Source organism: Butyrivibrio fibrisolvens, from assembly GCF_023206215.1.
Taxonomy (GTDB): domain Bacteria; phylum Bacillota; class Clostridia; order Lachnospirales; family Lachnospiraceae; genus Butyrivibrio; species Butyrivibrio fibrisolvens_C.
This window is the reverse complement of sequence record NZ_CP065800.1, coordinates 865,072-922,742: the sequence shown is the minus strand read 5'-3', so window position 1 is coordinate 922,742 and position 57,671 is coordinate 865,072. Positions and strand designations below refer to the sequence as shown.

The 57,671-nt window shown below is 40.6% G+C and carries 49 protein-coding genes and 1 riboswitch (1 of these 50 running past the window's edge); of the genes, 4 read left to right on the top strand and 45 right to left on the bottom strand.

Annotated elements, in window-relative coordinates; genetic code table 11:
- From I7804_RS03745 to I7804_RS03695, 11 genes are all read right to left on the bottom strand, one after another.
- Positions 1-2,051, bottom strand: the 5' portion of a protein-coding gene (locus tag I7804_RS03745; protein WP_248405020.1) for a glycoside hydrolase family 3 protein. Its footprint begins 454 nt before the window's first position; the window shows 2,051 of its 2,505 coding nt (coding positions 1-2,051); the start codon lies at positions 2,049-2,051; its stop codon lies off the left edge, out of view.
- A gap of 50 nt (positions 2,052-2,101) precedes the next feature.
- Positions 2,102-2,380 (bottom strand): type II toxin-antitoxin system HicB family antitoxin, encoded by a 279-nt coding sequence (locus I7804_RS03740; protein ID WP_022755651.1) that lies wholly within the window; start codon positions 2,378-2,380, stop codon positions 2,102-2,104.
- A gap of 63 nt (positions 2,381-2,443) precedes the next feature.
- On the bottom strand, positions 2,444-3,004 hold the full coding sequence (locus I7804_RS03735) for an NUDIX hydrolase (RefSeq protein ID WP_248405019.1): 561 nt from the start codon (positions 3,002-3,004) through the stop codon (positions 2,444-2,446).
- A 59-nt stretch (positions 3,005-3,063) separates the two neighbouring features.
- The gene (locus I7804_RS03730; protein ID WP_248405018.1) at positions 3,064-4,206 is read right to left on the bottom strand and encodes a serine hydrolase domain-containing protein; all 1,143 of its coding nucleotides are present in this window, start codon (positions 4,204-4,206) and stop codon (positions 3,064-3,066) included.
- Between the two features lie 274 nt (positions 4,207-4,480).
- Complete coding sequence (locus I7804_RS03725) at positions 4,481-6,490, bottom strand: Na/Pi cotransporter family protein (protein WP_248405017.1); 2,010 nt, start codon at positions 6,488-6,490, stop codon at positions 4,481-4,483.
- A 141-nt stretch (positions 6,491-6,631) separates the two neighbouring features.
- Positions 6,632-7,357 (bottom strand): hypothetical protein, encoded by a 726-nt coding sequence (locus tag I7804_RS03720; RefSeq protein WP_248405016.1) that lies wholly within the window; start codon positions 7,355-7,357, stop codon positions 6,632-6,634.
- On the bottom strand, positions 7,350-8,855 hold the full coding sequence (gene glpK, locus I7804_RS03715) for a glycerol kinase GlpK (RefSeq protein WP_022755646.1): 1,506 nt from the start codon (positions 8,853-8,855) through the stop codon (positions 7,350-7,352). Before glpK ends, I7804_RS03720 begins: the two co-directional genes overlap by 8 nt.
- A gap of 24 nt (positions 8,856-8,879) precedes the next feature.
- Positions 8,880-9,839, bottom strand: a complete 960-nt coding sequence (locus I7804_RS03710; protein ID WP_248405015.1) for a GNAT family N-acetyltransferase — start codon at positions 9,837-9,839, stop codon at positions 8,880-8,882.
- Between the two features lie 306 nt (positions 9,840-10,145).
- Complete coding sequence (locus I7804_RS03705; protein WP_248405014.1) at positions 10,146-10,832, bottom strand: hypothetical protein; 687 nt, start codon at positions 10,830-10,832, stop codon at positions 10,146-10,148.
- Positions 10,833-10,893: 61 nt separating this feature from the next.
- A complete protein-coding gene (locus tag I7804_RS03700) occupies positions 10,894-11,112 on the bottom strand; it encodes a hypothetical protein (protein WP_248405013.1) in 219 nt (72 codons plus the stop codon).
- The gene (locus I7804_RS03695) at positions 11,109-11,714 is read right to left on the bottom strand and encodes an RNA polymerase sigma factor (protein ID WP_248405012.1); all 606 of its coding nucleotides are present in this window, start codon (positions 11,712-11,714) and stop codon (positions 11,109-11,111) included. Before I7804_RS03695 ends, I7804_RS03700 begins: the two co-directional genes overlap by 4 nt.
- Positions 11,715-12,173: 459 nt before the next feature.
- Here I7804_RS03695 and I7804_RS03690 point away from each other — a divergent pair, with 459 nt between their 5' ends.
- The gene (locus I7804_RS03690) at positions 12,174-13,040 is read left to right on the top strand and encodes a hypothetical protein (protein WP_248405010.1); all 867 of its coding nucleotides are present in this window, start codon (positions 12,174-12,176) and stop codon (positions 13,038-13,040) included.
- Positions 13,041-13,239: 199 nt separating this feature from the next.
- Here I7804_RS03690 and thiC read toward each other — a convergent pair whose 3' ends face one another.
- The 4 genes from thiC to thiE all read right to left on the bottom strand — a co-directional run bounded on the left by thiC (position 13,240) and on the right by thiE (position 17,710).
- The gene (thiC, locus tag I7804_RS03685) at positions 13,240-14,553 is read right to left on the bottom strand and encodes a phosphomethylpyrimidine synthase ThiC (protein WP_248405008.1); all 1,314 of its coding nucleotides are present in this window, start codon (positions 14,551-14,553) and stop codon (positions 13,240-13,242) included.
- Positions 14,554-14,650: 97 nt separating this feature from the next.
- Positions 14,651-15,505 (bottom strand): bifunctional hydroxymethylpyrimidine kinase/phosphomethylpyrimidine kinase, encoded by an 855-nt coding sequence (thiD, locus tag I7804_RS03680; protein WP_022755643.1) that lies wholly within the window; start codon positions 15,503-15,505, stop codon positions 14,651-14,653.
- 73 nt (positions 15,506-15,578) lie between these two features.
- Positions 15,579-16,112: an energy coupling factor transporter S component ThiW gene (gene thiW, locus I7804_RS03675; RefSeq protein WP_248405007.1), complete on the bottom strand. Its 534-nt coding sequence runs from the start codon at positions 16,110-16,112 to the stop codon at positions 15,579-15,581.
- On the bottom strand, positions 16,109-17,710 hold the full coding sequence (thiE, locus tag I7804_RS03670; protein ID WP_248405005.1) for a thiamine phosphate synthase: 1,602 nt from the start codon (positions 17,708-17,710) through the stop codon (positions 16,109-16,111). The genes thiW and thiE overlap by 4 nt, the downstream gene beginning before the upstream one ends.
- Positions 17,711-17,918: 208 nt before the next feature.
- Positions 17,919-18,021, bottom strand: a riboswitch (TPP riboswitch).
- A 436-nt stretch (positions 18,022-18,457) separates the two neighbouring features.
- Between thiE and I7804_RS03665 the strand changes: the two genes are divergently transcribed.
- Positions 18,458-20,140 carry an ABC transporter ATP-binding protein gene (locus I7804_RS03665; RefSeq protein ID WP_248405003.1) on the top strand — a complete coding sequence of 561 codons (1,683 nt, stop codon included), beginning with the start codon at positions 18,458-18,460 and terminating at the stop codon, positions 20,138-20,140.
- Positions 20,141-20,184: 44 nt separating this feature from the next.
- On the opposite strand, the gene I7804_RS03660 is transcribed toward I7804_RS03665, so the two are convergent.
- The 20 genes from I7804_RS03660 to I7804_RS03565 all read right to left on the bottom strand — a co-directional run bounded on the left by I7804_RS03660 (position 20,185) and on the right by I7804_RS03565 (position 38,279).
- Positions 20,185-21,024: a helix-turn-helix domain-containing protein gene (locus I7804_RS03660; RefSeq protein WP_248405002.1), complete on the bottom strand. Its 840-nt coding sequence runs from the start codon at positions 21,022-21,024 to the stop codon at positions 20,185-20,187.
- Between the two features lie 189 nt (positions 21,025-21,213).
- The gene (locus I7804_RS03655) at positions 21,214-21,747 is read right to left on the bottom strand and encodes a peptidylprolyl isomerase (RefSeq protein WP_248405000.1); all 534 of its coding nucleotides are present in this window, start codon (positions 21,745-21,747) and stop codon (positions 21,214-21,216) included.
- A gap of 37 nt (positions 21,748-21,784) precedes the next feature.
- Complete coding sequence (locus I7804_RS03650; RefSeq protein WP_027217031.1) at positions 21,785-22,681, bottom strand: diacylglycerol/lipid kinase family protein; 897 nt, start codon at positions 22,679-22,681, stop codon at positions 21,785-21,787.
- A 31-nt stretch (positions 22,682-22,712) separates the two neighbouring features.
- Positions 22,713-22,979 carry an HPr family phosphocarrier protein gene (locus tag I7804_RS03645; RefSeq protein ID WP_022756069.1) on the bottom strand — a complete coding sequence of 89 codons (267 nt, stop codon included), beginning with the start codon at positions 22,977-22,979 and terminating at the stop codon, positions 22,713-22,715.
- A 49-nt stretch (positions 22,980-23,028) separates the two neighbouring features.
- On the bottom strand, positions 23,029-23,799 hold the full coding sequence (whiA, locus tag I7804_RS03640; protein WP_331477848.1) for a DNA-binding protein WhiA: 771 nt from the start codon (positions 23,797-23,799) through the stop codon (positions 23,029-23,031).
- A gap of 197 nt (positions 23,800-23,996) precedes the next feature.
- The gene (rapZ, locus tag I7804_RS03635) at positions 23,997-24,884 is read right to left on the bottom strand and encodes an RNase adapter RapZ (RefSeq protein WP_248404999.1); all 888 of its coding nucleotides are present in this window, start codon (positions 24,882-24,884) and stop codon (positions 23,997-23,999) included.
- Between the two features lie 119 nt (positions 24,885-25,003).
- Positions 25,004-25,915 (bottom strand): UDP-N-acetylmuramate dehydrogenase, encoded by a 912-nt coding sequence (murB, locus tag I7804_RS03630; protein ID WP_248404998.1) that lies wholly within the window; start codon positions 25,913-25,915, stop codon positions 25,004-25,006.
- 64 nt (positions 25,916-25,979) lie between these two features.
- Complete coding sequence (locus tag I7804_RS03625) at positions 25,980-26,915, bottom strand: ROK family glucokinase (protein WP_022756073.1); 936 nt, start codon at positions 26,913-26,915, stop codon at positions 25,980-25,982.
- A gap of 30 nt (positions 26,916-26,945) precedes the next feature.
- A complete protein-coding gene (gene hprK, locus I7804_RS03620) occupies positions 26,946-27,887 on the bottom strand; it encodes an HPr(Ser) kinase/phosphatase (protein ID WP_022759291.1) in 942 nt (313 codons plus the stop codon).
- Positions 27,888-28,112: 225 nt separating this feature from the next.
- The gene (locus I7804_RS03615) at positions 28,113-29,264 is read right to left on the bottom strand and encodes a hypothetical protein (RefSeq protein WP_248404997.1); all 1,152 of its coding nucleotides are present in this window, start codon (positions 29,262-29,264) and stop codon (positions 28,113-28,115) included.
- 3 nt (positions 29,265-29,267) lie between these two features.
- A complete protein-coding gene (locus I7804_RS03610) occupies positions 29,268-29,966 on the bottom strand; it encodes an ABC transporter ATP-binding protein (RefSeq protein WP_331477847.1) in 699 nt (232 codons plus the stop codon).
- On the bottom strand, positions 29,957-30,670 hold the full coding sequence (locus I7804_RS03605; protein ID WP_248404996.1) for a hypothetical protein: 714 nt from the start codon (positions 30,668-30,670) through the stop codon (positions 29,957-29,959). The genes I7804_RS03610 and I7804_RS03605 overlap by 10 nt, the downstream gene beginning before the upstream one ends.
- Positions 30,663-31,118 carry an RNA polymerase sigma factor gene (locus I7804_RS03600; protein ID WP_248404995.1) on the bottom strand — a complete coding sequence of 152 codons (456 nt, stop codon included), beginning with the start codon at positions 31,116-31,118 and terminating at the stop codon, positions 30,663-30,665. Before I7804_RS03600 ends, I7804_RS03605 begins: the two co-directional genes overlap by 8 nt.
- Before the next feature lie 331 nt (positions 31,119-31,449).
- Positions 31,450-32,631, bottom strand: a complete 1,182-nt coding sequence (locus I7804_RS03595; protein ID WP_248404994.1) for a MerR family transcriptional regulator — start codon at positions 32,629-32,631, stop codon at positions 31,450-31,452.
- Positions 32,632-32,756: 125 nt separating this feature from the next.
- The gene (locus I7804_RS03590; protein ID WP_248404993.1) at positions 32,757-33,188 is read right to left on the bottom strand and encodes a DUF6483 family protein; all 432 of its coding nucleotides are present in this window, start codon (positions 33,186-33,188) and stop codon (positions 32,757-32,759) included.
- Positions 33,189-33,218: 30 nt separating this feature from the next.
- Entirely contained in the window at positions 33,219-33,887 is a 669-nt protein-coding gene (locus I7804_RS03585) for a helix-turn-helix domain-containing protein (RefSeq protein WP_248404992.1), read from the bottom strand.
- 128 nt (positions 33,888-34,015) lie between these two features.
- Positions 34,016-34,774: a class I SAM-dependent methyltransferase gene (locus I7804_RS03580; protein WP_248404991.1), complete on the bottom strand. Its 759-nt coding sequence runs from the start codon at positions 34,772-34,774 to the stop codon at positions 34,016-34,018.
- Between the two features lie 387 nt (positions 34,775-35,161).
- Positions 35,162-36,481 (bottom strand): MATE family efflux transporter, encoded by a 1,320-nt coding sequence (locus tag I7804_RS03575; RefSeq protein WP_282570477.1) that lies wholly within the window; start codon positions 36,479-36,481, stop codon positions 35,162-35,164.
- 21 nt (positions 36,482-36,502) lie between these two features.
- Positions 36,503-37,546: a LacI family DNA-binding transcriptional regulator gene (locus I7804_RS03570; RefSeq protein ID WP_248404987.1), complete on the bottom strand. Its 1,044-nt coding sequence runs from the start codon at positions 37,544-37,546 to the stop codon at positions 36,503-36,505.
- 343 nt (positions 37,547-37,889) lie between these two features.
- The gene (locus I7804_RS03565; protein ID WP_248404986.1) at positions 37,890-38,279 is read right to left on the bottom strand and encodes a winged helix-turn-helix transcriptional regulator; all 390 of its coding nucleotides are present in this window, start codon (positions 38,277-38,279) and stop codon (positions 37,890-37,892) included.
- Between I7804_RS03565 and I7804_RS03560 the strand changes: the two genes are divergently transcribed.
- Positions 38,278-39,159: a tyrosine-type recombinase/integrase gene (locus tag I7804_RS03560; RefSeq protein ID WP_248404984.1), complete on the top strand. Its 882-nt coding sequence runs from the start codon at positions 38,278-38,280 to the stop codon at positions 39,157-39,159. The genes I7804_RS03565 and I7804_RS03560 overlap by 2 nt on opposite strands.
- A 212-nt stretch (positions 39,160-39,371) precedes the next feature.
- Here the strand turns inward: I7804_RS03560 and I7804_RS03555 are convergent, their stop codons facing one another.
- From I7804_RS03555 to I7804_RS03525, 7 genes are all read right to left on the bottom strand, one after another.
- On the bottom strand, positions 39,372-41,366 hold the full coding sequence (locus tag I7804_RS03555; RefSeq protein WP_248404983.1) for a right-handed parallel beta-helix repeat-containing protein: 1,995 nt from the start codon (positions 41,364-41,366) through the stop codon (positions 39,372-39,374).
- Positions 41,367-41,870: 504 nt separating this feature from the next.
- Entirely contained in the window at positions 41,871-43,751 is a 1,881-nt protein-coding gene (gene uvrC / locus I7804_RS03550) for an excinuclease ABC subunit UvrC (RefSeq protein ID WP_022755291.1), read from the bottom strand.
- Between the two features lie 163 nt (positions 43,752-43,914).
- Complete coding sequence (ftsH, locus tag I7804_RS03545; RefSeq protein ID WP_248404982.1) at positions 43,915-46,497, bottom strand: ATP-dependent zinc metalloprotease FtsH; 2,583 nt, start codon at positions 46,495-46,497, stop codon at positions 43,915-43,917.
- Between the two features lie 161 nt (positions 46,498-46,658).
- Positions 46,659-46,829, bottom strand: a complete 171-nt coding sequence (locus tag I7804_RS03540) for a DUF6472 family protein (protein WP_022755289.1) — start codon at positions 46,827-46,829, stop codon at positions 46,659-46,661.
- A 142-nt stretch (positions 46,830-46,971) separates the two neighbouring features.
- Positions 46,972-48,864, bottom strand: coding sequence for an ASKHA domain-containing protein (locus I7804_RS03535; RefSeq protein WP_248404981.1), 1,893 nt, complete (start codon positions 48,862-48,864; stop codon positions 46,972-46,974).
- 299 nt (positions 48,865-49,163) lie between these two features.
- Positions 49,164-49,367 carry an AraC family transcriptional regulator gene (locus tag I7804_RS03530; RefSeq protein WP_022755287.1) on the bottom strand — a complete coding sequence of 68 codons (204 nt, stop codon included), beginning with the start codon at positions 49,365-49,367 and terminating at the stop codon, positions 49,164-49,166.
- A 99-nt stretch (positions 49,368-49,466) separates the two neighbouring features.
- The gene (locus I7804_RS03525) at positions 49,467-51,242 is read right to left on the bottom strand and encodes a glycoside hydrolase (protein ID WP_248404980.1); all 1,776 of its coding nucleotides are present in this window, start codon (positions 51,240-51,242) and stop codon (positions 49,467-49,469) included.
- A gap of 179 nt (positions 51,243-51,421) precedes the next feature.
- Here I7804_RS03525 and I7804_RS03520 point away from each other — a divergent pair, with 179 nt between their 5' ends.
- Positions 51,422-51,625: a bacteriocin gene (locus tag I7804_RS03520; RefSeq protein ID WP_248404979.1), complete on the top strand. Its 204-nt coding sequence runs from the start codon at positions 51,422-51,424 to the stop codon at positions 51,623-51,625.
- A gap of 1,024 nt (positions 51,626-52,649) precedes the next feature.
- Here I7804_RS03520 and I7804_RS03515 read toward each other — a convergent pair.
- The 3 genes from I7804_RS03515 to nrdD form a co-directional block, all read right to left on the bottom strand.
- On the bottom strand, positions 52,650-53,789 hold the full coding sequence (locus I7804_RS03515; protein WP_248404978.1) for a glycoside hydrolase family 88/105 protein: 1,140 nt from the start codon (positions 53,787-53,789) through the stop codon (positions 52,650-52,652).
- A 456-nt stretch (positions 53,790-54,245) separates the two neighbouring features.
- Positions 54,246-54,776: an anaerobic ribonucleoside-triphosphate reductase activating protein gene (gene nrdG, locus I7804_RS03510; protein WP_248404977.1), complete on the bottom strand. Its 531-nt coding sequence runs from the start codon at positions 54,774-54,776 to the stop codon at positions 54,246-54,248.
- A 404-nt stretch (positions 54,777-55,180) separates the two neighbouring features.
- Entirely contained in the window at positions 55,181-57,406 is a 2,226-nt protein-coding gene (gene nrdD, locus I7804_RS03505; protein WP_248404976.1) for an anaerobic ribonucleoside-triphosphate reductase, read from the bottom strand.
- Positions 57,407-57,671 lie beyond the last annotated feature (265 nt).

Sequence of the window (57,671 nt, the reverse complement as noted above, 5' to 3'; positions counted from 1 at the left end):
GCTGCTGCCTGCTTACCTGCAAGAAGAGGATCTTCTGAGTAGTACTCGAAGTTTCTTCCGCACAGAGGACTTCTGTGGATGTTGATAGCGGGAGTAAGCCATACTGCGATATTGTTCTCTTTGACCTCTTCACCTGCTGCCTTACCAACTTCATATACAATCTCAGGATCCCAGCTGCATGCAAGAAGTGTAGAGCAAGGGAATGCTGTAGTATGAACCATGGCTTCAGGCTGTATTCTAAGGCCAGCAGGACCATCAGCTGTCATAGCATTAGGAACGCCAAAGTCAGGGAAGTTACCAAAACCAAATGTATTGGCAACGCCTGTATTAGGCTGACCTCCAAGAAGATCTGCAAGATCCTCGTCAGTAAACTGAGCTATGAACTCATCAAGTGATATCTTACCTTCTGCAACCTCAATAAGCTGGTGTTTTGGAGCTTCACCCCACATAGGAAGCGCATCTACTCGCCTTACCTGAGGTTTAAATCCCATGTTCTTCTCAGGATTTGCAGGAAGATTTGTAGCATTAATATCTCTTTCCTTGAAAGTCTTGAGCTTCTCGAAACTTCCGTCTGCACGAAGTCTCTTAGGAAGTGATACAGGCGCAAGACGCTCTGTAAGCTGCTGCGTAACAGTATCCTTAGAAAGTGTTACTACATTTACGCAGATAAGATTTCTTGAAGATGTGCCAAGGAAAATACCGTATTCACCCTTTTCAAGAACATATGCAGACTTACAAACCTTGCCTTCATCATCATATGATGCCATCTGGCTTACAGGGAATGAGATGCTGACAAGTTCTGACTCTCCGGGCTCAAGAACCCTTGTCTTCTTATAGCCTGCAAGAACCTTGGAAGGCTTGCCAAGCTGGCCCTGAGGAGGACAGAAATACACCTGGACAACTTCACGTCCCGGATATGAACCTGTGTTTCTAACACGTGCAGTAGCTGTGATATATGCCTTCTTGACATCAGATGGCTTAAGCTCTACATTGTCAGGATCATCTTCGAATGTGAAAGTAAATTCTGCATCCTGTTCGCATACCTTACTCTTATCTTCTACTCTTGCTGCCGGATCTACGATCTGGAACGAAGTGTATGACAGACCGTAACCAAAAGGATATACAACCTTATCAGCTGCTCCCGGAATGGTCTCAAAGTATCTGTAACCTACATATATATCTTCTGTATAGTTAACATAATCATTGGATTCATGGAATCCTTCTGTAGACGGATAGTCTGTAAGATCCATGGCAAAAGTATCTGACAGCTTACCTGAAGGTGTTCCTATGCCGCATAAAAGCTCAGCTTCTGCAGCGCCGCCTTCCATACCTCCCTGGTATGCAAGAAGGACGCTCTGGATCTTCTTCTCATCTGCAAACCACTTGGTATCTACAACTCCGCCTACATTCAATACTACAACAACCTTAGAGAAAGCCTTGATAACTTTTTTGACCATGTCTTCTTCAGCCTTGGTAAGGTAGAAGTCGCCTCTTTCAAAGAGCTGCTCAGACTCTTCTACAAGCGGTGATACCCAATCTTCCTTGCGACCTTCAGTTGCCTTGGTTCCAGCTATCTTACGATCCCAGCCCTCACCTGAAAAGCGGCTTATGGATATAACTGCTACGTCAGCTTCTTTTGCTGCCTTTGCAAGAAGATCCTTAGGAAGTTTAGGTTCTTCCAGCATTCCCGGGACTTTACCTTCTTTGTACTGCTTCTCTACATTATCTCTGTAAAAAGAAGCTGTTTCTTCGTATACAGATACGTATTCAGGAAGTGCTTTAAATCCGTCATAAATATTGTGAACGAAGGATACTGTTACATCTCCTGATCCTCCGCCGCCTTTTACGAAATCGAAAGTTCCTTTACCAAAAAGAGCAACCTTGCTTCCCTGCTTTAATGGAAGTACAGACTCCTCATTTTTAAGAAGGACCATACCCTCTTTGGCCGCATTCTTGGAAAGCTCTATATGAGCCTTGCTCTCTGTAACCCTCTCTTTGCCCTCATAAAGAGGAAGATTTGGAAGGTAGTTGATTCTACTCCACTTATTCATGTAACGCCTCCATAATATTTATATAACGAGCTACTGCGACAAAGTGTCAATCACTCGTCCCAGCCCTCTGTATATCTGAAATGAACACATATGTTTCTTACAAATTCTCCATCTGAAAGCTTGAGCTCAGATTCATCTGATACTGATGGAAGATGCGGTGAATCTTCTTCTGTAAGCTCGACTCTGATATAGTCATATAACACTGCCTGAGCATCGTCTATTGCTGTATTGATATCCCCACCTTCAAATGTCACCTTATCAAGATCCGGAAAATATCCCTCAAACTTTCCGTTTTCTTCTTTAATTACTGATGGATATATAAATGTCATATATAAAATCCTCCTCTTTACTTAGATTCAACGTCATATAAATAGCTTTCTATATTCCTTATTTCATTCCTTAGACCAAAGATACGCATATGCCTGTGTTCTTGCAGCAAAAGGCTGTGTCTTTAACAGCTCTCTTACCTGAGCCTTGGTATACCAGCCGGGTTCTATCTCCTCAACACTTGACGTGCTCTTCCTGAACTCGCCTCTTGCTGTGCCTACCACGCATACGTTGACTTCGTTAGAGAAGCCGACTGCGCTGTAGGATCTACCAATATGATCATCTATGGATATGAGCTCTAGTCCTGTTTCTTCCCACAGCTCACGCTTTGCAGCCTGATCAGCAGTTTCGCCGGGATCTATTAGACCTGCCGGAAAGTTGTATATCCAGTCATCAACTGCCAGCCTGAATTCCTTATTTATAAGAAGTCTTTCATGAGCCTCGTCCTGTATTATTAGCACAACAGCATCCGGATCATTGTTATGAAGATCATCTTCATCTTTGATATCAGGATTTCGACTTATAATCTCATATATCTTCTTCTCATGATCTATGGTTTCGTATTCTACATCATAGCGTGTGATGAATTTGCCCTGTTCGAGCTTCTTTATTGATTTATATTGCATCTTGCATGCTTCCTTTAATCTCGTTTCACTCACAACATAAGGCTATTTATATAATAAAATTACATAGCCCCATATACTATCTGGCGAATTCCTCTGATAAAAGCAGGATCTGCGCCGCCGTCCATCTGTGACATATACATAATTATAAGATCTTCTTCAGGATCTACGCAGAAATATGTTCCGGCTTCTCCTGTAACTTCTATAGCACCAGCAGATCCATTGGATGCCGCTTTAATAGGATCTATGAGTACATTATAATAGCAGCCATATCCATAACCATCTCTTCCAAATTCCCTTAGCTGATCGTCTGTAAGATGATTGGATGTCATGAACTGATAGGTTCTTCTTCCTATAAGCTCTTTGCCATGGAAGGATCCCTTATTAAGCAGCATCTGGCAGAAGTGCTCATAGTCTTCTACTGTAGAATATAGTCCGATTCCGCCTGACTCATACCATGGCTCATCGAAGGGAGCTTCCATTTCGAATCTTTGAAGCGTGCTTGCGTCTGCTCTTGTAACCTTGCCATTAGCATCGGGTCTTCCCATCATTACTGCCTGTCTGAATGCCTTATCACCATCAATCTTAAAATCTGTCTCTGACATGTTAAGGGGTGTGAAGATCTCTTTTGTAAGAAAATCTGAGAACTTCATCCCTGATACTATCTCAATTATAGCTGCCAGAATATCTGCACTAAGACCGTAATGAACAGATGTTCCGGGATCAAACATAAGGACAGATTCTGCAAACTTGGAAGTTATATCTATATTACTTTTCAGTATCCCTGACCTCTTCTGAACACGGGCTTCGCGGTAAGCTTTGCTCATAGACTGTCCTGCCTGACCATAATCTCCGGGCAGGACTATTCCGGAAGTCATATTGAGAAGGTCCCTTACTATGATCTGCCTGTCAGGATTCTTGAATCCGCCTACAGATGCGACTTTCACATCAGCAAATGAAGGAATATAGGTGCTGACATTCTCCATTAGATCCAGCATTCCTCTTTCATACAGGATCATTGCCGCCAGAGCTGTAATAGGTTTGGTCATAGACATAATACGATAGATACTGTCTTTTCTGTCCATTCCAAAATTGTTCTCATAGACTCTTTTGCCATTGTGCTCTATTATAATTGTCGCACCGGGTATGCTGGCGGCGCGCTTTTGCATATAATCATCAAGCCTTGTAAGCTTTCTAATGTTCATTTAAATAATTCCTCCGAAACTATTGGTCATTAATTTCAATTTCATGATCATTGATCTTTTCAAGATTCTCATGAAAAATTATATTACAACCCTGCCAGCAAGGACAATCCCAAAAGATTCTACCTGTTTATTACTCTAAAAACTTCACAAATATGTAGTGGCCTATCTGTTTTTATAAACCAAAACAGATAGCAACCATACTATTGCTATCTGTCTTATGATTATATTATTTCTATTTTCTTTTTTCTTGCTATTTTTTGCTCTTTGTCAGGGATTATTTTTTCTTTTTCTTGTCTTTTTTCTTTTTCTTGTCTTTCTTCTTCCCTTTGTCCTTAAAGAGCTCATCAAGAGCCATATCGAAATCTTCTGCGCCCTCGGCAGGTACTCTGATGATTCTATTATCGCCTTCATCATCAAGTACATTAAGATCTACAAGTACAGGATGTTCTTCCTTGAAGCTTGTATCTATGCGGTCTTCTTCCATCGCGTCTGACTTCTTCATCTTAGGAAGAGAATACTTGCTTTCAAAATAGAATACAGCCTGCTCGAATTCCTGATTCTTCTCGGCTCTTACCATTTCAAGGTATCCGTGAGTATCGAAACCGTCCTCACTTACCTGAATGATGGCTGCTGCGATATTGGAACAGTGATCTGCGATCCTTTCAAAATCGGTACCGATATCAGAAAGGTCGAATCCAAGTTCTACAGTACACTTACCCTTACGAAGTCTTCTTACGTGACGGCGCTTAACTTCCATATGAAGTCCATCTATAACTTCTTCCAAAGGCTCAACGGTCTTGGCAAGCCTTACATCATTGTTCTCAAATGATTTGAAAGTAGTAGATACGATCTCTTTGACAGCTTCTGCGAAGATCTTAACTTCTTCCTGAGCCTTGCTGGAGAACTGTCTTTCGTTCTCACGCATCCTCTGAGTTACCTGTGCTATGTTAAGAGCATGATCTGATATACGCTCAAAGTCGCTTATAGTATGAAGGAGCACTGACAATGTATGGTTATCTTCAGGTGCAAGATGATGCTGGCTGACTTTCATGAGATAGGTATCGAGCTGATCTTCATATCTGTCGATCTCTTTCTCAAGGTGCTCTACTTCTGCGCACTTCTCGCCATCGAACTCATCGATAAGATCCATTGCAAGGAACAGTGACTTCTGTGCAAGATTCTCCATAGTAACTGTAGCATTCCTTGCCTGCTCCAATGCAAATGGAGGATTGGAAAGGAAGCGATCGTCCAGAGTAGTGATGCCGCGGCTTTCTTCCAGTTCTTTTTGTTCCCTCTCATCAATAGGGATAGTACGAAGTGCCATAGCAACAAGTATACCTGAAACAGGAACCATAAGAGGTGATGCCACAAGGTTTACAAGAGTATGTATGATAGCAGGGCCTGAGTAACTTGCCATATCGTCAAGGAAAGTAAAGTGAACGAATGCATTGATGAGATAGAATCCCACCATGAAAATGCCCGCCTTGATAACATTGAAATACAGATGCATAAGAGCAGTACGCTTACCGTTCTTGCCAGCTCCTACAGAAGAAAGGATAGCTGTGATACAGGTACCAACTTCAGCTCCCATGACTACAGGGATACACATTCCATAGGTCATCATGCCTTCACCGGCAAAGGTCTGTACTACACCGATAGTACCGGCGGATGACTGGATTATCATAGTAAATGCCATACCGATGATGAAGCCGATTATAGGATTAGAGAAACTTCTGAGGAAGTTCTGGAACTCTACACTTTCCTTAAGAGGTGCAACTGCTTCAGACATCATGCTCATACCGAACATAAGAACTGAAAATCCAAGAAGGACTGTTCCGATATTTTTCTTTTTCTCAGATTTAGAGAACATTAGGAAGACAATGCCGACAAGTGCAAGGAAAGGTGTAAAAGAAGTAGGTTTTAAAAGATTAGTAAAGAAGTTACCACCTTCGATTCCGTTAAGAGACAGAATCCAGGCAGTTACAGTAGTACCAAGATTGGCACCAAGTATAACATTAACAGCTTGTGTCAGCTGCATGATTCCTGAGTTAACAAGGCCTACAACCATAACGGTTGAAGCTGAAGATGACTGAACAAGAGCTGTGATACCTATACCAAAAAAATAGGCAATCCATCTTCTGGAAGTCACCTTGGCAAGGGCGCTCTCAAGCTTACCTCCTGCTGCCTTGGTAAGGCCTCCGCTCATAATATTCATTCCATAAAGGAACATCGCAAGTCCGCCGATAATGCCGGCGATCAGTTCAAAAATTTCTGTTGTATTCATTTGATCTCCGTTGTGGTCTTATCTTTGACCACCAATTATTTAATCCCTTCGCCTAATTTACACATTTATCATATTCGATGAAACTAAAAATTACAATAAAATGACGATCAAAATCTTAAACAGATATTCAATTATATTTTACTAAATTTTGTTAATTTTGTCCTCTATTCCTATTATCATAACCCCCTGAGCCTTACCTTTTATGCCACAGTTTTGCAATAAGTCCTTCATAGATCTGTATAGAGCTTTGCGACCGTTTGTATTATGAAGTACCAGAAAATCGCCCTGCTTGGTGATACACATGGTATGAAGGAAATCGTGAAGACGGTCCTTATTATTAAATATAGTAATGATGCATACGTTGCACCTTCTTGCTATCTGGGCGTACCTTCTCTGATCAGTAGCCGTTTTTATATCAAAACCCCTTTTTCTAAAAAAATCCGCTATAGACTTAGGGCCTGTACCGAATTGCCCCGCCATGGTGATCCCGCTGTTTTCAAATATGGATATGAGATTGGGAAGTGAAGGAGATCCTTCACTTCCCGCTTCATTAATTGAAAGAGCCTTAAGCGCATTGTATACTGCAATTACTCCGCACCCGGATTCTGCCATGGTTGAGGCGCCGTAGTACATATCTTTATATAGATTCTGATCCTCTATGAAGCCTCTATCTCTATCTATCCTAGATATATGGTTTTCAAAAGCAGACAGGTTCTTGTCAAAGTTTCTATCAATGCATTTCTTCCTTGAATAGAAACGGAGCCTGTACTTGCCCTTCATTGGGACTGTGAACCACAGTCCCGTTTTTCCTATAGCACTAAATAAGTTAAAAAAAGGTCTTACTGCTCTTCTAACAAGGCTATTCATCGTCCTTACTCCATGCAATGGCACATCTTACAGCTCTGTGCCATCCTTTGAGAAGCTCTATACGCTTTTCATCTTCCATCTTGCATTCGAACTTCCTGCCAAGCTGCCAGTTCCTTGTGACATCTTCCTTGTCTTTCCAATAGCCAACTGCTATACCGGCAAGATATGCTGCTCCAAGAGCTGTAGTCTCAATGCATTTAGGTCTGTAGCTTGTAACTCCGCAGATATCTGACTGGAACTGCATGAGGAAGTTGTTGGCGCTGGCACCTCCATCAACTCTGAGCTCTTTTAAAGGACATGCAGCATCTTCCTGCATAGCTTTAATAACATCTGCTGACTGATAACATATGGACTCAAGTGTTGCTCTTATGAAGTGCTCTTTCTTGCAGCCTCTGGTGATACCTACTATAGTACCTCTTGCATACGGATCCCAGTATGGAGCTCCCATACCTGTAAATGCCGGGACCACATACACTCCTGATGTGTCCATGACATTGTCGGCATACTCTTCAGACTGGGCTGATGACTTGAGCATGCGCATCTCATCCCTTAACCACTGAATGGAAGCTCCTGCTACGAATACGCTGCCTTCAAGGGCGTATTCGACTTCACCTCCAATACTTGCTGCTATGGTAGTGATAAGACCATGTTCTGACTTAATAGCATCCCTTCCTGTGTTCATAAGAAGGAATCCGCCTGTTCCGTAGGTGTTCTTGACCTGTCCCGGTTCGAAACAGTTCTGTCCAAAAAGTGCAGCCTGCTGATCTCCTGCTGCTCCTGCTATCCTTATAGGTCCTCCAAGAACAGAAGGATCAGACTCGCCATAGATACAACTTGAAGGCTTAACTTCAGGCATCATAGACATAGGGATATCAAAAAGCTTCAAAAGCTCTTCATCCCACTGACATGTATGTATATTAAAAAGCATAGTTCTTGATGCATTGGTATAGTCTGTTACATGGACCTTGCCTTTAGTAAGGTTATAGATAAGCCAGCTATCCACATTACCAAAACAAAGTCTCCCTTCCTCAGCCTTCCTTCTTGCTCCCGGTACGTTTTCAAGTATCCACTGGATCTTGGTTGCAGAGAAGTATGCATCAGGAACAAGTCCTGTCTTATCCCTTATCTTATCGGACAGTCCCTGCTTTTTGATATTCTCTATAATATCGGCTGTACGCCTGCACTGCCATACTATTGCATTGTAGACAGGATCACCGGTCTCCTTGTCCCATACTATAGTTGTCTCACGCTGATTGGTGATGCCGATAGCTTCTATATCCTTGGCAGTAGCACCTACATTGGCCATAGCTTCTATTGCAACAGCAAGCTGTGATGACCATATCTCTCTTGGGTTATGTTCAACCCAGCCGGGCTGCGGATAGTACTGCTGAAATTCTTTCTGCGCCATAGATGCGATCTTGCCTGATCTGTCAAACAAGATGCAACGAGAAGATGTAGTGCCCTGATCAAGGGCTAAGATGTAACTTTCCTGTGACATAGTTTTTTCCCCTTTACCTCTTTATTATGAAGCTGTCCACTTAAGCCTTACATAACGCCCCCGTTTATCCGGCCCAAGTGACACGCGTCCATCCGTAATATATGTTCCGCCGTATATATCTTCTTCTATTTCTACTTCATCTACCACTTTGAATCCAAGCTTTTTGCATAGATGAATCGATACTTCATTTTCTTTTTTTACAAGTGTCTGGACTTTATCAAACATAAGTACCTGTCTGCCATATTCCATGATGGCTTCGCAGGCTTCTGTGGCAAAGCCCTTTCTTTGCCATGGCACGCCTATAAAAAATCCCAGTTCAGGCTCATCAAATCCGCCTCTTACGCTAAATCCCGCGCGGCCGATAAGCTTTCCATCTTCTTTACTTACAAGACTCCATACACCAAAGCCCATGAGAGAGTATACCTTTTCTATATAATCCTTCATGTACCTTTTTTCATCAGCAGGATCTTCGAAGAGTCCTTCCATGTACCTTGTCATGGACGGCTCTGCATATATCTCATATAGAGCATCCACATCCTGGACTGTGGTCTCCCTTACAAGGAGCCTATCCGTCTCCAGTATGTCCCAAGGCTCCCCTGCCTGTCTTTGATACGCTTTGATAAAAGAATCTGCGTCTACATCATCTATCTCGCTGAAGATATACTGAGCTCCTTCAAATGATATACCCTGCTTAGACACAGGAGTTATCATTCCGCAGGCATAAGCACCTTTACTTTTTATATATGCAAAGTCATCCGGATCATCACATAGGAAAAGAACTTCTCTAACGCTTTGGGGAAGCTTGTCAGATTCCAGGGCCGCCTTTGTACTTCCTACGTACAAAGCCCATATATCCTGGATTCTTTGAGATGATATTGTCTCAAGCAAGATCCCATAATCTGCAAGATAAGCTTTCTCTTCTTCCAGCTCTTTAAATGATGAATCTGCATTATCATGAAAAATATAAACTACTGTTTTTAGCATACATGCTACTCTCTTCTGGAAACTATTTTACCACATCTGGTGTACTGATTCATTTGTAACCTGGTAAGTTGTAAGGACAAAACTTCTATATACTATTCTATCAAAAAAGTATCTGTAAATGGTATCGCAACTGCGATATTATAACAAAAATATAATAATTCGCATCATATATACTTATTGTACATGTCCCAATCATAAACAAGAACTTTAAGGCAATATTTCTAAGATATTTTAAAGTAACGCACTATAAAAGTCGCAATTTCAGTACATTCCGAAATTGCGACCTAAAATTCTTTTTCTATTGTATTAATCTATTTTTTCCATAAGATATCCATAAGTGTAAGCTTCTCCGGCCGCTTCCTCCTCTGCTGTTAAAAATCTGGTAAGATTATCCCATTGACAAAAACCATCTTCATTAGTCGGAACAAAAATCTTTCCAGTGCTTATTTTATAATGGTGTTCTTCTACGGTTTCATCCATATAAGTTACAGATATTGTAAGAATCGCTCCATTAACCTGATCAACATCTTCATGGAAGCTCTCTTGCATATCTTCATTTGAACTCCATAATTCCTCTGGGACAGACATACCAAATGACATCTCGCTATTATAAATACCATCATATGTATTCCCTTCTATGACTATATGTTCATAATGGTATGGTGTTGGCTCTGATGCATTATCTTCATCATAATCGAAATCCACATCTGCTATCATTTCATATTCTTCGTTATCTTTGGTTTCACCACTTATGGCTCTCTCGAAATCAGGATCTCCTTCATAAACAGGAACTGATGAATATATATAGCATTTATCTGTAGTCACCTCTACTTTTTTTATATTTTTTCCTGAAATGGTAAATCTCTGCGTAAGGTATGCAGAACTACCATATAGAGCCGACACGTCTCTTAGCCCCATTACGTCACCTGAAGAGATTGTACTATCTCCAGCATCTGCGTCTAGTTCCATTGCTTTAGCAGTTATAACGAACATGTTACTAGTATTTTGAACAGAAGATATATATGTTTCATCATTGGAAGTATCTATAATTGAGCTATCTTCCACATCTTTTTGGGGCAAAAAAAACATCTATAGACCTGTATAAATCGATTCCAATAAAAAGAATTACTACTGCAACTATAGACGCAACAAGTCTAAAAATTTTTTTTCTGTTCCTGATCTTGGCGACTCCAATTCTTTCTACTTTACCATTTCTATAAATTATCTCATCATCAATTGCATCAATTGCCTTATATAATGTTTCTCTTTTCATGATATCAGATATTCCTCCTTCATAAGTCTATTAGCCAACTTATCGCGAAGCCTTTTAAGTATTACCGATACATTATTCTTCTTTAATCCAAATTTAGCTGCTATCTCATCAATACTTTCAGTATAGAAATATCTGCAGGTAAAAATATCTGCATCTCTATCTGAAAGATTTCTTACGTAATCCCTAATAATCGCGCATAGTTCTTTTTCAAGAACCCTGTGCTCGACACTATTTTCATCCGGAATGCATTCATATAGTTCATCAAGAACCTCCATAATGGTTCCTCCTCCCCGTTTTCGTGTACAGCGTTTTTCAAACATATTAAACGCTATATTACGAGTGATCTTAGCAAGATAAACTTTAAAAATACGAGGCCTTACAGGCGGTATACTGTTCCATAATTTGAAATAAGTATCGTCAATACATTCATCAACATCCTGCATATTTCCTAATATATTATTAGCAATTGCCTGACAATAATTTCCGTATTTCCTGCTCGTTTCATTTATGGCCTTTTCATCCCGGAGAAAAACAACTCCACAATCTCTTCGTCTCTCATACTTTCTCCTTATTCTTACATAGAAATACTTGTTAGATTCCATTAAAAAGTCATATTTTTTGTAAGCTTACACTTATATAGACAGGAAAGCATATTAAATCTTACACATCGTATCAAAAAACTTTTTTATTTTAGTCCAAATAGTTAATTGTATTCTTTTCAAAGTATATCAACTAACGATGATGGAAAATGTCTTCTACTGATTACCTTAATATTTTGTTAACAATTTGTTTTACGTTTCTTTACGCCAAATCATTTATTGGTCACACTGATGCGATACACTAATATTGTCAGATGAAGCAATACTAATAAAAACTTTTTCATAATAATGCCAGGTAAGTGGGGACTTACCTGGCATCCTCCCTTTTTAGGGATCTTTTCATAAAAACTCTAATCTAGAAGGAGCCTATGTTGTATTCGTACTGTCTGCATCTTCATTTCCCAAAAATGTAAACCCAAACATATGCTATACTATGTAAAATAACAACTTTGGAGGTGCTTGATGAAAAAGTTATTTATTATCAGTATACTTTTACTAATTATAATAACTTTAGATGCATGTACAAAAACAGACTCACCAACGACGAGTAACGAAAACAGTTCTTATGAGTATAGTGCCATTTCATATTCCGATAGTTCATCAGCCGCATATACAACCAATGCTAGTATACAGCCTTCTACAAATGAGGACATAGACATCCATGACTTAGAAAAATCTGTTTCATTTACAGAAAGCGATTTGCCAATTTTTTCAGATGATCCTACTATAAATCGCAAGTATTACGAATGTATTGTAATTCTTGAAGCTACCGGCTATCTTCCCAATGGACAATATTGTTATTCCAATAATGAATCAGATTTCAAAACGCAAAAGAAACGAGCTTATGAAGACTATATCTCCATATATGATATTAATGGTGATTCCAAAAACGAACTACTTATACGAATAGGTGGAACTAATAACAGTGATTCTGCTGATTATATATTTGTTTATGACCAACAAAGCGGTTTTGAGCTATTATTTGACTACTACATTGGATTAGAGTTCTATTCCAATGGAATAATTTATGCAAACGTGCCACATTCACAATATATGTATAATGATGATTTTTGGCCTTATGAATTATATGAGTTTGATCTTAAGGAAGGAAAATATGTTGAAATAGCAAGCGTAGAAGAACTAGATATTAACACTTGTCCAGAATATGAGGGGGTATTTCCTTTTGAATATGACCATGACAGTGATAAGATATTATATTTAGTTAATCAAAATGATTGCTTACTATATAAAGATATAAATGATTACCTATCCTGGAAAGAATCTGTTCTTTCTAATGATAAAATAGATTTGCAATGGTTTAAATTGTAGCATAAGGCAGCTACGAGTGGCAGCCTGATTATGCTGGCATTTCAATGTTTTCTGAAAACTTCTGCCTTCGCAAGGCCTGACAAACAATAAAGTTCATATATAAATCAAAAAAGGGTATTTTTTCAATCTTATCATTGAATAATACCCTTTTTGGTTAACATTTATCATTTTGACAAGGTGTCAAAAATCAAATACTTGCTTATAAAATATCTATATATTCTCCAGCCAGCGCCTTGTTCATGCTGCGTACTGCGCAGAACTTACCGCACATACTGCAGGTATCACTGTGATCATCTTCAGGAGCGCGGCTGTCTCTTATAGCTTTGGCAGTTTCCGGGTCAAGAGCTTCTAAGAACTGAGCATCCCAGTCGAGCTTACGCCTTGCATCAGCCATCCTGTCATCCTGGTCTCTTGCACCAGGAAGTCCCTTTGCAATATCCGCAGCGTGAGCAGCGATCTTACTTGCAATTATACCCTGACGTACATCATCAACATTAGGAAGAGCAAGGTGCTCAGCAGGAGTTACGTAGCACAGGAAAGCTGCTCCTGATGCTGCAGCGATAGCTCCGCCAATAGCAGCAGTAATGTGATCATAACCAGGAGCGATGTCTGTTACAAGAGGTCCAAGGACATAGAATGGAGCTCCCTTACAGATTGTCTGCTGGACTTTCATGTTGGCTGCAATCTGATCCATAGGAACATGTCCGGGGCCTTCTACCATAACCTGTACATCCTTATCCCAGGCTCTCTGAGTCAGTTCTCCAAGTCTTAGAAGCTCTTCAATCTGGCATCCGTCTGTGGCATCTGCAAGGCATCCCGGTCTGCAGGCATCACCAAGGCTTACAGTTACGTCATGTTCTCTGCAGATATCGAGAATCTCATCATAATATTCATAGAAAGGATTCTCATGTCCTGTCATAGCCATCCAGGCAAATACAAGGCTTCCGCCTCTACTTACGATGTTCATCTTACGACCGCCGTCTCTTATCTGGCTGATGGTCTTACGTGTGATTCCGCAGTGAAGAGTTACAAAGTCTACGCCGTCCTCGGCATGAAGTCTTACAACATCAATGAAATCCTGGGCAGTAAGCTCAGCAAGGTCTCTTTGATAGTGAATCACGCTGTCATATATCGGAACAGTTCCGATCATGGCAGGGCACTTACTGCACAGAAGCTGTCTGAAAGGCTGTGTATTACCATGGCTTGAAAGGTCCATGATGGCTTCTGCGCCAAGATCTACAGCACTCATAACCTTCTCCATCTCGATATCATAGTCCTTACAGTCGCGGCTTACACCAAGGTTGACGTTGATCTTGGTCTTAAGCATACTACCGATTCCGCTTGGCTTAAGGACTTTGTGGGCGGGGTTTGCAGGGATTGCTACCTGGCCTTTGGCAACCAGATCCCTGATATATTCTTCTGTCCTTCCCTCATCTTTTGCAACGATCTTCATTTCGGGAGTTATGATTCCCATGCGTGCTGCTTCCATTTGTGTGTGATACTGTCTGTTCATGAATTCTCCTAATCTATTATGTGTTATATGTTACAGAAATACATATTCGATTTCGAGCAAGCTCGAATCGAAATGACTTTTGACCCTTACGTCATATTTATGAAATTGAAATATTATGTGAACTATTGCTATCTTCTGAATATGAGCGTTCTGATACATTAGCTGTCATATGCCACAAAGGACCTGACCCCTTGCCTAGATTTAGACCTGCAGCGATTGCTTTGCTCAGATAATTCTTAGCTTTTGAAATCGCTATTTCCATAGGATCTCCCTTGGCAAGGTATGATGCAATCGCGCTTGAAAGGGTGCACCCTGTTCCATGAGTATTGGGATTATCAATCCTTGGCGATGTATACCAGAAGTATGAATTATCAGTCTTATACAATACATCAGCAGATGACTCATCACCGCTCATATGACCGCCTTTTACAAGGACGCAGCAGCCAAATGTTTCACCCATTATCCTTGCTGCTGCTAGCATATCTTCTTCGTTAGATATGCTGGATAGTCCTGATAGTATCATTGCTTCAGGGATATTCGGGGTGATAAGATCAGCCTTTGGAAGTAAGAGCTTGCATAGACTATCGATGGCTTTTTCATCGATAAGTCTTGCTCCGCTTGTAGCGACCATGACAGGGTCTACTACGATATTCCGGGCATTATATTCAGAAAGTTTACCAGAGATAACCTTGATAAGCTCGCAGTTAAATGTCATTCCGACCTTGACAGCTTCCGGGTATATATCTGTAAATACCATATCGAGCTGATCAGAGAGGATATCAGGTGTGACCTGCATGATGCTCTTAACACCTGTTGTATTCTGGGCAGTTATCGCTGTTATAGCGCTCATACCGAATACGCCGCAGGCCAGCATTGCCTTAAGATCAGCCTGGATTCCCGCGCCGCCCGATGAATCGCTTCCTGCAATTGTAAGTGCTGTGTGTTTTATCATATTTAACCTCATGTTTTTAACTCTATGTTTTATATCCAGAGTGATTTTTTATGTAAAAGAAATGGAAGAGATATTATGCCTTGGACCTGATAGAATCTGCATCATCAAGTAGAGCTGTAAGTGTATTGATGGCATGGGTCTTGTAAAGGAATGTGATAAGGAGCGCTGCTATAACAGTTCCTCCTACAGTACTTACAAGGAATGGAACGACATAGGTAAATAGAGCAGCTTCTTTTCCCATAACAAGGCTTGCAACAGGGAATGCAATGATGCCTCCAAGTATACCTGTTCCTACAACTTCAGCTATATAAGTAGGAATAAACTTTCTGGATATCTTGTATACAAGACCGCAGCAAAGGGCACCTACCATACTTCCGGGGAATGCAAGAAGTGTTCCTGTTCCAAGAAGGTTCCTGATAAGAGATGTACAAAACGCTACCAGTACCCCGTACCATGGTCCAAGGAACACAGCGCTCAGTACGTTTACCATATGCTGTATGGGGAAGCACTTGGATGCTCCTATGGGAAAAGAAAATGTAGACAGTGATACTGCAAGAGCTACAAACATTGCAGCAACAACAAGTTTTTTAACTTCAGCTTTTTTCATGATAAAAAATCCTCCTTTGCCTTCCGGCTTAAAATATTAGCCTGTTTCTCTATATCTAAAGCACTGAAAATGCCTGATATTATAGCTACTCCCGCTATCCCGCTTCCTGTAAGAAGATCCATATTGGACTCATTGATACCGCCTATGGCTACAATCGGAATCGAAATGTTAGAGGTGATCTCTTTATAGGTTTCAAGACTTGTAAGCGGTTTGGCATCCTTCTTGGTTGAAGAGCCAAAGGCAGCTCCCACTCCCAGATAGTCCGCACCACATGTTTGAGCTATCTTTGCTTCCTCAAGGTTATGGGCTGTTGCACCTATTATGTAATCTTTTCCAAGGATGCTCCTTGCCTTGCTTACAGAAGTGTCGCCCTGTCCGACATGAACTCCTGCAGCCTTTACTTTAAGGGCAACGTCAACATTGTCATTGATGATAAGAGGGATATTGTATTTATCACATACTGATTTTATAGATTCTGCTCTTTTAATATACTCATCATCTGATATATTCTTTTCACGAAGCTGGATTATTGTGGCGCCTCCAAGGATTGCCTTTTCTACGGCTTCTTCCAAAGATTTGCAATATAATGATTCTTTTGAAGCTTTATTACTATTACAAGAGTTATCTTCTAAGGAGGATTCACTGCAAGAATCGTTGTCATTTAAAATCCAGCTTCTATCTGTAATGGCATATAGATTAAGATCACTTTTATCGAATCGGTATCTCCAGGGTTTATCAAGAAGGCTGAGTTCATCAATGAGAGTATTACGATAATTCATCGTGCCTATATTCCTGCTTCCATATACTCTGCGTTCAGCTTTCCTTGCACAGCTTTCATAATCCCTAATGCAGCTTTCTACGCTGTCTATATCAGTTATGTTTCCTTTTCTTCCTGCAGCAAGGTAAGTACCAACAAGGGCAGACATCATACAGCCTGCACCTGTAAACTGCTTTTGGAAAATAGATCCGCCCGGATATTCTTTATAGAAATCGTCTCTTGCAGATACTACAGTTACTGTTTCTCCGGAGATTACAATGATAGCGTCAAGCTTTTTGGATAAAGAGATAACTGCATCCTTACTAAATCCAAGGCCGGCATCTTCAACGCCGCGTGAGATTACTTTATCAGATTGGAGTTTAAAGGGCATTATATTATCAGGTTGTTCTAATCTTCCATCTGTTTGATCAAGTCTTTCATCACAGCTTTTATCAACGATCAAATCACATAGATTCATAATCTCAGTGGCATTACCCCTTATGCAGGTAACATTGATATCATTAAGAAGACGTAAGATATTTTCTTTTCTAAAAGTGGATGCTCCAACTCCAACAGGATCCAGAACAACAGGTATGTTTTTAGTATTGGCGCTTAACCCCGCAAGGCGAAAAGCTTCGTATCTGTCTATAGATGGAGTTCCTGTATTAAGTACAAGAGCATCAGAAGATGAAGTGATTTCGGACACTTCAAGAAGGCTATCCGCGCCTATTGCAGCAGCACCTAATGCAAGTACTGCATTAACGGATATCTCAGCAGTTATATTATTAGTGATAATGTGAATCTGAGGATTGTGTTTTCGTATAAGACTTTTCATATTCATATCGTGGCTGGCTGAATATGTGCTAGATTCCTCATACCTGAGGATAGAAGGAAAGCTTTGTACTATAGATGCTCGCTGTTTTAGCTTACATACAACATTTAGTACTGCTTCATCCATAGAGATACTCTTTATTCAATAAAGAAATCTTATCGAATAAAAAAGCGCCATCTAATTGGATGGCGCTAAGTATTGCTATAGTTACAAGTAGCATGCTACTTGTCGACGATTCCTACGTTGGCATTATCCAAATCAGGTACAGGGTCGTGTTCTTCACACCTCTCAGCCGGTAACCAGCTCCCCTTGTCATGTATTATATTTTATACATAATTTTTTAACGTGCTACTGTAGTGTAGCACTAGTTATGGATTTTAGCAAGGAGCGAATAAGTATATGCACTGCTTATATCTTTCAGCTTTTTTCTTCCTATTAAGTATTATTCCTGTTTGTCCTGCAATACATCATCTTCCAAAAACAAAAATCTCCAATTATAAGCGTTTTTTCTTTTTCCCTGTGTCTTTTTTCGGATTTCCGAACTTTCATAAAGTTTAAGCTGATTAGTTGTATATTCTATATATGCCAAACGAAAGGGGGAAAACTTAATGAAAGTGAAAACAAATTCTTCTGTTATAAGATCATTTGAAGCTCTCAAGAACATCATTTGTGGTTTTGGTTGCTAAATGGAAAGTTGCAAGTTCAATAGCTAATATTACGGTTATTGAACTTGCTATTTCTTGATGGAGGTATACTATGAATTTAAAAAAGTGTTTATATAAGAATAATAGAATCACATACAGCATATATGTATTATTAGTAGTGATAGATAGTCTATTATCACTCGTAATAGCTGCACTTTTAAAGAATATTATTGATGTAGCATCATCTAGTAGTTTATCATCTTTTAAATTAGTTGTATTTAGATGCTCATTGCTTATAGCATTTATAGGTCTTATATCTATTTCTTTGTATTATTTTGAGGCTTTGGTTGTTAAAAGATCTTTAACAACTTACAAAGATACTCTTTATAAAGAACTAATAAAAAAAGCTCCCAGAACTTTTTATAACGAAAAAACCAGCACATATCTATCCGGAATGACTAACGATGTTGCTGTAATCGAGAACAATTACATAAAAGGGACTGCTTCATTAGTTGCTAATATAGTACTCTTCTTCGGAGCGTTGGGGCTCATGTTATATTACAGTCCATTATTATCAATCGTTACTATTGTATTTCTTGCTATTCCTTTATTACTATCGTCTATCTTAGGAAACAGATTATCAGAACAAGAAAAAGCCGTGTCTTTAGAAAACTCAAACTTCATGGCTTTTATTCAGGATCTGTTAAATGGATTTAGTGTCATTAAAAGCTTTCAGGCAGAACACGAAGTTACAGGTTTATTTTGCGATAGGGATCGTAAATTAGAGAGAATTAAATTTAATAAGAATTGTGAGATTGGTAGAATTCAGACGGTTCTTTCATTAGGAGGTACTCTTCCACAATTGGGGGTTCTTATATTTGGTGCATATTTTATCTTACGTGGAAACAATTTAACTGTAGGTATTCTTGTTAGTTTTACAAGTTTACTTGGTAATTTTATGAAACCTATAATGAGTGTTCCACAGCTTTTGTCTACACGTAAAGCAGCCTCTTCACTAATTGATAAAATGGAAAAAGAACTTCAAAATAATTTACTTGCTTCTGGAGAAGTATTAAAGGAGTTCCCTGATGCCATTAGCCTAAATAATGTATCTTTTGGATATGAAGACAATACCATTTTGAATAATATCAATCTTAAACTCAATAATGGCGAATCATACGCTATAGTTGGTGAATCAGGAAGTGGAAAAACCACTTTGGTTAGTTTGATTGCCGGGATGATGGATAATTATAGTGGTGAAATACTATATGACGACACAGACCTAAAGAATTATAATTTAGATTCTATTTCTGAACAAGTTTCCATCATTCAACAAAATGTATTTATCTTTGATGGAACCATCCTTGATAATATCACTCTTTTTAAAAAATTCGATAAGGATTTAATAGATTGGGCAATAGACCAGTCCGGATTAAGATCAATTGTAAATGAAAAAGGAATTAATTATCATTGTGGAGCTTGCGGGTGTAACCTTTCAGGTGGAGAGCGTCAGCGTATATCAATTGCCCGGAGTATATTAAAGCAAAGTAAGCTCTTTGTTGCTGATGAAGCCACTGCAGCACTTGACAATCAAACATCTCATGATGTAATGACCGCAATTCTTAATATAAAGGATTCAACAAAACTAATTATAACGCATAAATTGGATGAGAAGTTGCTAACTAAGTTTGATCATATCCTTGTCATTAAGAATGGTTCCATATTTGAGCAAGGAACCTTTGATGAACTGATGAGTAAGAAAGAATATTTCTATTCTCTTTATAACGTATCGTAGATAGGTAATGTTGGTAATTGGGGTATTGGCGAAAGAAATGGCAATTAGAAATCTGATTGCCATTTTTCTGCTATTTCGGAGGATAAAATAACTTCAACCGCTGATAATATTGCTTCCTTTTTAGATATAGCCAAGTCATCATTAGTAAAAAGACAGTTCCAGATACTTCTTAGATACTTTAATCTTGCTGTTTGATATGCAAAATAAAATGGCATAGCGCTTTTCTCTAATAATTCTATAAGCTTGTTAGAATCATTCTTATCTTTACGTTTTAATAAAATAGTTATCATTTCTAATATGGTATCGACTCCGACTCTATCATAACCATTACGAAGGGGAGAATGTAGCTGTTTATGTATTTCTTTGGCCAATAGATAAATGCTTTCATTATTCAATTTATTAACTATTAAACCTAATTGAGCAATATCAAACATAGTCCATACTTCAATTGAAAAAAAGTAATCTCTAAGCGATTCGACAAGATTTTCCGAAGCCGTCCAGCCAAAGACATCTTCTCCTAAGACTTCACAACTGGTTGCTAACATCCAATATTGATAATTGCCTGATTTATGATACTTTTCCCATATTGAGGCGATGCACTCACGAAACTGTTCTTCATCTTTTGTGGCTAATGCCTTCTGAATCTTATGATCAAGAGCAATTATTTTTATATTATTCTCTTGCATATCAAGAATTTCGTCATAATTCAAACACATTTCAGAAGCCAACGATAATAAAACATCGGTAGATAATGAAGATTTACCATTCTCAAAGGCTGATATACTTGCTTTTGAACCCGCTATTTCGCTTAGCTGCTGTATAGTTAATTTTCTTTGTTTGCGTATTTTTTTAAATTTCTCACCTATATCCATAAATAATCTCATGTCGCGAGTAAGACGAGTGACTGATAGTCCGATATTGGTGGAGCTCGCGACACCAATTCGTGTTTGAAAATAAAGCATTTTCAAACTTACTCCCTATATTGGTCGGGATAAAGAAATGACGGCTCTATAGACTTATTCAGCTCAAATAATAAGTCAATACAGCCGCCCTTTGTCTCATTATATTAATTCTTATCTTTCAGGAAACTTCTCCGGTTCCGGATATGTTACGCCGAAAGTATCAACTGTAACACTCTTCATCTTCTGCTCATTAACAGGTCTGTCGTTCCAGTCTGTCTGAGTCTCAGCGATGGTGTTAACAACGTCCATACCCTCAGTAACCTTACCGAATGCTGCATACTCACCGTCAAGATGGGGAGCATCTTTGTGCATGATGAAGAACTGAGAACCTGCAGAATCAGGGATCATAGTACGTGCCATAGACAGTACTCCTGGTGTGTGCTTAAGGTCGTTCTTAAATCCGTTATGTGAGAACTCACCCTTAATTGAGTATCCAGGGCCGCCCATACCTGTTCCTTCAGGATCTCCGCCCTGAAGCATGAAACCTTTGATTACTCTGTGGAATATAACTCCGTTGTAGAATCCCTTATTTATAAGAGAGATGAAGTTATTAACTGTGTTAGGAGCAATCTCCGGATAAAGCTCTGCTTTAATAACATCTCCGCTCTCCATTGTGATTGTAACTATAGGATTTTGATTAGACATTTTATAATTCCTTCCTCTTTATATTATTATTTTCATATCACGGAACTTTAATTGCAACAGCACGCGGTATATTGCTAATCTCTACTTTCGTATGCTCACCGCCGTATTCACCGTCTCTTGTCCATGCAACGGGAATATCTGATTCGAAAGTGATATGGCTTAATTTAAAGCTTATAAGATCATTACTACTAAACTTGCTGTTACCAAGAAGTGCTCCTACAAGATTAGGCAGCTCTATAAGACTCTGAGGTCTTCTTACAAGTGTAACCTCGTACTCGCCATCATCAAGCCTTACGTTCTTGCCGGTTATATTCTGAATGCCGCCAACCTGTATAGAATTAGTAACCATACCATAGATGAACTCATCTTCTATCACAGTACCATTACCGTAGGTTATCTTCATATGATAAGACCTTATATCCTGAAGTTCTTTGACACTTTGAAGGATATAAGCGGCATGCCCCAGAGCATTTTTTAGTGTCTGGTCCGTAGAATACGATATATCTGTAAATATGCCAAAAGCAGCACAATAAACGAAATTCTTATCGTTCATCGTACCGACATCGCACATAAACTCACTACTTTTCACTACTATCTCAGCAGCCTTTGTCATAGACGAAGGGATACCAAGACTCTTTGCAAAATCATTGGTAGAACCGGCCGGGACATAACCTATCGGCACTTTGACATTAGAATTCATCATGCCGGAAACCACTTCATCCAAAGTACCGTCTCCGCCGCAGCACACAACTATATCATAGCCATCATCACGTTCACGGACACGTCTTTCGCCATCTCCCTGACTCTGAGTAGGATATGCAGTAACTTCATATCCTGCTTTGGTAAAAATATCTATCAGATCAAGGAGATGTCCTCTTATAGTAGCCTTCCCGGCATGAGGATTATAGACAAATAACATTTTTTGAGCATTCATATATTAATAGTCTGCCCTTTTATAATATTTTTCAGGCCAGTGAAGTAGCACCCTCAAGATAGTTGGCCATATCTGCTACAGCAGCAGCTTCGTCACTGCCTTCAGCGATAACGTCTATCATTTCACCACTCTTAAGATTAAGAGTCATCATACCCATTATGCTCTTGGCGTTAACTTTTCTTTCCTGTACTTCGATGTGAATAGTGCTGTCATACTTGCTTGCAACCTGTACAAGTTCAGCGACAGGACGTGCTTCAAGTCCGTGTGGCAGTTTGATTTCGATAGATTTTTTAATCATAACTCCTCTTTCCTCTGCGCTTTTTAAGCGTACTAAAACCTTACTTCTATCAGCCTCGCAGCTTATCTGCAAGTTCGCTGAGTTTACGAAGTCTGTGATTGACTCCGGATTTACCGACAGGTGGACTTAAATATCCTCCAAGCTCGGACAATGTTGCTTCCGGATGTTCGAGTCTAGCCTCTGCTATGGCCCTAAGGCCTTCTGAGAGTTTTGCGATACCGTAATGCTGCTCGATATACATGATGTCATCCATCTGCCTTGAAGCTGCTGTTGCAGTCTTGGCAATATTGGCAGTCTCACAGTTAACGCGGCGGTTAACGGAATTGCGCATATCTTTAAGAATCCTGAGATTTTCAAGATTCATAAGACCTACGTGGGCTTCCATTATATTAAGAAGATCTACGATCTCCTCACCTTCTTTGAGATATACTACGTAATACTTCTTCCGAAGTATCAATCGGCCCTTAATACTAAAATCCTCAAGAACATCAAGGAGCTGATGTGCCTGATCTTCATTATCACATACAAATTCCATATGATAGGACTTAGTAGGATCTGATATAGAACCGGAGCAGATAAACAGGTCTCTAAGGAAAGCTCTCTTGCAGCACTGACTGCGCAACAAAAGAGGACTCACTACTCCGTTTGGAACCCGAAGTGTCCCGTCCCCATCGATTTCCTTAAGCGCCATGAGTATCGTCTTCAAAATGCCGCTATCAAGATCTACCTTCTTGTAATAGCGCCCATTTACGTGTATCTCTCGTTCCGTCTCCAGAATATCAGTATCTATATTAAATGCTTTTTTAATATTGTAAAGCATTTTCTAACCGAAAAAACGTTATCTGTTTGCATGAAGAGCGATAATTCCTGGCTTTGCGGATCTTTTTCCAATATGCACTCCATACGAAATATAACCGAAAGTCCGGCCAGCTGGCAATGCCTTGCTTTTCCTGTATGGTTTATAAGCTCTTCTTTTACATCTGTAGAAAAAGACATATCAGTCCTTCCTCATTTCTGTCAGGCTTGGGGCGGAACAAAGCTCTTTCTGGCCTTGTCCACATCTCGGTGGAAAATCTTAAGTCCATAATTGCCCTTGCCATACATTCTGGCAAAAAGTTCATTGGCTATCGTAACGCTTCTGTGTTGGCCTCCGGTACAGCCTATAGCTATTACAAGCTGATACTTACCTTCCTTGATATATCCCGGGATCAGGAATGTAAGCATATCTTCAAGCTTGTCTACAAACTGTCCGCATTCCGGGAAGCTCTTGACATAGTCCTGAACCGGCTTGTCATTACCCGTCTGAGGACTAAGCTCCTCTACATAATACGGATTTGGAAGGAATCTTACATCGAATACAAGATCCGCATCATCAGGTATTCCATATTTGAAGCCAAAAGAAAGGATCGTGACTATAAGATTATTATAAGAGGCATTCTCTACGAAAATACGATTAAGTTCTATCCTTAGCTCTCTTGTAAGAAGTTTGGATGTATCGATTATATAATCCGCCTTCTCCTTAAGTCCTGAGAGAATCTCTCTTTCTCTTTTAATTCCATCTTCTATCCTGCCGCCTGCAGCCAGTGGGTGAAGACGTCTTGACTCTTTGTACCTTTTGACAAGGACCTGATCGCTAGTCTCCATGAAGAGGACTTCTACCGGGACTCCCTTTTGCCTTAAGGAATCTATCATGGCCGGAACTTCGCGGAAGGCTTCGCCGCCTCTTACGTCCATACCAAGAGCCACCTTGGTGATATCGCTCTCCGGTACCAGGATCAGTTCTACAAATTTCTCTATTAGAGATATGGGGAGATTGTCTACGCAATAATATCCCGAATCCTCAAGCATGTGAATCGCGGTTGACTTGCCGCCGCCGCTCATACCTGTAACTATAACAAAGCGCATATAAATCTCCTTTCTAAATCGCTATACATTTTTGAATCAAAGATTCAAAAATGCCGTAATAGAGTAGGTTGAGTTCACCTTCGGTGAAAGCTCTATTACTACCCTTTACACCTTATTCTTTACTCAAAATCTCCAAGAAGGATCACTTCTGTATCCAGTTCTACGCCGCTGGTTTCAAGCACTGTTTTCTGGACATGTCTTATTACATCTATAACATCCCTGGAAGTTGCTCCGCCTTTATTAACTACAAATCCGCAATGCTTGTCCGATACCTGTGCTCCGCCTATGGCAAATCCCCGCAGACCTGCATCTTGTATCAGCTTACCTGCAAAGTATCCTTCAGGCCTTTTGAAGGTAGATCCTGCACTTGGGAATTCAAGCGGCTGCTTGTCTCTTCTTCTTGCAGCATAATCAGCCATTGCTTCTTCTATGGCCTTTTTCTCTCCATTAAAAAGAGAAAAAGTAACTCCAAGAACATAAAGCTTCTCATCGCCTATCCTGCTGCCTCTGTACCGAAGCTTCATGTCATCAACAGACATAGTCTCTACATGTCCGTCCTCAAACATAATATCAGCTGACTCTACGACATCCTTCATCTCAGACCCGTAAGCGCCTGCGTTCATACGAAGACATCCGCCTACAGATCCCGGAATACCTGCAAGAGCTTCCATTCCTGTAAGCGAATGTTTCAAAGCTTCCTGCGCTACCTTGGAATTAAGGACTCCGGCACCTGCCAAGATACGGTTTCCATCCACTTGAAGTGTGTCAAGCCCGCTCATAGATATGATAACTCCGTGATATCCATTATCGGATACCAGAAGATTACTTCCATTACCTGTGACAAAAAAATCTATATTCTCTTTTTTGAGAACCGTAATAAGCTTAGAAAGCTCATCCTTAGAACTTATTCTAATAAAATAGTCAGCAGACCCACCTGTTCTGAATGTAGTGTGCCTGCTCATAGGTTCATCCCCAAGGATATTCTCCTTGGGGATGATTGCATTAATCTGATCAAGTATTTCCTGATTCAATATACTTCCTCCGATTGACGAAGATGATTGGTTCGTTATCAAGAGTTAAATTTTCAAAGAAAATTTAATCTCCTATGACCATCTTCGCTGCGCCGCAGATACCTGCGTTGTTTCCAAGCTCTGCCAGAGCAAAAGCTGTCTCTTGGCAGCCTTCAAATACATACTCTTCAAATGATGGCTTTAAAAGATCAAAAATAATTTCTCCGCACTTTGATACTCCGCCGCCTATTACTATAACTTCAGGATTAAGGATTGTAGCACATATAGCAAGTCCTTTTCCCAGATAGTAACCATACTTCTTGGTTATCTCTACAGCAAGCTCATCTCCTGCCTTGGCAGCATCGAAGATTCCTTTACTTGAAAGCTGGCCACGTCTAAGTACAGAATCCTTGTCTGTTGCTCCCAGTATACGTGATGCAAGAAGTACTATACCTGTAGCAGATGCATACTGTTCGAAACAGCCCTTATTACCGCATCCGCACTTTTTAGTCTCATTGTCTTCTATATGGATGTGTCCGATCTCTCCGCCGGAACCTGCAACACCGTTAACAATCTTGCCGCCGATGATGATACCACCACCAACACCTGTTCCAAGAGTTACCATGAGCATATCGCTATGTCCGCGTCCGCCGCCTCTCCAGGCTTCACCAAGAGCTGCTACGTTGGCATCATTGCCGGCTTTGACAGGAAGCTCGACAAGCTTTTCAAGTTCTTCCTGAAGATTCTTTCTGCCCCATCCGATATTAACTGCCTGGAATATAACTCCGTTACTGTCTACAGCGCCGGGAGCTCCTACTCCGACACCTGCAATATCCTCTTTGTTAAGTCCCTTTTCTTCGATCTTAGCCTTGATTGAAGAAGCGATATCCGGCAGAATGTTCTCTCCGTTATCTTCTGTTCTTGTGGGTATCTCCCAGCTCTCTTCAATGTTGCCCTCATAGTCCAGAAGACCCATCTTTACAGTCGTTCCGCCTATATCAACTCCAAATGCATACTTCATTAATGTAATCCCATAACCTTCCTATAAAATTTAGTCAGCGTCCTCATCTCCATGATGCTGGAGTGAATTCTGCACTCTATTATAAAGCTCCTGAGCAGCATTATAACCCATCTTCTTCTGACGGTGGTTAACAGCGGCAGATTCGCATATAACCGCCAGGTTTCTACCGGGTCTTATAGGGATTCTGTGACATACTATCCTGTTGCCAAGATATTCTGTATACTGCTCCTCAAGTCCCAGTCTGTCATACTCCTTGTCCTTGTCCCAGTCCTCAAGCTTGATGACAAGGTCTATAGCCTTACTGTCACGAACACTTGATACACCATAAAGTGTCTTGACATCTATGATTCCGATACCTCTAAGCTCGATGAAGTGCCTTGTGATATCAGGTGCACTTCCAAGAAGAAGCTCGTCACTTATTTTCCTAAGTTCTACTACATCATCGGATACAAGTCTGTGTCCACGCTTAATAAGCTCAAGTGCAGCCTCTGACTTACCGATACCGCTGTCACCTGTGATAAGAACGCCTTCACCGTATACATCGACAAGTACTCCGTGGATAGAGATGCAAGGTGCAAGCTTCTCATTAAGATATCTGATGATCTCAGCCATAACAGCAGATGTAGGCTTTCTGGTCATAAGAACAGGAACCTGCTCTTCATTGGCAATCTTAAGGAACAGATTGTCAGGTACCAGCTCTCTGCAGAAAATAACAGCAGGTATATCAAATGAAAGAAAATCTCTGTAAGCCTTTTCTTTCTGCTCCTGTGGAAGTGACTCCATGTAGGTATACTCAACGAATCCTACAATCTGAAGTCTTGTTGCCTCGAAGTGTTCAAAATATCCGGCAAGCTGCAGCGCAGGTCTGTTGATATCCGGCTGTGTGATCCTGATCTTCTCTATCGGTATATCAGGTGTCAGGTTATCAAGTTTGATCCATTCGATGATAGTTTTAAGTTTAACGCTAGCCATAATAAGATCCCTCCATATATTTAGGAAGTTTAGATACAATTGCCCTGACTTTTGTATAAAAGACAAGGCAATTAAAGTCCCCATTAAATCAGTTTCAGTTTATCATACAGGCTTAAGCGTTTCAACATAATAGCAAGAATCGTATACTATGGATGAGCATCGTAGAGGTGAGCCTGTTTTAATATTATAGTAAACAAAAGAGTCAAACCCTGACGGAATTATTTATCATGCCCTATTTTTTCTCAAATAAACAAAGTATCCGGCGAATACGGCTAAAACTGATATAAATGCGTACAGTATCGGTGCGAACTGCAGCGCTGTCAGGTAGTGGCCACCAAAGCCCACAAGCCTGAATTCGTAAAGCACATTAGGAGATGTCATATCGACTGGTGATAATAGATACAAAAATTGGGACAAAGGCCTGATAACCATCGGTATCTCTCTGGAGCCGGCCAATATCAGTAGGAATCCTCCAAAGACTGCGCCCATGACCACAACCGGGTTATTAAAGCACTCTGATAAAAAGCAGGTTGCAGCGGTCAAAAGGAGACATGCAGCAAAAGCAACCAGTATCTGTCTTCCAAAGAACGCACCCATGGTAAGAGGCTCGGAAGTCAGGGGCATAAGGTTCTGCACCACCCCATTCCAGCCATTACTGCCCCACAGGAGCAGACTTGTCGTAACAGATATTCCGCCAAATAAAACTGTCAGCAAAAAGGTACTTACCACTGCTGCCGCTATCTTGGCAACATAGGTGATACCCCATCCGCCCCTAGTACAGCGAAGAAGAGGATCCGTTTTGTCTTTTACCTCTCCTGCAAAGATCTGGCTTAGCAATAAAGTAATCACAAAGAGCATAATGAGCGGTATCGACTGTACGATATCATATAGCCCCAGCATCTCATCAAAAGAATGCCACACTAGCGGCTTATCAATCAGAGCTTCCTTTTCTTCCCAGTATCTCTCTTCGCCTTCTGTAAGGGCGCACATCTCCATGCCGTCCTTTATGGTATCCTGCCTGATCTGATAGATAGAATCAGCATCGTAGTCAGCAATGGGCTTACCATAATCCACTATCTTCCTCACCCAGTCGCATAGCGCATTATATGTGCAATTAGACTCATTCCACCAGGTTCCATATTCATCTGCCGCCTCCACAAGCTCTGAAAAAAGCGTGTTGTCTATCTCGCGGTCATCGATTGCCCTTTCAAGGTCTACGGTCCTACTTTCGTAATCTCCCATCTGCTCCGCCTGGAACACTCCTTGCAGGAGGGAATATGCAGCAATGACAATCAGCAGTATAACAGTGAACCTGTTCTTTAATATCTTTTTGATCTCAAATAAGAAAAGTGTGCCAAATAAGCTCTTCTTCCCCATCAATCAATCCTCCTCTTCAAATTCCTTCAAATAGAAGTCTTCAAGGCTTCCATCTTCATCTCTCCATGGTCCCTGCCAGATAATCTGGCCGGATCTCATCATGATGACTCTGTCTGCGATATGCTCAATATCGGATACAATGTGTGTGGATAGAAGAACTATGCTATGCTTCCCAATCTCTTCGATGAGGTTACGAAACCTGACCCTCTCCTTGGGATCAAGACCTGCTGTAGGCTCATCCAGTATCAGCACTTGAGGCCTATTAATAAGCGCCTGTGCAATTCCAAGGCGCTGCTTCATACCGCCTGAGTAGGTCTTTATCTTCTTTTTGGCAACGTCGGACAGGCTCACTATTTCAAGAAGTTCATCGCACCTTGCCTTGGCAGCTTTTTTATCAAGTCCTTTAAGAGCTGAGAAATACATAAGGAAATCCCTTCCGCTAAACTCCGGATAGTAGCCAAAGTCCTGAGGCAGATACCCCAAAACGTCGCGGTAGCTCTCCTCAGATACAGCAGTTCCATTGTAAGTAATGTCCCCGCTTGTTGGCATTAGGATCCCGCAGATCATACGCATAAGCGTAGTCTTCCCTGCGCCGTTAGCACCAAGCAGACCCGTAACACCTTTTTCCAAGGAAAAAGAGAGCCTGTCTACCGCGATCTTATTCTTATATTGCTTGGTAAGTCTATCAATTTTCAGTTCCATTCATACTCCTCCAAACGAAATGTCTTTCTAATCTCAATGCATTCAAGAGCTGCAAAAAAAGTAAACAGTACAAACCATATCCATCTGTAATTACGGGCAAAGAGAGCTTTTTCATCCTTGATCGCAAATATAATAAATGCCGTAACCGCAGAAACCAAAACACATCCAAAAGCATTCCTTCTTCCAACTTCCGTCCTCTCCAGGATCATGCAGGCTGTGGAAGATATAAGATATGGTATGGTTATGATGGCGCCTGTCATGGCATATCCGTACCCGCTGCCCCTGCCCACAACTACTGATAATGCCAGTAGTAAAGCTAAGTGAACGGTCCCAATGCAGATAAGTCTTGCAAAGAGTATTCCCCTTCCGGAGATCCTTGTCGCTCCTTCCAGCTCGTCCATTCCATACATCCTTGATCGCATGGAGTCAAAAACTGCAATTGCTGATACAAATGGCATTATCGCAGCCACATAAAAAACTGTCTCACGGTTTTGATAGGTCCCAAAGATTGCAACAATAAGAGCTGCAATAGAGAAGATCCACACCGGCATTCTGATATAGGTAATCTGACTTTGTAACAGGTCAAAAAGGCCAAGCTCTACACACTCACTCTTTTTACGATACTCTCTTATGAACACATCCTTTACTGCAGCATCCGGCTTTGGCGCTGCACCTTGCATCATCTTTCTTATGTTTTTACTCATGGAGATTACCTCCTTCCATCAGCTTTATAAACTCTCTTTTCACAGATTTAAGTCTCCTATACAGGGCAAATCTTGAAATGTCCATGATCTTGCAGATATCTGCAAGCGGCACATCATTCATGTACCGCAGTATCAAAAGCTCTCTGTCCTCTTCCGGCAATTTATCAAGTGCTTGATTCACCTCAATCTTTCTTATCAGCTTGTCAGCTCCATCACCTTCATCTGAATAATCTTCCGGAAGTTCCTCCGACTTAGCTTTCCTACTCTCGTCGATGCAGAGGTTTCTGGCAATCGTATATAGATAGCGAATCTGCTGCCCGCGCTCTTTATAATTACTACTCATGAAACGAAGAAATGTCTCCTGGGTCAGATCCTGCGCAATATCTGTGTTGTGAACTCTGTAATAGCAGAAGCGAAATATTTTGTCGTACTGTTCTTCTATATCCATGGATTGTTGTCTTGCACCTCCCTCTGTAATGTATAACGAATTAATAATACAGAATGTGCGGGCAATACTAAAAATATTTTTTTCATACAAACAAAACAGCTTCAAACTTTGATGATTTCTAAGTTTGAAGCCACATACATTTTCTGCGTTTTCCTATATATGATGATCCCTAGGGACGGGCTTATCTAAATGACATTGCCTCCGTCCCTCAGGTTCATTTTTAACCTCGTGTCGCGAGCAAAGCGAGCAGCTAATGGTTCAAATTGGTGACGCTCGCGACACCAATTTGGGTTTGAAAGTGGAACACTTTCAAACTTTCTCATATCACTTGTCACCTAAAACAGTGATAGAACACCGTGTCCATATCTATAGTTACAGGTCCGTCTTTAAGTAGCACAGTTTCTAAATAATTCTCTAATAGATTCCTGTTATCCTCAAGGTATTTTCCGCCTTCTGGATACTTTTTCAGCACTCTGTCAAAAAGAGCATCTGAATTATCAAATACAAGTGGTCCCGGAAGCGCTATCTTTTCTACTCTGTCAAAATTCTCTGATAAAAGCGCTTCAAACTCTACGTCTGCCTGCCTTCTCTCATCTCTCTTTTTATGAGCAAAAGAAATATCAAGTCCCGCTTCTGTTAAACAATTTTCCCAAAAATCATATTCCTTAACCGCTTCACCATAGTGATTAACTGAAAACATTCCACCAGGCGCAAGCACCTGTACCACGTTTTGGATAAAATATGCATCATCATGCAGGTATGATAAAAGATAATGTGCTATGATCTTTGAATACTTCTTCTCTCTTATCTTTTCCCAAGTTTCATCTTTTTCTAGATTACTGAAAATGACCTGTATATCAGAGCCTTCCGGAAGCGTCTTGCGGTTGTCTTCAAGATAATTATATAGATCATCAGCCCAGTTTCCGTGTATGTCTACGCCTTCCACGTTGAAATCCTTGGGAATACGTTCCCAGTTCTTTCTCCACAAAAGACCATAGCTACAACCAAGGTCAAGAACAGTATCTTTTTCCTTAAATGATAGCGAATTAAAAATCTTTTCATACCACTCGATTCCGTCAGCTGCATGTTCTTCAGCATACCATCTGCGCTCATCCGCCCCCTGACTCATCTCCATCTTCCTGATGATGTCAGCAATATCATCCCAGTCCGGATTCTCATCAAATCTTGCAAGTGCAGATTTAATGCAATTTGCAGATTTTTGAAGCTCATATATTTTCTGATTCATCATTTCAAGCTGCTTTTCAAGGATTTCTCTTATAGAACTCTGATCATCATTTTCAAGACTGCTCTTAATCTCTTCAAGACTAAATCCAATGTGCTTAAGAGCTATGATCTTTTCAAGAATAATTAGTGAGCTTTTATCATAGAGTTTGTAATTTCCTTCAGAAAGCCCAATAGGCTTAAGAAGCCCCTTTTCGTCATAAACACGAAGCGCCTTTGTTGATACTCCTGCCTGCTTTGCGATTTCTCCGGATGTAATTTTTTCTTTCATACTGCTGCCCTCCATTAAAAAAACTCCATAACCATTAAGCAAAACACATGACATTAAACCTTCTTATCCTGTGCTGTTTAATGTTAAGGGCTGCCCCAAGGGCAAGGTCAATACATTTTTGAACTTTAAATCTTATTATATTCTGAATATGTGTCTATTCCTATAACAGTACCTTCTACAATATCGATAACATCAGCATAGCCTGCCTGTCGCATTAAGCGGCTTATTCCATCAAGCACTTCTTCCCTGGAGAACTCATGCTCTATAAGGAACTTTTCCTCCTTCTCAGATAAATATTGATAGAACATTGCCGCAGCAGCAATGCTATTCTTATCAGAATAATCAAGAGATTCCAAAAGGAGATTTTCAGCTTTATTTATCTCTCCGCGATCTATCATTTCAAGAAGCTCAGCAAGTTTTCTCCCGGAAACCTCATAGCCATTATCACGCTCCATCTCTACTGCAACATACTTTTTACCTAGCATCAATGAAAAAAGTACCCTTACCATTTCCTTAATGATACGCATGATATAATCTTTTTCATCCTCAAATGTCATAATGCACCTCCGCTCTCATACGACAATACATCATTTTCTGTGTCTGGATGAAATAGCCGCTAAAACCCTTAGTACAACAAATGATATGATGAAGATGATACCAAAGAAAGCAATGGAGAGCTGAAATTCATTTCTTACAGAATATCTAAGCGCTATAAAGAAAAAGGGTACTGTAAACACCAATGAAGTAACTGCGCTGACAAGAAGATCCCTGCTTATGGCCTCCGACTCCTTCTTTGAGCCATTCCACGCACCTGCTCTGACAACAAGCGTCAGATATATAATGCCTCCGGCTAATATAGCTGCAGTTTCTCCAATTACCAGTCTCATGTCAGCATACGTTACCAATTGAGCCAAAATTGCAGCTGCACATACCATAAAAACTGTAATAAAACCATAACTGCTTGCTTTTACCGCTTCCTGTTTCTGAATATCAGTGTAATCAGCTACCGTTTTCAATGTTTCTTTTAATTCTTTATCCATCTCGCTTTTCCTTTCTCCATTAATGAGCTCTTTAATGTCAATATCATAGTAATCAGCGAGTTCTATCATGATAGCAAGATCAGGCATATTTGATCCTGTCTCCCATCTTGATACAGTTCTCCCTGACACTCCTAATATTTCAGCAAGTTGCTCCTGTGTTAAGTTTTTTTCCTTACGAAGTTCGCGTAAGAATGTTCCTATCTTCTGTGAATCCATGTGTTCCTCCTCTCACTCACAGAATATAAAAAGTTGCCTGATCAGTACACGACATAAAGCGAGAAAATGCCGATTTCTCGATTAGACAGCCTTGTCTATTTAATTCTTATATATCAGACAATCACTTCTTAGCAGTACTTAATTCCTATCGCAGTAAACTCCCCAGGCAGCCTTTCATCTTCCCAGGAAGGGTGCTCATCAAACTGTTTTAATGAAAATCCATTTCTTAGAATAGAGTTTATGATTTCGCTTACCGTGTATTTTCTATAACTGCATTTGGGCATGCTTTTTCTTATTTCTTCATCGTAAAATCTGGCATGTGCCATTTCACCCTCAAATATATCAGTAGAAAAATAGCTCCCCGTGGGCTGTTCCAGCTTTAAACTATCATAGATTTTTGTAAAAGGATGAAAATCACTGCAGATTATCTTTCCGCCTGGCTTAAGAATAGCATTCATCATTTTCATAAACTCATCTATATCGTGAAAATAGTGAAGTATTCCTCCCTCCATAAAAACAGCATCAAAGTATTCAGCATACCTACCAAGGTCTATGTCAAGCACATCCCCAACTTTAAAAGCAATCTCGACATTCGCAGAAGCAGCTACTTCCATCGCATACTTTTTGTTATCTTCAGAAATGTCAAAAATAGTGACATCTGCCCCAAGAAGTGCCAGCGGAATTGCTTTCTTTCCGCAAGATCCGCAGATATTTGCAATCTTTATACCTTCAAAGGAATCAAAATATACGGCATATTTTTTGAGCATTCCTATAGGATCCGCTATATCCTTCTGTGCTCTTTCTTGTGGTGTTCCGCTTATCTTAACCCAAAAGTCATAGGCATCATACTCCCATGCTTTTTTATGCTGCTCACTATAATCCCGCATCTACAATCCTCCCATATATAGTTATGCTTTGAATATTAGAAAACACCTATATATCTTAGCATAACCATGGGGATTCTCCCATAAAATAGCTGCATCTGAGAACATCTCCGCAATAATTAAATATCGTCTTAAATCGTTGGCAAAACAAAAAATTTCCAAATCTCTATATATAAATGAGATTTGGAAATTTTTATCACGAAATATACTATTACTAACGGCGACCGGGATCGAACTTTCTGGCGTCTGGCAAATCCAGTAAGAAAGGGGAGTTCTGGTCTCGTATTTTCTTTTGAACCACTTTTTGAACCACTTTGTCAAATGGACAAATGCCATAAAAAATGAATAATCATATTCTATATTCTTTCGACCTCAGGAATGACTCAAAACTTAAATAGTATTCATCCATTTTCTGCTTCGAAACATAAATACAGATATTACAAATCTCACCAACTCTTCCTGAGAAAGAATAAAGTACACCAGCGCAATGGGAAGCCTTAAGTACAGTCCTGTGAAAAGAGCCAGTGGCACCCCGACAAGCCATGTTCCCAGTATATCTATTATCATGATATATTTGGTCCTGCCACCGCTTCTTATAATGCCGCCTCCAAGTATCATGTTCTGAACCTTGACAGGCATAAGTACTGCAAAAGCAAGCAGAATTTCAGCTCCAATACGGCGTACGTCACCGCTCACATTAAAGATACCTACATAATGATAGCGTAGTATTACCAGCATCATAGAAAAGAAAACAGTACCAATAAATCCATAAATGCAGAGTTTCTTAGACTCTTCATAGGCTTTTTTGTATTCTCTCTCACCAAGTCTTTTTCCAATTAGAATCCCTGCCGCTTGAGCAAGACCACTCATGGCGCCGATAGTCAGCCCCTGAACAGAACCTGTCAGAGACATACCCGCCAGTTCTTTTGTCCCAATATGTCCATAGACAAAGGTATTGATACTCTGGCCCACGGACCATAAAAACTCATTCACAACAACCGGCAAGAGCATTGCAAAATACTGAATATACCCATCTCTTCCAAGTCTTATTGATATGTGCATGTTTTTATAGAGCCTAAAAAGCAGCAAAAGCGAAATTAAAGCACCCACAAGCTGAGATATGACGCTTGCGATGGCCGCTCCTCTCACTCCCAGCTTGGGCATACCAAAATTGCCAAATATCAGGCAGTAATTAAAAAGAGTGTTTATGCCTGCAGACAATGCTCCCACATATAACGGCCAGGAAGATCTTCCCCTGCATCTTATTGCAACACCGCAAATGTTACTTATCCCCAACGGGATATAGGTGAGTCCTATGAGCTGAAGATAATGTGTTCCTTCAGTGATGACAAGACTATCCTCAGTAAAAAGTGCGATAAAGGGTCTGGCAAAAAGGCCTGATATTGCCATGAATAATAAGCCCACGATAAGCATGATAAGTGTATTAACACAAACTGATTTCTCTTCTGCCGGGATATCTTTTTTTCCAATGTACTGAGATATCATAATCCCGGCAATTGTCCCAACTGCGCCAATGACAAATGCATAGATAAAGCTTGGTTTAGCTGCTATCTCCACAGCTGCTATGCTCTTTTCTCCCAGCTGCCCCACCATAATCTGATCAATCATTGAAAATGATGACTGCAGCATGGATTGAAGCGCCACAGGTATGGCTATTTTTGCAACTTCACTTTGAAAAGACTTATCCACTAAAAACTCCTCCGTTCATGCTCATATTTCTGTCAGATTTTGCACGTGCTGGCTACTGACTGAATAGTTACATGTACTGTCTCTTATCACCAGCTTAACCGGAACACTAACGCTCTCAAAAAAGCCCGGATCTGCGATCATTTTCACAAGAAGTTCCATCGCCATCTGAGATCTGGCTTCATTGTTCTGATAGACAGATGTAAGCGCCGGCACCGTCATAAGACTGTCTCTGCCACCATCAAATCCCACCACTGAAATATCGTAAGGAACCCTGATCCCATTCTCAAACAAAATCTTCATCAGATCTATTGCGTAGTAATCAGACACTGCAAAGATTGCCGTATACCTGAGAATCGTCTTTAGTTTCTTTTGATAAAAGATCTTTCGCTTATCCTTATCCATCGGTATCAAAAGAAAGTCTGCTTTTTGCCCCAGCCCATCACAAAGGCCATTGTAGCGATCTAAATCCATACAGACATTATTGTCTGCAATGCACAGCACCTTTTTGTGGCCAAGAGTTTTTAAATACTGACCAACCTGCCTTCCTCCATCAAAATCATCGATACTTATGTTGCTTATTCCGGCATGCTGATCCATATATCCGTCATAAACAACAAAAGGCACTCTCATGTGCTCTCTGAGATCGTGATAATCCTCTGCACAAAACCCAATCACCACAAGGCCATCAATATTCCACATAGTTGAAAAACGGATAATGTCCCGGATATCCTTTGTTTTTCTCAGCATCATAAAATAACCATATGCTTCAATAGAATCAGAAAGTGCGTTGATAGAAGCGCTGATAAACGAGTCTTCAAATACATGTCCTTCATATTTCTCATGATCATTGACGACAACACCTATGATCCTGGAGCTATTCCTTGCAAGGAGTGTCGCCGCCATATTAGGTATATATCCCATCTCCTCAAGCTTGTTCTCAACTCTTTTTACTGTTGCATCTGAAATCTTTTTTGTTTTGCCGTGAAGCACATTGGAAACAGTTGCAGTGCTAAGTCCCAGTTCATTTGCAATATCTATTATCCTGACTTTATTCTCATCCCACATAAAAAAGCGCTCCTTTTGAATTGATTATTCAACAGAAGCGCCGGTTTTGCAATGGGTTAATCGCGTAACCCTCTCTGTATACTCATATATATAATGCATAGCCAAATCAGCATCTCGCATTACATAATAACCACGAATATAAACTTAATAACTGTCACAACAATGATTCTGCTATATTCCGGCTGTGCTCAGCAAGCGCCACCAACGACTTTGAAAACGGCAAAAAATAGCGGCAGCAAATAGTCCAGTAATGTATAAATCATGACCGTGACTATAAAACTACCGCTTCCGTGTTTAATGTTTCATATTCGCAAGTTTATAGTTAGACGCGAAGCTATAAGGGTTAATCTTTACTTACTACCCAAACACCATTGTGACTTGTTCCATTTCTCGAAAGCATTTTCTTTTTCTTCAAAGAAGCAACATAATATTTTACAAGAGTTTCTTTCCAACCTAATTTTTCTGCAGCTTTAACTAAGGTAATTGTTGGTTCTTGTTCCAGTAACTCTAGCAATTGTATTTCTTTGTCGTTGATATCTTGTTTTGAAGATATATCATTTTGGTTAGTATCCGAACTATCTAAACTATCCAAACTATCTAAACTTTCAAAGTAGTCCGGCTGAATTGGTATCGTCACCCATAACACGCGCCTATCTTCATCTGTTTCAAACGTTGCTCTGGGAGAACCATTTCTTTGCAGTCCCTCTAAGACAATACAAGAAGATCTGTCCATGTTAAAAAATGTCTTCAAGAATGAGCCTATAGCTGAAATGCAGATAAGCGATATCAAGAAAAGAGATATCAAATATATGTATGAGCGCTGGACTGGTCCGGGTCTTATAACAAGAAAGGCATTTGTTAACCGAAAATCTGCACTTAACGGAGTCTTTACCTTTGCAGCTGAAAATGAATATATTGCGGTTAATTTCATCCCATCTATTGTCACTACAGAGCTCAAATTCAAAGAACCCAATCATCAGAATAAGGCATTCAGAAAAGATGAACGCCAAAAGCTCTTAAAATACCTCAGGACGCTTAAGCAGGACGGTTATACCCTTGCTATCCAACTTGCACTATACTCTACTTTTAGAATTGGAGAATTAAGGGCAATACGTTATGATGACCTTTCAGGTAATACTCTGACAATACGCCATCAGCTTGTAGAAGAATCTGAATATGCTGTCAATACCAAATACCTTAAGGTTGACAAAGCTCCGAGACGAGTAAATGAAAAGCTTCCAAAGGGAAATGCCCACTACTCAGTAAGAGAGATTACTCTTATTTCTGAAGCTGTCGAGATTCTAAATATGGCAAAAGAAATAAACCCTGATGGGGAATATCTCTTTATGTGTCATGGCAGGCCAATCAACAACGACACGTTTAATGAGCGCCTTAGAAAGTATTGTGGTGAAGCAGGTGTTCCATATCTCTCAAGTCACAAACTTCGCTTCACTGTAGCATCAATAATGCGATCATCCGGTGTAGATATTGCATTTTTACAAAAAAATCTTGGTCACTCCAATAGAAGAATGACAGAACACTATATCTATGAAGATGTTGAGGATCCTAAGGATATGGAAGAACAGCTCGGATTGATACTTGGTGTATCATGAGTGATTATGCAAATTTAATGCATAACATTGTGTGCAACTTAAATCGTCTAGATGCTGATATTTACTGAGTTGGACCAAATTTGAACCAGTTCGAACCAAATGTATAAAAAATGAAAGAGGTCGCAAACTCAGATAAAGTCTAAGCTTGCGACCAACACACTACTGCCGGCGACCGGGATCGAACCGGTCACCGTTATATTTTTACTCTATCTTCAATATAGTCTTTCCTTCGCACTATCACTTGTTGCAAAAGGTCCCGGGATCACATCTGCGCCGCGGTGACCACCCAGATAATCCACATTAAATGTGATAGGAGTTCCATCAGGGTTCTCGAACTTCTGTGATGGCTCAAAGGCTTCGCCAAGTGTATCTGTTGAGATCATGCCTGCCTTGAAATCCTTAAGTACGTCATAGATATTGGTATCAAGATAGTACTCACCGTCTTTTTCTACAACATCTACATAGACCTTGCCGGAATCGTCTGTGAAGAAGTTCTTCTCGTTCTTCCAAGGCTTTGCACCTTCGAAGTATGCATTTCCATCGATCCATACAGGCAGATGAGCGAAGTGGAACGGGTCATGCTTCATCATGTTAGGATGTTCTTCTTCCATATCGAATTTGGAGAGCCACTCATCATATACAGGATACTCGTCAAAACAGTATGTGCCAACTTTCCTGTTCTCTACAATCTTCTGATCAGGCTGAGAATCACTTAGAAGTACCAGGTCTTCTGACGGCCACTTCTGTATGAAGATGTTGTTGTAGAAACGGTCATCTCCGTGGAGTATAGTCATAAAGCCCATGACTTCTGTTCTATGCGGCATGTGATATGGAGTATATCTCCATGATGTACCATCTCCTACCATGGTAAAAGAGCCTGCGCACAGATTATGAACCATAGCAACGCCCTGAGTCGCGATACGAAGTGATACATCTGACAGAAGGATATTGTTATCTATAAGTGTAGGACCATGGCTTACTTCAACAAATATATCCTGGCAAGTCATACCGCCCTCAAGCTGCTTGGCAAAAGATGGTCTCTCATTATCATGAAGAAGGTTCTGAGTGATCCTGGTACCCTGAGCTTCCCAGTCGCACCAGATACCCATAGTACAGTGATGTATGTGATTCCTTCTCATGACTACATCGATAGCTGCATGCATCTTGATACCGGCTATCTCTGCTCCTCCAAGTTCCATCATGTTATTGATATGATGGATATGATTGTCCTCTATGATACTGAAGACGCCGCCCATACGGCCTATGATTCCGCCCTGTTCGCAGTGGTGGATGTTGTTTCTCCTGATTATATGGCCGCCAATCTTCTCTTTAAGCCATCCATAATACTGACCACGGCATACAGAATCTCTCTCCATCTGAGTAGGGCTCTTAACATGCCTTGTAGTATAGAAGTTACTATTCTCCGGATCGTAATAACGTCCTACGCAGATTCCGGCACATTTACTGCCCCAGATCTCGCAGTCTTCTATGATCCAGCCCTTACTCCAGTGAGGAGCGATCATTCCGTCCTGATATGCTGCAGGGGGTGCCCATGTTGTAGCAGCTTTATTAATATTAAATCCGCTTACTGTGATATAACTGATGCCTTCTTGACTAGGCATGAAACATTCACGTCTTACATTGATCTCTACATTCTCTTTATTAGGATCAGCTCCTCCAAAGTTTGCATAAAATACTGTTTCATCAGTCTCTGTATCCTGCTGGGCATACCACTTTCTTGTAGATCTTTCAGGATCCCATGAGCAGTCATATACCTTGGCTTCTATAACTTCTTCAACGCTAAGAGCTTCATAGAGAGCTTCATCGCCCATCCATACACATCCTGTATGCTTATTGGGAGTTGCGAAGTACCAGTCTCCGTATACAAGTGTTGTATACGGATTGTATGATCCGAAGATTCCGTTACGAACTCTTGCTGTCCAGACATCTCCCTCATATCTGGTCCAGCCTGTAACCCTCTCTGCTCCTGTTATGATCGCTCCAAGAGGCTCAGTGCTCTTATACACGATCCTCTTATCCTCTGTTCCTGCATTTACAGGATCAACATACTCTCTGTATGTTCCCGGAGCTACAAGAACTTCATCACCAGGCATTGCAACCTTAGCAGCCTCACCTATCCTTCTAAACGGAAGCTCTTTCGAGCCATTACCATCATGCTTTGCATTTACATCAACATATAATGTCATATATACCTTCTCTCCTTGTGTCTATATGATTGGTATTTACTATACTATTTTATCCTTTCCGGATTGCATATGTACTTATATTTTTTACTCAATATATATCATTTTTTATTATCAACTAAATTTCATTGCTGATTTTGCAAAATACCTCATCAATACTTTTTATATCAAAACCATTTTTTAAATAACTAAATTAAACTTCGCACTTGCCAAACATATGTCACCCCTTGAGGCAGTGCCGATGTGGACAATTTATAATGCATTTTCGTATCTTTTGAAGGTGTTATAAAATTCAGGAGCATGATAGATGGAGTTTTATATTCTGCATAGGGGCTGCATGTTTGAGCGAAGCGAGTTTCAGCCCCTAGAATATAAAGCTCCAGATATCGTGCCCTGAATTTATAACACCTTCAAGATACGAAAATACATTATAAACTGTCCGCAGCGGCGCTGCCTCAAGGGGTGACATATGTTTGGCAAGTGCGAAGTTTCAATAACTAATACATTTTACTTTTCTTCTTTATGAAAGAATTCGTAGACTGCCAAAGCTTCTTTTTCCCTAAGTTCAGGGACCTTCATAAGTTCCTCTACAGAAGCCTCTTTAATATCCTTGATCGACTCAAAGTCTCTCATGAGAGCTTTCCTTCTGGCAGCTCCGATTCCGGGTATGTCGTCAAGGACAGATCTTACCTGAGCTTTGCTTCTTAAGGATCTGTGATATTCTATGGCGAATCTATGAGCTTCGTCCTGGATCCTTGTTATAAGCTTAAAGCCTTCGCTGCGAGTGTCTATAGGCAGCTCTACATTGTTAAAATAAAGGCCTCTTGTTCTGTGATTGTCGTCCTTGACCATACCGCATACTGGTATATTGATACCAAGCTCATCAAGGACCTGAAGGCAGATATTGACCTGACCTCGTCCACCATCCATGAGGATCAGATCAGGGAATCTGGTGAAGCTTCCATACTGGGCATCTATATTTCTAAGCTCCATGTCCTGCCTTTCTTCAAGTCCGTGAAGAAGCCTTCTTGTAAGGACTTCATGCATGCAGGCATAATCATTAGGACCTTCTACAGACTTGATCCTGAACTTTCTGTAGTCGCTCTTTTTGGGCTTACCCTTTTCGAATACGACCATAGATCCAACATTGGCAAAGCCGCTTATATTCGATATATCATAAGCTTCCATTCTGACAAGATTCTTCATGCCCAGGATCTTCTCTATCTCTTTGACAGCGCCTATAGTCCTTCCTTCTTCGCGCTTTATCCTCTCCCTGTCTTTGGATAAAATAAGAGATGCATTCTCTGCAGCAAGCTCCATGAGCTTTTCCTTCTGACCTCTTTCAGGGACAGTGATATACATGCGGCTTCCCTTCCTTCCGGATAGCCACTTCTCTATCACTTCCTGATCCTCTATAGCAACAGGCAGCATGAGCTCTCTTGGAATAAAAGGAGTACCCGAATAGAACTGCTTCACAAAATCAAGCAGTATCTCTTCCTGCGGATTACCTCCTACATGCGTCATGTAGAAGTGCTCACGTCCTATAAGACGTCCGTCTCTTACGAAGAATACCTGAATAACAGCATCGCTTTCATCAGAAGCTATAGCTATGATATCCTTATCCTCCATAGAAGAGTCAGTCATCTTCTGCTTCTGGGCAACGCTTCTGACATCACTTAGAAGGTCTCTAAAGTGCGCTGCCTTCTCGAAGTCCATCTCTTCCGAAGCCTTATACATCTTATCTTCAAGGTCTTTTAAGATGACATTATAATTGCCGGAGAGAAAGTCCAGAGCCTTATCTATATGCTGCCTGTATTCTTCCTGACTTACCTTACCTGTACATGGCCCGCAGCATCTTCCCATATAGTAGTTAAGACAGGGTCTTTGCTGGCCTATATCCTTGGGAAGAGACCTGTTGCAGGTTCTAAGACCGTATATTTTGTTAATAAGATCTATAGTAGACTTAACAGCCTGAGCGCTGGTAAAAGGGCCAAAGTATCTGGCCTTATCTTTTCTCATAAGTCTTGAAAAAAGAATCCTTGGATACTCCTCCTGTACTGTTACCTTGATATAGGGATAAGTCTTATCATCCTTGAGCAGCGTATTGTATCTGGGTCTGTTCTCTTTGATCAGATTGTTCTCAAGGACAAGAGCTTCAAGTTCTGAATCCGTAACGATATATTCAAATCTCGCAATCTTAGAGACCATCTGATCTATCTGGGGGCCGCGGCCTACTATTTTCCTAAAGTAGGACTGAACACGCTTGTGAAGGTCTATAGCCTTGCCCACATACATGATTACATCATCTGCGTCGTGCATTATATATACGCCCGGACTGTGGGGGAGTTTTTTGAGTTCTTCTTTTACATCAAATCTGTTTTCTTCCATATACTACCTCATGCCTCACATATTACCTATATGCAGAGGCTGATGAACACGTAAGCTTACTTCTTAATACAATAAGTGCACCTACACCACTAATTATCTTTCAAACTGTAATGCAGATGCACTATTTATCTTCGGTGCTTTTATTTCATTTTAAAATATAACTTTAGTTGTCAGAACCTTCATCAGACTTATCTGATCTGGAATCAAAGTCATCCGGAACATGTGAGAATCTTCCGCCTGACTGCTTGGAAGAATCTTCACTATCATCCTTCTTCTCATTAGACCACAGGTTCTCAGGCTGGTTAGCCCAGATGTATCTACTGTCTCTTGCTGAGTCAAATCCTCCCTGCCTTGTCAGGATATCCATAGGATCAGGCTCATTTTTCTTATCATCCTTGCCTTTGTTGGCATCACTGCCGTAAAGGGTGCTTGGCCTTTGAACATAGTCTGTATCTGCAATCGCCTGACCATCACTTGAAGGTAACGTATCAGCATCTTTAGATGTATCCTGACTTTCGCTTGTCTGGTCATTATTACTGCTATAAGATGACTGTCCGCTCATCCAGTTATGAGCATCATTCATGGCTTCGTCAAATGAGCTCTTGGTCTTAGGCTTTTCTGCGGCTATATCAGATGATGTCTTTCTTGATGAAAGAAGATCTATAGCACTTGGCTTCTTGGGTTCATTAGAAGCTTCAGATCCAAGTCCTCCTAAAGACTGCATCGAAGAGCTATTGCTTGCAGCATTATCACTTTCTGCGCTGCTTTCTCCAACTCTTGCTGATTCCGGTCTTGTTGCATATATTCTGAGTCTTGACTGATTCTTCTCTTCTTCGGTAGGTTCTGAGAGACCTTCTACCTCACGGTAGATTCTCATGAACTCCTTACCTGAAATGGTTTCTTTGCTGATAAGATGCTCTGCCAGGCGGTCCATAGTTGTCAGGTGCGCCTTTATTATCTCCTTAGCTTCTTCGTAGCAGGAAGCAAGAACTTTCATAACTTCCTTATCAACGTCAGCTGCTGTCTGGTCTGAGCAGTTGAGTTCTTTGCGGCCGTCAAGATATCTGTTCTGAATGGATTCAAGCTGCATAAGTCCGAACTTATCACTCATTCCGTACATAGTGATCATGGATCTTGCAAGCTCTGTAGCCTTCTCTATATCGTTCTGAGCACCGGTTGTGACTGTGTTGAAGATAACCTCTTCTGCAGCACGTCCGCCCAGAGCCACAACTATATCATCGTGCATTTCATCTTTTGTACTTAAGAACTTCTCTTCTTCAGGAACCTGCATTACATATCCAAGAGCACCCATGGTACGTGGCACGATAGTGATCTTCTGTACAGGCTCTGTATTTTTCTGAACAGCACTGATAAGTGCATGTCCCACTTCATGATAAGATACGAGCTTACGCTCTTCCTTGGAGAGGATTCTGTCTTTTTTCTCCTTACCTACAAGAACCTGTTCTACAGCTTCCATGAGGTCTTTCTGGGATACATAGTCGCGCTTACCTTTAACAGCGTTGATGGCTGCTTCATTGATCATATTGGCAAGGTCAGAACCGACAGCGCCGCTTGTTGCAAGTGCAACCTCTTCAAGATCTACAGTTTCATCCATCTTGACATCCTTGGAGTGAACCTTGAGGATCTCTACTCGGCCCTTAAGATCAGGCTTATCAACGATGATCCTTCTGTCAAAACGTCCCGGACGAAGGAGAGCCTTATCAAGTATCTCAGGTCTGTTGGTAGCACCTAGTATGAGAACACCTTTACTTGAATCAAAACCGTCCATCTCGGAAAGGAGCTGGTTGAGGGTCTGTTCTCTTTCTTCATTGCCGCCTCCAAACTTGGAATCACGGCTACGACCTATAGCATCGATCTCATCGATGAAGATGATACAAGGTGCATTCTTATTAGCTTCTGCAAATAGGTCTCTTACACGGCTTGCACCAACGCCGACATACAGCTCTATAAAGTCAGAACCAGCAAGTGAATAGAAAGGAACATGTGCTTCACCTGCAACAGCCTTGGCAAGAAGTGTCTTACCTGTTCCGGGAGGTCCTACAAGAAGTGCTCCCTTAGGAAGTTTAGCTCCGATCTTGACATATTTGCCCGGGTTATGAAGGAAGTCTACGACTTCTACAAGTGACTCTTTAGCTTCATCTTCACCTGCTACATCCTTGAAGGTAACACCGGTTTCTTTCTGAACATATACCTTGGCATTGGACTTACCTACATTGAAGATACCGCCTGCTCCCTTGGACATACGCCTAAAGAGGAACCCAAGAAGTATCCATAAGATCACTACAGGTAGTACATATGACAATACAAGTGAGATAATGTAGCTCCTTGAATCCGGAACTGTGGATGTATACTCGATACCTGCATCTTCAAGCTTCTGCTGAAGTTCAAAGTCCGTTACTATACCGGTATAGAACTTGGTATCGGGAGTTGCTATCTCTTCTTTTTTGTTATTCTTGTTATAAGCTATGATTCCATCTTCATTGGGTGTGATGGTGATTTTGTCAGACTCAATGACTACAGATTCTATCTGCTTATTATCAAGCATCTCTATGAACTGGTCATATCTGATCTCGATAGTTGAAGCGCTGCTAAGAGCATTGGTCAGATAAGACACCACAAACATACATACAAGCGCTGCCAAAAGGAGCATCAGAAGGCTTTGTCTGTTGCCGGATGAGTTACCGCTGCCCTTATCTTTTCGTTCGTTATTGTTTTCGTTATCCATTAAGGTTATATCCTCGCTTTATTAAAATCTTCCCCATATTGAATTATAAAAGTTATTTGGATTAAGTGCAATTAAACTGCAATCGACAATTTCTTAAAGTTCGATAAAAAAGCTTTGATCATTAGAATGTGCGTCGAGCCCTAGACTATAAAAAACAAATATCAGATCTGGTGTCTTACTACGCCATACTCATCGTTGCTGCGCCAATATGGGCATTTCTTGGTACGCCTTGTAAGGAAGTGGTACATCTCGTCCTCATCAAGGTTCACACTGCAGCTGTAGGATTCATCTTCTTCATCATATTCATAATATGCACATGTATCACAGTCCATAGTCTAACCTCCGTCAAAAAGTTAATTATCGCATCAATTCATGGAAACTTTGCATCTTTTTCGCAATGATCGAATGCTGCTCAAATAAGATATCTCAAATAAAAAATCTCAAATAAAATATCTTATATATGATCTTCCATTTTTAAAAGTTCATCGCTTCATAATATCTGTCGCTAAAGCTGTCATCTTGCGACAGCTCTATCTCTTTTGCCATCCTTTGTATCATACATAATTCTTCCCGAGCTATCTTTGTACCATATAAAGATGCTATGCACAAGTACCTCGCTGTGCCAAGAAGCGATGTATTGCCGGCTATATATATGTTATCACCATTATCAGTGATACTTGCCGGGAACATCTTAAGTTCTTTGATCCTGTCAAAAGAAATACCTGCTCCAAATCCGCCTGATATTATAACATAAGGCTTACCTGCTTTATCTTTATTCCTTGCTAATCTTTCTTTAGAAGAAGGGAATTGATCATCAAGAGATCTTATTTTTTCATACAAAAGATCAAGACCTACATTAACTGCTGCCTTGGCCATCTGCACCTGTCTTATATCGTTTTGGGTTATGACGATACCTATTCCGTCTTCATCCCTGCTGACAGGGTAGCCATTATCAAAATACTCTTCAGACAAAAGCCCAGTCTCATCCACGAGTCCCTCTCTTACAAGAGCACTTATTATCTCAAGTACGCCCGTTCCACAGATTCCTATAGGAGGTGCGTCTTCTATTGTTGTGACTTTGAGCTTCCCGCCTGCAAACTCTGCCCCTTTTATAGCGCCTGGGATACCCGGTATTCCGTAACGTATGCCATTACCTTCAAATACAGGCCCTGCTGCCGTAGATGTTACATATATCTTGTCCCCAAAACCTGCAGCCATCTCTCCGTTGGTACCAAGATCCAGAAAAATATATTCATGATCCATCTTCCATGGTCTTGTAGCATAAAGACCTGATAATATGTCTGCTCCCACAAAGGCGCTAAAACCCGGAAGGATAGTCACAGGTATATTGGAAATATTATCTTCCAGTTTTGGAAAAATATCTCCTGCTTTCAGATCTTCTATATCAAGATTTACAGGTGTATAGGGATATACTCCAAGACTCTCACAATTATATCCTCTTAGAAGGTGCAGCATTGTAGTATTTCCTGCAATTGCTATTCTTTTTATTCTGGAATAACTGCATCCTGTCTGTGTCAGAAGCTTTTGTATGAGATCTTCTATATCGCTTACCACTAACTCCTTTAGTCTTTTACCCTTTTCTTTAGATGCCTTGATCCTTGATATTACGTCTGTTCCGTAGCTTCTCTGATGATTGGTTCCTGTTACAACATGTACGATATTGTGGGACCAGGAATCTTCTGTAAATCCTGATCCGGGTGCAGATATTGATGAATTTCCATTTTTTAACCTCATGTCACGGGCAAAGAAAGTGGCTAATGGTTCAAATTGGTGAAGCTCGCGGCACCGATTTGGGTTCAGCTTACTTACATCTGTATTAACACCTCTACTTTCGATTTCAGAATCCGGAAGCTTTATAAGTGATACGGCTATAGTTGTAGTTCCAAGATCTATACCTATTCCATAGAAAAAGTCCGTCTTACTGATATTATCTAAGCCTTCCGAATATGCTCTAATATCCGGTGATACAGCGATATCAGGATTGGCGACTTTGATCACTTCATTTTCAGATGATGTGCTTTCAGGACATACGATATTGTCCTCGTTATAGTCTTGGATAGCTATCCTGGCATCTTCTGTGAGAATGCTCATGCAGGCAAGACGATATCCTCTTTCTAAGTCTTCTTTTGGTATATGCTTTAGATCAGCTGTAGTAATACGAACTCCATCATTAAGAAACTGTACTTTGCATTTACCACAGGTTCCGGATCCCGAACAAGGACAACTTATACGAATATCATTGTCTCTTAGAAGATCCAAAAGCTTCTTGCCTCTTGGGGCATGAAGTACTTTCACGGACTTATTGTCATGATATATTTTTATCTCTACTTCTTTACTGATTCTCATTACTATGCCTACTTATTGATACCTTCGTACATGAATCCTATATCTTTTATATATACTGAGGCAGATGTCAAAAGTTCCTTTTGACCCTTACGTCATATACTGTTTTTAAAGAAAAGGAGCAGATACAAATCTGCTCCTGCTGATATCATTATACTTCAAAGTTACATTTAAATAATATATTCGCTTAACCGGTCTTATCACATAGATTATATAATACTGGATCATTCAAGTGATCAGAGCAAATAATTAAATATAGTTTTAGTATACATATTATGACTTTTGACCCTTACGTCATATTATCATTTACCATCATCAGATAAAGTCCTTAGATAGCTATAGATAGACATACCGTACTCATCCATAAAATGGGTCTGGAGATTGGTCTGGGACATGGCAAAGCGATCAGCCATATCTCTGAGTGAGTAGTCGTCTACATGTTCTTTTAAATAGTCCTGCATTTCCTGAAGATTATTACTTGTTACATAAGTCATTTCCTCACTCATAAGATACCTCCCTCTGTAATTGGATTTTCGTTAATATTATTGTACGTTACCGCATGCGCCTTCGCAACATCTTTTCGTACAATATTGAACGTCATTTTATCATCCGATCACAAAGGTGGTAACACTGCTGTTTTTCAAAACTATAGTAAGTTTAGTTCTATCATCATTTAGCTGAGCATATGAACTGTCTGTTACATCAGCCCAGTTCTCACCACTTTCCATATCACCGCTTGTTCTGATGATCTGTATACTATTATCATCTTTAATATTCATTTCAGATAGATCTATCTCCCATTTGACATCCTCATCTCTTGTATTCATAGCAACTATAACGATGCTTCCGTCCTCGGGGTTATATGCTGCTGTTACCTGATTTGCCTTATCATCAGTTCCTAATATGCAGTATCCGGGCCTTATATACCTTGTGAACTGGCCAAAGGCATAGTATTTTTTACTAAGTAAAAGCTCCTTACTATCATGATCAGCTATAGCTATCCCCCAGAAAGGGACACCTTTTGATACGATATCCTCTGCCTCTTTGATCGTGCAGGTGTCATATATATTGTCAGTATCCACATGGATATCAACTGCATCCCACATGATCCAGGCAGTAGGCATAAGGCCATTTATATCCTTGATTATCTGACCGGAGAAACCAAGCGCTGCCTGCATTTTGGTATCTTCATTACCAATTGTATATGTTCCGTCCACTTCGCTCATCCACAGATTAACTCCTGCTTCCAGCGCAGTTTCTTTTAACAGGCTATACTGAGTCCCCTGATAAGAATGTGTATCTATCCTGGTGACAACAGACTTGGCATCATCCGAAAGCGCATTATATGAATTAACTGCTGCGTCAATGCTTGTCTCATCGCTTGCGCATATGATTATATCTATCCCTTTAGCCTTAAGCTCATCATTAAGCGCTGTCAGTATCCTGGACTGAGAATCTCCTTGCGAGAAATGGCACCCTTCCTGCTTGGGGCTGTATGCGCTCCAATAATCTGTAGCAGGCTCGTTCATAGGATCGACGCTCTGAAAGGTAATTACGCCTTCCTTCATCCAATGCTCTATGACATCTGCCATGTACGCGGCAAAAGCTGTGTAGGAATCCTCTCTGAGATTGTCCACCGACGGATCCACTCCTCCTGACGAACATCCACTGACTGTCATGAAATATGGCGGAGAATTGGAAAAAGCCTCTGCGATAAACTCATCTCCTGCCGCATCTGCTGCCGCCTTTAATACATTCATCTGGTTAGCATCTGCCTCCCAGTCATAATTCCAGGCATATCCGCATTCAAAATCCGCCCTGTCGAAATTGTCCTTATAATATGACTCAGGATTACTCTCAAGATCTATCTTAGTAACATCTGTGCAGTAACCTGGAACAGCAGAATCAGACCTTTGTATGTGCTGCTGATGAAGGAAGGGATCAGCCTCCTTGGCCTCTTTGGATACAGCTCCCTTACACACATCGTCTCCTCCACCCACATTATATCTTCCGATATTCATACCAAGTCCTTTTTCCTTGTCAAAAAAAGCCTCGACTGTAAGCAAGGTTAACTCTTCACTATATCCTACCCTGTTGGCCCACCAGCATAGTGATGTACCCCATCCCTGGAATTCACCATAGCCGTCCTTGTTGGTATCATTAAATTTCTGAGAATTTTGAAGCGACAGTGTAACTGTCTTGGAAATCTCCATACTTGTAACATCCTCCGCCGTAATATATGTGTCTTGTTCTAAATCCTTGCTGCCGGCACTATCTGATAAAGCCTCTGATCCATGCGCCTTATCACATCCTGTTAAAAGACAAGACAGTAGTGCTATAGATAACCCTGTTGACAATGATCTTCTAAATCCTGCCTTCATACCTTCTCCCTCCAAGTTAGAATCTCTGACTCTATTCTATCAACTCTTGTGTTTATGCAGCAATCATATTATCTTTAACCATAATCTCTTTAATTTTACGCATGACCGTGATATTGGTGTTGTGATTTTAAATATATAAATATGTGATATAATGACAATCAAAAAGGAGGCAAGGTCTTATGAATACATTATCTGATAAAGAACTGGAAAATATCGTTGGAGGTATCACAGGCGCTGCTAACAAAAAGAGCACTTATTATGATCAGGAAGATCTTGTATGTAACAGCTGCTATTTCGAACCTTCCAAAAACGGATTAAAATGTCTCAAAGGTGATACGTGTCCCAAGTGCCACAAAGGCACACTAATCTACGCAAAAGGCTGACGCCTCTCCAGGATGACCCCTTTGGATAGAAGTAAATGACCATTTTGTGACCCGGATTTTGGCGAAAGTGGTCCCATACCTCTGTCCAAAGGGGTCATCTTGCATGTTTGAAAAAAATTAAAAAAGTGCTTGCATATCGTGTTAGCATATGCTAATATAAATATCGTTAGCGATGGCTAACCATTCAGAGCTTAGCCGACAGCCCCTATGGGCATGGATCTTGCCAATCCGTATCGCCAACAAACATAGTCTGTAAATCTCCTACCTGAACCCCACCGTACTTGCCATACGGTGGGGTTTCTTTGATCTTCTTACAGCTCAGAATAAAAATCTATACATTCTTGAACATAAAGTTCAAGAATGCAGCAATAGAGCCAATTGAGTTCGACTTCGTCGAAGGCTCTATTGCCAACCGATTCATCGAATTACGAAACACGCAGTAAATGCGCGTTTCTGAAATTTATATTCAAGAAGTCATCCCATATCAGCATCATGAGATTTCTAACCTAATATTTGTATTTATTAAGAAGATACAGGTTTAATTTCTGACAGTTTTTACTATTTTCCGACAATTTTAAATACTATATATAGTGCAGTGTCTATCTGATCAACACTAATTATTGAAAATAAAAGTTAAAAGTTCTTGAACTTACAGTATATTGTCATAATAAGTCTGAATTTACAGACAATATAACTTTTTTTGAAAAAGTGATTGAAAATTGTAAATCTGCATGGTATATTAAAGTTACTTAATACAAACGGAAACGACATAAGCAGAGAAAAAGTGGCTTACGCTTCACTTGGACCTGCACACAAAATGTCAGATCGTATTCTCGATTCATAGAAGAATGGCTTTCGCTTCATTCGGATTGGGAATCAGGTTCAAACTCAAGAAAAGGTGGTGTGACTGCTGGATCGAATGATAAGGAACCGGAGAATGTGATCACCGTTTTCGAGAATATTAAGTATTAACAAAAGAGACGATGTAAATCGTCTCTTTTGTTATGCGCAAATATATATAGTCTTACTCTCTTATAAGCTCCGTATAAGCGTAGATAAAAGGACCTACACCCTTTGCTTCATTCTCAACTACAGGCTCTGAGAAGTAGTACTCCAAAGATCCATCTCTATGGTTTGCTCCTCCAAGTCCTGATACAAGGCAGATACCTCCAAGCTTTGGAGTTCCATCTTCATTTCTTCCAAGGTACTTTGCAGCAATTCCGTCAAAAGCCTTAACACCATACTCTCTGTACCTGGCATCTATATACCCAAGCCTTGTACCCTTAAGTATCGCATATGATATAAGCGCTGTTCCTGAAGTCTCAAGATAGTTCCTCTCATCATCCGGAAGATTCACTATATCATAGAACAGACCGCTCTCATCCTGATATTTTGTAAGAGCCTCTACAAGATCCTTTAATAGCCCATGTAGATATTCCTGCTCTTCTTGTAGTACGTCACCCGCTGCCTCACATACATCAACAAGTGATGCTGCAAACCATCCAAGCGCACGAAGCCAGAAATTTGGACTGCAGCCTGTATCCTTGTCTGCCCAGTACATCTGCCTGCTTTCATCGTATCCGTGATAATAAAGACCCGTTTTGGGATCCTTCATATGTTTTTCTACATTATGAAACTGCTTGAAGCTATCCTTGCAGCCTTCAATAGATCCGTATCTTCTCTCATACTCTATATAAAAAGGCTGAGCCATATATAATCCGTCAAGCCATACCTGATATGGATATATCTTCTTGTGCCAGAAGTTCCCTTCTTTGGTCCTTGGCATAGTCTCAAGCTGCGCTCTTACAGTATCCATAGCCTTTCTATACTTCTCTTTACCTGTAAGATCATATAATTTAAAAAGACATGTGGCACTATTGATATTATCAAGATTGTATTCTGCTACGTCATAAGTCTTGATAGATCCGTCTTCCTCTACAAACCATCCAAGGAAACGATCTGCAAAATCCAGATACTTCTTATCACCACTAATGTCATATAGATTAAGAAGACTTGTGATCATGCAGCCATCTATATAGTTCCATTTATTGGGCTTACCGCTTAATATCTTCTCAATATTCCACATAGGATGCTCTGCATCTGACTTGTCCATGAGCATATCCACGTATTCATTTAACATGCTGATCGTCTCAGTTCTATCCATAATCAGTCTCTCCCCGCTCGTTGTTAGTTGTTAGTTGATGACTTCCCATTTGCTTTGGGAAGTTCTATGTTGTCGTAGACAGCCTTAGCAGATATAATCCTCGATCTACCTTGTCTCTCGTCGTAGGGGCTACGCCCCTGGACACTCCTCGTCCGGATTACGCTCGAGGATTATATCTGCCAAGGCTGCCGGTTCACATTTGGCCTTCCCAAAGCAAATGGGAAGTCTGGCCACCCTGCGCTCTATTTAGAAAACATATATATATTATTTCGATTAGTCAACGTGCAAAAGTAACCGCTTACATTACGCAATTTTACGCGCATTCTCGTTCGCTTCTGTAAGCAGTTACTATCATACCATACATGCTCTTTTAATTGCACCATACATATTTACAATCTTATAGCTATGCTTTTATATATTCTGCCCTAACAGTAGCAATATCCTCAGCGCAGCAGTCTACTGATTATACTCCGACATTACTATCTGTCCTTCCTTGAGGGTGGCGGGTACATCTATAATCCTTTGATTACTTGAGCCTCTGAATCTAAGCATCATATCTTTTTTGGCAAGTACAAACTCCCCATCAACCAGAATATCTGTCATTGACAAGATTGCATCCGTATCAGCGCCGTGACACCTCTTATTGTCTGGATCCGTAAGCTCTTCCCAGACATAACCTGAATAGATCCACACAGTTGCTTTTGGAACTTCCTTCTTGATCCTTTCTATGAAAGGCCTTAGAACCTCCTGATTCCTGATCTCCATAGGTTCACCGCCAAGGATCGTGATACCGGATATATATGCAGGCTTCAAAGACTCTATGATGTCATCTTCTACATCCTTAGTGAATTTAAGCCCGTATTCAAAATCCCAGGTCATCTCATTGAAGCACCCTTTGCAGTGATGAGTACATCCTGACACAAAGAGTGATGTCCTGCATCCAATACCATTGGCAACATCATTTTTTATAATCTGTCCGTAGTTCATATTTTAACCTCATGTCGCGAGCAAAGCGAGTGACTAATGGTTCAAATTGATGGAGCTCGCGTCATCAATTTGGGTTTGAAAATGGAACATTTTCAAACTTAACCTCATGTCGCTAGCAAAGCGAGTGACTAATGTTTCAAATTGGCGAAGCTAAAGTCACCAATTTAGTTTTGAAAGTGGAACACTTTCAAACTTAACTTCACGCTGCGCGTAGTTTTATTATTAACGCACATGAGGCCGGATCATAAATCCGGCCTCATGCTCCCCATACCACTATTTCCATACCGAGTATACCGCAACTCGCTACGAGATAATAATCCTTTGACCTGTGAATATCATAACTTATTCACAGTTTTGGGTATTCGTTTTTTAAAAAGAGTTTTCAGATCTTTGCAAAGATCTTATTATACGTTAACTGTTTCTTCTGCCTCTTTTGTTTCAGGTACTAATGTTTCATTGGATACATGCAGAACTCTTTCCTTGATCTCCTGAGTACGCCCCTGATTCCAGTACTGAGTTCCGATGTAGCCGCAGGTACGTCTTGCAACATTCATCTTGTCCTGATTACGGTTGCCGCAGTTAGGGCACTCCCATACAAGCTTACCATCCTCGTCAGTGACGATCTGGATCTCTCCGGTATAACCGCAGCACTGACAGTAGTCTGACTTGGTATTAAGTTCTGCGTACATGATGTTCTCGTATATATACTGCATAATAGAAAGAACCGCATCGATGTTATCCATCATATTAGGAACTTCTACATAGCTGATAGCTCCACCGGGTGATAATGCCTGGAACTCTGACTCGAACTTGAGCTTAGAGAAGGCATCTATCTTCTCAGCTACATGTACGTGATAACTGTTGGTAATATAGTTCTTGTCTGTAACTCCGGGGATCATTCCAAATCTCTTCTGGAGGCACTTTGCAAACTTATAAGTTGTTGATTCAAGTGGTGTTCCATAAAGTGAGAATGAGATATTGGTCTCTTCTTTCCACTTAGCGCACTTATCATTGAGGAACTGCATAACCTTAAGTGCGAACTCCTTGCCATCTGCATCTGTATGAGATACACCCTTCATGAACTTGGTACATTCATATAGACCGGCATAGCCAAGGCTTATTGTTGAGTAGTTACCAAAAAGAAGCTTGTCTATTGTCTCGCCTTTTTTAAGTCTTGCAAGTGCGCCGAACTGCCAGAGGATAGGAGCTACATCACTTGGAGTTCCAAGGAGCCTTTTATGTCTGCACATAAGAGCTTCATAGCACAGCTGAGTTCTTTCTTCCATCAGCTTCCAGAACTTATCCTCATCCCGGCCTGAAGAGCAGGCTACATCAACAAGATTTAAAGTAACAACGCCCTGATTGAAACGTCCGTAATACTTGTGGGCGCCATTTACTCCAAGGCCCTCTGTATCAGGTGTAAGGAAAGATCTGCATCCCATGCAAGGATATACATCGCCGTTTTTGTACTCACGCATCTTCTTGGCGGATATATAATCAGGTACCATACGCTTAGCTGTGCACTTGGCTGCAAGCTGTGTGATGTGCCAGTATTTGGAATCAGGAGTTATATTATCTTCGTCAAGAACATATATAAGCTTAGGGAAAGCCGGAGTGATATAAACACCCTTCTCGTTCTTAACTCCCTGTATACGCTGTTTGAGCATCTCTTCGATAACTGCTGCAAGGTCGTCACGAAGCTGTCCTTCAGGAACCTCATCAAGATACATGAATACTGTGATGAATGGAGCCTGACCATTGGTTGTCATCAGAGTGATAACCTGATACTGGATCTCCTGAACACCGTCCTTGATCTCCTTACGAACACGCATCTCAGCGATCTCGTCAATCTTCTCGTCTGTAGCCTCGATACCGGCCTGCTCAAGTTCCATACGAACCTGCTTGCGGAATTTCTGACGGCTTACATCTACGAAGGGCACGAGATGTGAAAGTGTGATCGACTGTCCACCGTACTGGGAGCTTGCAATCTGGGCTATAGCCTGAGTTGCGATATTACATGCAGTTGAGAAGCTCTTTGGAGGCTCGATAAGAGTTTCAGAGATAACGGTACCATTCTGCAACATGTCTTCAAGATTGACCAGACAGCAGTTGTGCATGTGCTGTGCAAAATAATCTGAATCATGGAAATGGATGATACCCTCTTCATGAGCTTTGACTACTTCAGGAGGAAGAAGGAAACGCCTTGTGATATCGCGGCTTACTTCGCCTGCCATATAGTCACGCTGAACACTGTTAACAGTAGGATTCTTGTTTGAATTCTCCTGCTTAACCTCTTCGTTATTGCACTCGATAAGTGACATGATCTTATCATCAGTTGTATTGGACTTACGCATAAGAGCATGCTGATAACGATATGTTATGTATTTACGTGCAACATCATTGCTGCCGGCATCCATAAGTGCGTTCTCTACAAGATCCTGGATCTCTTCAACGTTAGCTGCACGTGTCAGATTATTGCACTTAGCTTCAACCTCTTTCTCAATGCGGATGATATCCTCATCAGAAAGACGCTTATCCTCAGTGACAGTGAGATTAGCCTTCTTAATAGCCGCAATTATCTTGCCACCATCAAATATAACCTCTTCGCCACTTCTTTTAATGATTTTCATGGAGCCCCTCCTAGTCCCTTTTTATTAATGCACAGCAAAAAAGACAAACCAGTCCCTATCACGGTTCCAAAACACCCGCCTGATCACTTCATGCTGATATAATCACTTAGACCATAGATCTAAGATTTTATTTATTTGGAAAAATAAATTGTACTTGAAAAATTTTGGAAAATATATAAGTAAAACTATCGTGAATTGATACTTAATTACTATATATTGTGTTTACACATAAATGTTAATACAAAATGTGGGCATTTTCAAGTGG

Coding starts and splice junctions, on each gene's coding strand:
- I7804_RS03740 (WP_022755651.1), bottom strand. CDS start 2,380: ATGACATTTATATATCCATCAGTAATTAAAGAAGAAAACGGAAAGTTT.
- I7804_RS03735 (WP_248405019.1), bottom strand. CDS start 3,004: ATGCAATATAAATCAATAAAGAAGCTCGAACAGGGCAAATTCATCACA.
- I7804_RS03730 (WP_248405018.1), bottom strand. CDS start 4,206: ATGAACATTAGAAAGCTTACAAGGCTTGATGATTATATGCAAAAGCGC.
- I7804_RS03725 (WP_248405017.1), bottom strand. CDS start 6,490: ATGAATACAACAGAAATTTTTGAACTGATCGCCGGCATTATCGGCGGA.
- I7804_RS03720 (WP_248405016.1), bottom strand. CDS start 7,357: ATGAATAGCCTTGTTAGAAGAGCAGTAAGACCTTTTTTTAACTTATTT.
- glpK (WP_022755646.1), bottom strand. CDS start 8,855: ATGTCACAGGAAAGTTACATCTTAGCCCTTGATCAGGGCACTACATCT.
- I7804_RS03710 (WP_248405015.1), bottom strand. CDS start 9,839: ATGCTAAAAACAGTAGTTTATATTTTTCATGATAATGCAGATTCATCA.
- I7804_RS03705 (WP_248405014.1), bottom strand. CDS start 10,832: ATGTTCGTTATAACTGCTAAAGCAATGGAACTAGACGCAGATGCTGGA.
- I7804_RS03700 (WP_248405013.1), bottom strand. CDS start 11,112: ATGAAAAGAGAAACATTATATAAGGCAATTGATGCAATTGATGATGAG.
- I7804_RS03695 (WP_248405012.1), bottom strand. CDS start 11,714: ATGGAATCTAACAAGTATTTCTATGTAAGAATAAGGAGAAAGTATGAG.
- I7804_RS03690 (WP_248405010.1), top strand. CDS start 12,174: ATGAAAAAGTTATTTATTATCAGTATACTTTTACTAATTATAATAACT.
- thiC (WP_248405008.1), bottom strand. CDS start 14,553: ATGAACAGACAGTATCACACACAAATGGAAGCAGCACGCATGGGAATC.
- thiD (WP_022755643.1), bottom strand. CDS start 15,505: ATGATAAAACACACAGCACTTACAATTGCAGGAAGCGATTCATCGGGC.
- thiW (WP_248405007.1), bottom strand. CDS start 16,112: ATGAAAAAAGCTGAAGTTAAAAAACTTGTTGTTGCTGCAATGTTTGTA.
- thiE (WP_248405005.1), bottom strand. CDS start 17,710: ATGAATATGAAAAGTCTTATACGAAAACACAATCCTCAGATTCACATT.
- I7804_RS03665 (WP_248405003.1), top strand. CDS start 18,458: ATGAATTTAAAAAAGTGTTTATATAAGAATAATAGAATCACATACAGC.
- I7804_RS03660 (WP_248405002.1), bottom strand. CDS start 21,024: ATGAGATTATTTATGGATATAGGTGAGAAATTTAAAAAAATACGCAAA.
- I7804_RS03655 (WP_248405000.1), bottom strand. CDS start 21,747: ATGTCTAATCAAAATCCTATAGTTACAATCACAATGGAGAGCGGAGAT.
- I7804_RS03650 (WP_027217031.1), bottom strand. CDS start 22,681: ATGAATGCTCAAAAAATGTTATTTGTCTATAATCCTCATGCCGGGAAG.
- I7804_RS03645 (WP_022756069.1), bottom strand. CDS start 22,979: ATGATTAAAAAATCTATCGAAATCAAACTGCCACACGGACTTGAAGCA.
- whiA (WP_331477848.1), bottom strand. CDS start 23,799: ATGCTTTACAATATTAAAAAAGCATTTAATATAGATACTGATATTCTG.
- rapZ (WP_248404999.1), bottom strand. CDS start 24,884: ATGCGCTTTGTTATAGTTACAGGTATGAGCGGCGGCGGCAAGTCAACC.
- I7804_RS03625 (WP_022756073.1), bottom strand. CDS start 26,915: ATGAAGTATGCATTTGGAGTTGATATAGGCGGAACGACTGTAAAGATG.
- hprK (WP_022759291.1), bottom strand. CDS start 27,887: ATGGCTAGCGTTAAACTTAAAACTATCATCGAATGGATCAAACTTGAT.
- I7804_RS03615 (WP_248404997.1), bottom strand. CDS start 29,264: ATGGGGAAGAAGAGCTTATTTGGCACACTTTTCTTATTTGAGATCAAA.
- I7804_RS03610 (WP_331477847.1), bottom strand. CDS start 29,966: ATGGAACTGAAAATTGATAGACTTACCAAGCAATATAAGAATAAGATC.
- I7804_RS03605 (WP_248404996.1), bottom strand. CDS start 30,670: ATGAGTAAAAACATAAGAAAGATGATGCAAGGTGCAGCGCCAAAGCCG.
- I7804_RS03600 (WP_248404995.1), bottom strand. CDS start 31,118: ATGGATATAGAAGAACAGTACGACAAAATATTTCGCTTCTGCTATTAC.
- I7804_RS03595 (WP_248404994.1), bottom strand. CDS start 32,631: ATGAAAGAAAAAATTACATCCGGAGAAATCGCAAAGCAGGCAGGAGTA.
- I7804_RS03590 (WP_248404993.1), bottom strand. CDS start 33,188: ATGACATTTGAGGATGAAAAAGATTATATCATGCGTATCATTAAGGAA.
- I7804_RS03585 (WP_248404992.1), bottom strand. CDS start 33,887: ATGGATTCACAGAAGATAGGAACATTCTTACGCGAACTTCGTAAGGAA.
- I7804_RS03580 (WP_248404991.1), bottom strand. CDS start 34,774: ATGCGGGATTATAGTGAGCAGCATAAAAAAGCATGGGAGTATGATGCC.
- I7804_RS03570 (WP_248404987.1), bottom strand. CDS start 37,546: ATGTGGGATGAGAATAAAGTCAGGATAATAGATATTGCAAATGAACTG.
- I7804_RS03560 (WP_248404984.1), top strand. CDS start 38,278: ATGTTAAAAAATGTCTTCAAGAATGAGCCTATAGCTGAAATGCAGATA.
- I7804_RS03565 (WP_248404986.1), bottom strand. CDS start 38,279: ATGGACAGATCTTCTTGTATTGTCTTAGAGGGACTGCAAAGAAATGGT.
- I7804_RS03555 (WP_248404983.1), bottom strand. CDS start 41,366: ATGACATTATATGTTGATGTAAATGCAAAGCATGATGGTAATGGCTCG.
- uvrC (WP_022755291.1), bottom strand. CDS start 43,751: ATGGAAGAAAACAGATTTGATGTAAAAGAAGAACTCAAAAAACTCCCC.
- ftsH (WP_248404982.1), bottom strand. CDS start 46,497: ATGGATAACGAAAACAATAACGAACGAAAAGATAAGGGCAGCGGTAAC.
- I7804_RS03540 (WP_022755289.1), bottom strand. CDS start 46,829: ATGGACTGTGATACATGTGCATATTATGAATATGATGAAGAAGATGAA.
- I7804_RS03535 (WP_248404981.1), bottom strand. CDS start 48,864: ATGAGAATCAGTAAAGAAGTAGAGATAAAAATATATCATGACAATAAG.
- I7804_RS03530 (WP_022755287.1), bottom strand. CDS start 49,367: ATGAGTGAGGAAATGACTTATGTAACAAGTAATAATCTTCAGGAAATG.
- I7804_RS03525 (WP_248404980.1), bottom strand. CDS start 51,242: ATGAAGGCAGGATTTAGAAGATCATTGTCAACAGGGTTATCTATAGCA.
- I7804_RS03520 (WP_248404979.1), top strand. CDS start 51,422: ATGAATACATTATCTGATAAAGAACTGGAAAATATCGTTGGAGGTATC.
- I7804_RS03515 (WP_248404978.1), bottom strand. CDS start 53,789: ATGGATAGAACTGAGACGATCAGCATGTTAAATGAATACGTGGATATG.
- nrdG (WP_248404977.1), bottom strand. CDS start 54,776: ATGAACTACGGACAGATTATAAAAAATGATGTTGCCAATGGTATTGGA.
- nrdD (WP_248404976.1), bottom strand. CDS start 57,406: ATGAAAATCATTAAAAGAAGTGGCGAAGAGGTTATATTTGATGGTGGC.